This window comes from Undibacterium sp. CY21W (assembly GCF_014284265.1).
Lineage (GTDB): Bacteria > Pseudomonadota > Gammaproteobacteria > Burkholderiales > Burkholderiaceae_D > Undibacterium > Undibacterium aquatile.
This window is the reverse complement of sequence record NZ_JACOGE010000001.1, coordinates 1-57671: the sequence shown is the minus strand read 5'-3', so window position 1 is coordinate 57671 and position 57671 is coordinate 1. Positions and strand designations below refer to the sequence as shown.

Annotated in this window: 47 protein-coding genes (1 of these 47 running past the window's edge); 19 read left to right on the top strand and 28 right to left on the bottom strand. The window is 50.2% G+C overall.

Annotation, left to right across the window (positions count from 1 at the left end; genetic code table 11):
• Positions 1-1789 carry the 5' portion of an EAL domain-containing protein gene (locus tag H8K29_RS00235; RefSeq protein ID WP_186895926.1) on the bottom strand. It extends 1130 nt beyond the left edge of the window, so 1789 of the gene's 2919 nt are visible here — the first part of the coding sequence; the start codon lies at positions 1787-1789; its stop codon lies beyond the left edge, outside the window.
• A gap of 409 nt (positions 1790-2198) precedes the next feature.
• Here H8K29_RS00235 and H8K29_RS00230 point away from each other — a divergent pair, with 409 nt between their 5' ends.
• A complete protein-coding gene (locus tag H8K29_RS00230) occupies positions 2199-2513 on the top strand; it encodes a metal-sensitive transcriptional regulator (protein ID WP_186895925.1) in 315 nt (104 codons plus the stop codon).
• A 58-nt stretch (positions 2514-2571) separates the two neighbouring features.
• Here the strand turns inward: H8K29_RS00230 and H8K29_RS00225 are convergent, their stop codons facing one another.
• Complete coding sequence (locus H8K29_RS00225) at positions 2572-4092, bottom strand: B12-binding domain-containing radical SAM protein (RefSeq protein ID WP_186896556.1); 1521 nt, start codon at positions 4090-4092, stop codon at positions 2572-2574.
• Positions 4093-4321: 229 nt separating this feature from the next.
• Between H8K29_RS00225 and H8K29_RS00220 the strand changes: the two genes are divergently transcribed.
• Complete coding sequence (locus tag H8K29_RS00220; protein WP_186895924.1) at positions 4322-4645, top strand: hypothetical protein; 324 nt, start codon at positions 4322-4324, stop codon at positions 4643-4645.
• Positions 4646-4850: 205 nt separating this feature from the next.
• Positions 4851-5066 (top strand): SlyX family protein, encoded by a 216-nt coding sequence (locus H8K29_RS00215; RefSeq protein ID WP_317889223.1) that lies wholly within the window; start codon positions 4851-4853, stop codon positions 5064-5066.
• Between the two features lie 117 nt (positions 5067-5183).
• Here H8K29_RS00215 and H8K29_RS00210 read toward each other — a convergent pair whose 3' ends face one another.
• The 3 genes from H8K29_RS00210 to H8K29_RS00200 form a co-directional block, all read right to left on the bottom strand.
• Positions 5184-6149 carry an MBL fold metallo-hydrolase gene (locus H8K29_RS00210; RefSeq protein ID WP_186895923.1) on the bottom strand — a complete coding sequence of 322 codons (966 nt, stop codon included), beginning with the start codon at positions 6147-6149 and terminating at the stop codon, positions 5184-5186.
• A 131-nt stretch (positions 6150-6280) separates the two neighbouring features.
• Positions 6281-7144 carry an HDOD domain-containing protein gene (locus H8K29_RS00205; protein WP_186895922.1) on the bottom strand — a complete coding sequence of 288 codons (864 nt, stop codon included), beginning with the start codon at positions 7142-7144 and terminating at the stop codon, positions 6281-6283.
• 45 nt (positions 7145-7189) lie between these two features.
• Positions 7190-8857 carry a methyl-accepting chemotaxis protein gene (locus H8K29_RS00200; protein ID WP_186895921.1) on the bottom strand — a complete coding sequence of 556 codons (1668 nt, stop codon included), beginning with the start codon at positions 8855-8857 and terminating at the stop codon, positions 7190-7192.
• A 231-nt stretch (positions 8858-9088) separates the two neighbouring features.
• Here H8K29_RS00200 and H8K29_RS00195 point away from each other — a divergent pair, with 231 nt between their 5' ends.
• Both H8K29_RS00195 and H8K29_RS00190 read left to right on the top strand, forming a co-directional pair.
• On the top strand, positions 9089-9778 hold the full coding sequence (locus H8K29_RS00195; protein ID WP_186895920.1) for a hypothetical protein: 690 nt from the start codon (positions 9089-9091) through the stop codon (positions 9776-9778).
• A gap of 40 nt (positions 9779-9818) precedes the next feature.
• Complete coding sequence (locus tag H8K29_RS00190) at positions 9819-10247, top strand: PaaI family thioesterase (RefSeq protein ID WP_186884213.1); 429 nt, start codon at positions 9819-9821, stop codon at positions 10245-10247.
• Positions 10248-10308: 61 nt separating this feature from the next.
• Here H8K29_RS00190 and H8K29_RS00185 read toward each other — a convergent pair whose 3' ends face one another.
• Complete coding sequence (locus H8K29_RS00185) at positions 10309-11976, bottom strand: long-chain fatty acid--CoA ligase (RefSeq protein ID WP_186895919.1); 1668 nt, start codon at positions 11974-11976, stop codon at positions 10309-10311.
• A gap of 171 nt (positions 11977-12147) precedes the next feature.
• On the opposite strand from H8K29_RS00185, the gene H8K29_RS00180 reads away from it, so the two are divergent.
• The gene (locus tag H8K29_RS00180) at positions 12148-13530 is read left to right on the top strand and encodes a hypothetical protein (protein ID WP_186895918.1); all 1383 of its coding nucleotides are present in this window, start codon (positions 12148-12150) and stop codon (positions 13528-13530) included.
• A gap of 22 nt (positions 13531-13552) precedes the next feature.
• On the opposite strand, the gene H8K29_RS00175 is transcribed toward H8K29_RS00180, so the two are convergent.
• Positions 13553-14008, bottom strand: a complete 456-nt coding sequence (locus tag H8K29_RS00175) for a DUF2721 domain-containing protein (protein WP_222611381.1) — start codon at positions 14006-14008, stop codon at positions 13553-13555.
• Positions 14009-14228: 220 nt separating this feature from the next.
• On the opposite strand from H8K29_RS00175, the gene ygiD reads away from it, so the two are divergent.
• Positions 14229-15005, top strand: a complete 777-nt coding sequence (gene ygiD, locus H8K29_RS00170; protein ID WP_186895917.1) for a 4,5-DOPA dioxygenase extradiol — start codon at positions 14229-14231, stop codon at positions 15003-15005.
• A gap of 64 nt (positions 15006-15069) precedes the next feature.
• On the opposite strand, the gene H8K29_RS00165 is transcribed toward ygiD, so the two are convergent.
• Both H8K29_RS00165 and H8K29_RS00160 read right to left on the bottom strand, forming a co-directional pair.
• Positions 15070-16419 carry an ATP-binding protein gene (locus H8K29_RS00165; RefSeq protein WP_255423204.1) on the bottom strand — a complete coding sequence of 450 codons (1350 nt, stop codon included), beginning with the start codon at positions 16417-16419 and terminating at the stop codon, positions 15070-15072.
• The gene (locus tag H8K29_RS00160; RefSeq protein WP_186884150.1) at positions 16419-17144 is read right to left on the bottom strand and encodes a response regulator; all 726 of its coding nucleotides are present in this window, start codon (positions 17142-17144) and stop codon (positions 16419-16421) included. The genes H8K29_RS00165 and H8K29_RS00160 overlap by 1 nt, the downstream gene beginning before the upstream one ends.
• Positions 17145-17553: 409 nt before the next feature.
• On the opposite strand from H8K29_RS00160, the gene H8K29_RS00155 reads away from it, so the two are divergent.
• Entirely contained in the window at positions 17554-18075 is a 522-nt protein-coding gene (locus H8K29_RS00155) for a Spy/CpxP family protein refolding chaperone (RefSeq protein WP_186895916.1), read from the top strand.
• A 76-nt stretch (positions 18076-18151) separates the two neighbouring features.
• On the opposite strand, the gene H8K29_RS00150 is transcribed toward H8K29_RS00155, so the two are convergent.
• Together H8K29_RS00150 and H8K29_RS00145 are read right to left on the bottom strand one after the other, a co-directional pair.
• Positions 18152-19426 (bottom strand): Hsp70 family protein, encoded by a 1275-nt coding sequence (locus tag H8K29_RS00150; RefSeq protein ID WP_186895915.1) that lies wholly within the window; start codon positions 19424-19426, stop codon positions 18152-18154.
• A gap of 82 nt (positions 19427-19508) precedes the next feature.
• Positions 19509-20819, bottom strand: a complete 1311-nt coding sequence (locus H8K29_RS00145) for a hemolysin family protein (protein ID WP_186895914.1) — start codon at positions 20817-20819, stop codon at positions 19509-19511.
• A 128-nt stretch (positions 20820-20947) separates the two neighbouring features.
• On the opposite strand from H8K29_RS00145, the gene H8K29_RS00140 reads away from it, so the two are divergent.
• Positions 20948-22171 (top strand): TCR/Tet family MFS transporter, encoded by a 1224-nt coding sequence (locus H8K29_RS00140; RefSeq protein ID WP_186895913.1) that lies wholly within the window; start codon positions 20948-20950, stop codon positions 22169-22171.
• 80 nt (positions 22172-22251) lie between these two features.
• Here the strand turns inward: H8K29_RS00140 and H8K29_RS00135 are convergent, their stop codons facing one another.
• On the bottom strand, positions 22252-23562 hold the full coding sequence (locus tag H8K29_RS00135) for a dicarboxylate/amino acid:cation symporter (RefSeq protein WP_186884155.1): 1311 nt from the start codon (positions 23560-23562) through the stop codon (positions 22252-22254).
• A 205-nt stretch (positions 23563-23767) separates the two neighbouring features.
• Positions 23768-25285 (bottom strand): PLP-dependent aminotransferase family protein, encoded by a 1518-nt coding sequence (locus H8K29_RS00130; RefSeq protein WP_186895912.1) that lies wholly within the window; start codon positions 25283-25285, stop codon positions 23768-23770.
• A gap of 173 nt (positions 25286-25458) precedes the next feature.
• On the opposite strand from H8K29_RS00130, the gene H8K29_RS00125 reads away from it, so the two are divergent.
• Positions 25459-25785 (top strand): hypothetical protein, encoded by a 327-nt coding sequence (locus H8K29_RS00125; RefSeq protein WP_186895911.1) that lies wholly within the window; start codon positions 25459-25461, stop codon positions 25783-25785.
• A 23-nt stretch (positions 25786-25808) separates the two neighbouring features.
• Here the strand turns inward: H8K29_RS00125 and H8K29_RS17810 are convergent, their stop codons facing one another.
• Positions 25809-26669 carry a hypothetical protein gene (locus tag H8K29_RS17810; protein ID WP_186895910.1) on the bottom strand — a complete coding sequence of 287 codons (861 nt, stop codon included), beginning with the start codon at positions 26667-26669 and terminating at the stop codon, positions 25809-25811.
• A gap of 324 nt (positions 26670-26993) precedes the next feature.
• On the opposite strand from H8K29_RS17810, the gene H8K29_RS00115 reads away from it, so the two are divergent.
• Together H8K29_RS00115 and H8K29_RS00110 are read left to right on the top strand one after the other, a co-directional pair.
• Positions 26994-28703, top strand: coding sequence for a DUF1800 family protein (locus H8K29_RS00115; RefSeq protein WP_186895909.1), 1710 nt, complete (start codon positions 26994-26996; stop codon positions 28701-28703).
• A gap of 10 nt (positions 28704-28713) precedes the next feature.
• The gene (locus tag H8K29_RS00110) at positions 28714-30114 is read left to right on the top strand and encodes a DUF1501 domain-containing protein (protein ID WP_255423203.1); all 1401 of its coding nucleotides are present in this window, start codon (positions 28714-28716) and stop codon (positions 30112-30114) included.
• Here H8K29_RS00110 and H8K29_RS00105 read toward each other — a convergent pair.
• The 4 genes from H8K29_RS00105 to H8K29_RS00090 form a co-directional block, all read right to left on the bottom strand.
• The gene (locus H8K29_RS00105; protein WP_255423202.1) at positions 30111-30707 is read right to left on the bottom strand and encodes a chromate transporter; all 597 of its coding nucleotides are present in this window, start codon (positions 30705-30707) and stop codon (positions 30111-30113) included. The genes H8K29_RS00110 and H8K29_RS00105 overlap by 4 nt on opposite strands.
• A complete protein-coding gene (locus H8K29_RS00100) occupies positions 30707-31279 on the bottom strand; it encodes a chromate transporter (protein ID WP_186895908.1) in 573 nt (190 codons plus the stop codon). The genes H8K29_RS00105 and H8K29_RS00100 overlap by 1 nt, the downstream gene beginning before the upstream one ends.
• Before the next feature lie 60 nt (positions 31280-31339).
• Positions 31340-31828 (bottom strand): phage regulatory CII family protein, encoded by a 489-nt coding sequence (locus H8K29_RS00095; RefSeq protein ID WP_186895907.1) that lies wholly within the window; start codon positions 31826-31828, stop codon positions 31340-31342.
• Between the two features lie 155 nt (positions 31829-31983).
• Positions 31984-32877, bottom strand: a complete 894-nt coding sequence (locus tag H8K29_RS00090) for a methylglyoxal synthase (RefSeq protein WP_186895906.1) — start codon at positions 32875-32877, stop codon at positions 31984-31986.
• 161 nt (positions 32878-33038) lie between these two features.
• Here H8K29_RS00090 and H8K29_RS00085 point away from each other — a divergent pair, with 161 nt between their 5' ends.
• The gene (locus H8K29_RS00085; protein WP_186895905.1) at positions 33039-33803 is read left to right on the top strand and encodes a tetratricopeptide repeat protein; all 765 of its coding nucleotides are present in this window, start codon (positions 33039-33041) and stop codon (positions 33801-33803) included.
• Between the two features lie 20 nt (positions 33804-33823).
• On the opposite strand, the gene H8K29_RS00080 is transcribed toward H8K29_RS00085, so the two are convergent.
• The 6 genes from H8K29_RS00080 to H8K29_RS00055 all read right to left on the bottom strand — a co-directional run bounded on the left by H8K29_RS00080 (position 33824) and on the right by H8K29_RS00055 (position 44783).
• A complete protein-coding gene (locus tag H8K29_RS00080) occupies positions 33824-36217 on the bottom strand; it encodes an EAL domain-containing protein (RefSeq protein WP_186895904.1) in 2394 nt (797 codons plus the stop codon).
• Entirely contained in the window at positions 36214-37500 is a 1287-nt protein-coding gene (locus H8K29_RS00075; protein WP_186895903.1) for an HD-GYP domain-containing protein, read from the bottom strand. Before H8K29_RS00075 ends, H8K29_RS00080 begins: the two co-directional genes overlap by 4 nt.
• 251 nt (positions 37501-37751) lie before the next feature.
• The gene (locus tag H8K29_RS00070; protein ID WP_186895902.1) at positions 37752-38771 is read right to left on the bottom strand and encodes a transporter; all 1020 of its coding nucleotides are present in this window, start codon (positions 38769-38771) and stop codon (positions 37752-37754) included.
• A 286-nt stretch (positions 38772-39057) separates the two neighbouring features.
• The gene (gene metH, locus H8K29_RS00065; RefSeq protein WP_186895901.1) at positions 39058-42801 is read right to left on the bottom strand and encodes a methionine synthase; all 3744 of its coding nucleotides are present in this window, start codon (positions 42799-42801) and stop codon (positions 39058-39060) included.
• A 335-nt stretch (positions 42802-43136) separates the two neighbouring features.
• Positions 43137-44093 (bottom strand): TerC family protein, encoded by a 957-nt coding sequence (locus tag H8K29_RS00060; protein ID WP_186895900.1) that lies wholly within the window; start codon positions 44091-44093, stop codon positions 43137-43139.
• Positions 44094-44096: 3 nt separating this feature from the next.
• Positions 44097-44783 carry a Bax inhibitor-1/YccA family protein gene (locus tag H8K29_RS00055; protein ID WP_186895899.1) on the bottom strand — a complete coding sequence of 229 codons (687 nt, stop codon included), beginning with the start codon at positions 44781-44783 and terminating at the stop codon, positions 44097-44099.
• Positions 44784-44942: 159 nt separating this feature from the next.
• Here H8K29_RS00055 and nhaR point away from each other — a divergent pair, with 159 nt between their 5' ends.
• Positions 44943-45860, top strand: coding sequence for a transcriptional activator NhaR (gene nhaR, locus H8K29_RS00050; RefSeq protein ID WP_186895898.1), 918 nt, complete (start codon positions 44943-44945; stop codon positions 45858-45860).
• 135 nt (positions 45861-45995) lie between these two features.
• Here nhaR and H8K29_RS00045 read toward each other — a convergent pair whose 3' ends face one another.
• From H8K29_RS00045 to def, 4 genes are all read right to left on the bottom strand, one after another.
• Positions 45996-46505, bottom strand: a complete 510-nt coding sequence (locus H8K29_RS00045; RefSeq protein ID WP_212677222.1) for a FlgO family outer membrane protein — start codon at positions 46503-46505, stop codon at positions 45996-45998.
• Positions 46506-46567: 62 nt separating this feature from the next.
• A complete protein-coding gene (locus H8K29_RS00040) occupies positions 46568-47128 on the bottom strand; it encodes a hypothetical protein (RefSeq protein ID WP_186884172.1) in 561 nt (186 codons plus the stop codon).
• A 209-nt stretch (positions 47129-47337) separates the two neighbouring features.
• On the bottom strand, positions 47338-48303 hold the full coding sequence (gene fmt / locus H8K29_RS00035) for a methionyl-tRNA formyltransferase (RefSeq protein WP_186895897.1): 966 nt from the start codon (positions 48301-48303) through the stop codon (positions 47338-47340).
• Positions 48300-48827, bottom strand: coding sequence for a peptide deformylase (gene def / locus H8K29_RS00030; protein ID WP_186884174.1), 528 nt, complete (start codon positions 48825-48827; stop codon positions 48300-48302). Before def ends, fmt begins: the two co-directional genes overlap by 4 nt.
• A gap of 159 nt (positions 48828-48986) precedes the next feature.
• Between def and H8K29_RS00025 the strand changes: the two genes are divergently transcribed.
• From H8K29_RS00025 to H8K29_RS00005, 5 genes are all read left to right on the top strand, one after another.
• The gene (locus tag H8K29_RS00025) at positions 48987-50102 is read left to right on the top strand and encodes a LysM peptidoglycan-binding domain-containing protein (protein WP_186895896.1); all 1116 of its coding nucleotides are present in this window, start codon (positions 48987-48989) and stop codon (positions 50100-50102) included.
• Between the two features lie 12 nt (positions 50103-50114).
• Positions 50115-51218 (top strand): DNA-processing protein DprA, encoded by a 1104-nt coding sequence (gene dprA, locus H8K29_RS00020; RefSeq protein ID WP_186896551.1) that lies wholly within the window; start codon positions 50115-50117, stop codon positions 51216-51218.
• Between the two features lie 201 nt (positions 51219-51419).
• Positions 51420-51884: a DUF494 family protein gene (locus H8K29_RS00015; RefSeq protein ID WP_186884176.1), complete on the top strand. Its 465-nt coding sequence runs from the start codon at positions 51420-51422 to the stop codon at positions 51882-51884.
• 165 nt (positions 51885-52049) lie between these two features.
• Positions 52050-54626 carry a DNA topoisomerase III gene (locus tag H8K29_RS00010; protein ID WP_186895895.1) on the top strand — a complete coding sequence of 859 codons (2577 nt, stop codon included), beginning with the start codon at positions 52050-52052 and terminating at the stop codon, positions 54624-54626.
• 109 nt (positions 54627-54735) lie between these two features.
• Entirely contained in the window at positions 54736-57309 is a 2574-nt protein-coding gene (locus H8K29_RS00005; RefSeq protein WP_186895894.1) for a DUF1631 family protein, read from the top strand.
• The last annotated feature ends 362 nt before the right edge of the window (positions 57310-57671 follow it).

Genomic DNA, 57671 nt, shown 5'->3' with positions numbered 1-57671 from the left:
TGCAACTGCTTAAACGCTTTGCTGTTTCTATCAATAACAAATCGCCCGCATCGTGCCCACGGGTGTCGTTCAGATTTTTGAAGTTATCCAGATCGATGAAAAAGATGGCGCTGTGACTGCTGTTGCGCTGACGAACAGAAATCAGATGTTCCAGGCGATCCATCAGCAAGCGGCGATTCGGTAACTGCGTCAGTGAATCGTAAAATGCGAGTTTACGGATATCTGCTTCATAACTTTTGGAAAGACTGATGTCGGTGAATGAGGCAACATAGTTGCTGATTTCCTGGCCTTCCATGATGGCTGTCAGTGTCAGCATTTGCGGGAACGCTTCGCCATTGCGGCGGAGGCTCCACAATTCTCCGTTCCAGAAATGTTTCTCTTTCAATGAGTCAAAAATCCTCTGAAAAAAAGCGCTGTCCTGCTCATCGCTTCTGTAAACCGGGGGGCGTTTTCCCAGCATATCTTCTGCGGTGAATCCTGTGATCCGGGTGAATGCCTGATTAACTTTCAGAATTTTCCAATTAGCATCGGTGATGAAAATACCTTCTTGTGATTCGAAGGTGCAGGCAGCGATATGCAAATCTCTTTCTGCTTGTTTGCGGTCTGTAATATCGCTGAGAAAACAATGCCAGAGCATAGCGCCATCGGCTTCGCGCTCAGGCAGTCCATCGACAAACAACCAGCGTACACTGCCATCAAGGCGATAAAAGCGAAATTCCGTTTGCCATGGCGACAGTTCTCGGGTTGCCTGTGCGAGTTGTTGTCTGGCTGTCTCGACATCACGAGGATCGATTCTGTCTATGAGCTGTTGCGCGTTATCTTTGACGTCTTGATGACTGACTTCTAACATCTGCAAGATGCCGATACTGGCGTAAGGGATACTCGTGGTTTTGTCAGAACGTACCCGGTATTGTATTGCCAGGCCGGGCAGGCGGGACGTCACTTTATTGAGCCGCTGATAGGTTTCGTTTATTTTTTTACTGGCGATCGCGTTTTCTGATCGCATGGCGTTGATCATCAGAGCAATCAAGGCAATCGTGCTCACATACGCCCAGACCACAACCAGACCGGACGCCTCGAAACTGGAAAACCTGCCGAGATTATTCGATGCGGCCCAGGTCGAGAATATGGCCAAGGCCAGGCTGATGCTGCTGACCGTCAGCAGACTGAATCGCATCGCGGCCCAGATCATCATGGCGACAATCACGAAACTGAGACGCAGATAGTTATACGGCGACAAAAAAACGAACCAGTTCGCAGCTACGAGCAGAATCAGAAACATCAAAATTTCTTTTTTATGCTCAAGTGCACGTAAAGAGTGTCGCGATATTGCAAGTAACACCGGGCTGGCCAGTAAAGCACCCACGGTGTCACCGGCAACCCAGATGTACCAGGTGCTAACGGTGAAGGGTTTACCAGACAGAATGCTTAAAGCCAGTGTGCCAAATGTCGCAGAAATCATCGCGCCGGCCAGCGAAGACAGCGTAAACCACAGTACATCGCGGCGCGCCGCAAAGTGCAGGTCGAAATTTTTTTTATGAAGCATCCAGCAGGTCGCCGCAGGCCCTGTCGTGGAACCGATGGCAAGTAAGATTGCTTGATAAATGGATAATTTCCACCATAACTCCGTGAGCAGAATCGCGATGAAAATTGCTGGAATCATCACTTTTCCGTAGCGAAAAATAACGGCAATCGCGACACCTGCAGGCAACCAGAGCAGGCTGAGATTTGAATCGCGATAAGTAATGGAGATTGCCAGGCTGCAAGCGAGAAAATAGATCAGTATCACTGACAGTATCCGGGGAAGCGACTGCTTTGATCTGAAGCGGGCAAACAAGCTGGGGTTCTGCGTCTTTAACATGAAAATTGAATGATGACTAAGCCTGGCTATTATGCGTTATAACGGCAATGAATTGAGTTGGGACATTGCCGGAATTTTTTGTGCAGACATAAAGAACTGATGTCTCTCTTTTGATGTATCTCTTTCTTAGCGGAATGAATCATTCTAATAAAATGATGCTGCGGGTTCTGTCTGAGTCTGATCGGTTCTTTTGTGCAGAATGCTGTCCGGCATTTTTGCGTGTGTCGCATGAGGCGACACAGTTTCCTTGTCTGGCTTGAATGCTGTTAGCATACTCGGTAGAGTATAGGGGATCATGCCCGTATAACTCATATAAACACTACTCAGGAGAACGAAGATGGCAGATACTCCCCCATTAAAGATAGTTCCAGGGAATGCGTTAAGCGATGCACAGAAAAAAGATCTGATGCACAGACTGGCGCGTATCGAAGGTCAGTTGCGCGGTGTGCAGAAACTGATTGCCAAGGCGGATACGGCCGACGATTGTGAAGGTATCGCCCAACAGATGTCGGCGGCGCGCAAGGCGCTGGATCGTTCTTTCGTGACTTTGCTGACGGATTCTGTTGTTACTCAGGCTGAAAAAGCGAAGACGACGGCGGAAGCCATTGAGGGCAGCAAGCGCCTCGCAGCGCTGTTAGAAAAATTCGCCTGATGTTTGCCAATGCCACAGACGCTGCTTGCCTGAAGCATCAGCGTTTGTGAGCCTGTATTCAGGCAGCGATATGTCTGCTTTGGCGTTGCGGAGTGGCTTTTGCCGTCGTTTTTTCTGCTACGGGTTTACTGCTGCTTTGTTTGTGCTTGGCATCACCAGCATAATCGCTGGATACCAGCGCCAGCGCTGCTTCTCTTTCCATGCCACGTTCTTCCTGTAACCATTTGCTGACCAGGCCGGCCAGACGATCAAGGGCAATTCTGTGGGTGGCATCTGTACTCGTGTAAATCCAGTCAGAGAAAGCCAGGAAATTTTCAAATGGCGCTTCGGCCAGAATGACAGGGAGGGTGTTTGCAAAGCGTCCCGAGTTAGCCACCATGTCCCAGTAACGCGCAAAGCGCACCAGTTTTTGCATGTCGGCGAAGGGAACATCTTTATTCGCCAGTATCGTGTATGGTGGTTGCGGATCAAATACTAAGCCGAATGCTTCGGTATGGCGTATCACGGGTGTTCCGCGTAAGCGTTTCAAAATGCCGAATTGAATTTCATGCGGCCCGAGCGCAACCAGCTTGTTGAAACCCGCCGCAAAACTTTGCATCGTTTCTCCGGGCAGACCAGCAATCAGATCGACATGCAAATGAGCGTGCGAGTGTTCGCATAACCAGCGTATGTTCTCTGCCGCCTTGTCATTATTTTGCTTGCGACTGATCAGGCTTTGCACTTCAGGATTAAAACTCTGAATGCCGATTTCAAATTGCAGTGTGCCTTCGGGGAATTTTTGTATTCCTTCTTTCAGGGCGTCGGGCAAATGATCTGGAACCACTTCAAAATGCGCAAACACCGGGTCATCTGGTGCGGCTGCCAGCTTATCCAGAAAAAACTGCATGATTTTCAGGCTGGTTTTGATATTCAGATTAAATGTGCGGTCAACAAATTTGAATAAGCGCGCGCCACGTTGATACAGACTTTCCATCTCAGCCAAAAAAACATCGATATCAAACGGCCACGCGGTTTTATCGAGCGAGGATAAACAGAATTCGCATTTGAACGGGCAACCGCGTGAGGCCTCGACATACAAAGTGCGGTGGCGGATATCCTGATCGCTGTAGAGCTGATACGGCAGGCGGATATCATTCATCGGTGGCTGCAGCCCGGCATGAATTTTCATTAAAGGTTGCGGGCCGCGCAAAATTTGCTGACACAAATTGGCAAAGCTGATATCGCCCCAGCCGGTAATCACGTAATCAGCAAGACGGATAATTTCCTGATCGCCAGTTTCGTGCGACACCTCTGGTCCGCCAAGAATGACGATGACCTCAGGCGCCACCCGTTTCAGAATCGCAACGATCTGGGTAATCTCGACCACATTCCAGATATAGACGCCAAAACCGACGATGAATTTTTGTTCGGGTTGGCGATAGGCAAGAATTTTTTCCACCACGTCAGTGCTACGTGCACCGATGACGAATTCATGAATCTTTGTCTGTTCCTGTAACTCTCCCATATTTGCGAGCAGATAGCGTAGCCCCAGTGAAGCATGGGCATAGCGGGCATTAAGGGTCGTCAGCAGGATAGTCATGGAGCGGAAAGCGGGCGGAAAGCCGCTATTGTACGCTGGGAGCGGTTGATGCGGATTCATACCCGCAACCGCAGTGAAACGGAGGTGTTGGAAAGCATAGGATGCATTCTTTATTCCGGATATTTGTAATTTCAATCCTGCGTTTCTGCAGTTCGTCGCATACCGCTCGCTGCTGGACAAATGATCTTCTACAGTACACACATCAAACAACCACTGAAGGAGAAATAAAATGAAATCATCACTGAAAAACACCACAATTTTTGCAGTTGCTATGTGTGCTGCAGTCTTTATCAGCGGCAGCGCTTTCAACACTGTTAAGCATGGTACGCAGAATAAAATCCAGACCGTCACCATCACTGCGAAGGCAATGACGGAAGCACAAAAACTGGCTTACGACGCTGAACAAAATGGGATACAAACTGTCGTGATTTCTGCGAAACGTCTGACGACAGAGCAAAAAATCGCTATGGATCAGCAAGATCAGCAAGATCAGCAAAATCAATTCAAGCAACAATCTGTCGCAGAGAAAAACAACCGTCGCACTGCGATCTGAGGATGAACACAGATGATGTATGCATTCTTAAAAAATGGCGGGCAATCAGGGGTTGCGACTAACTAGCACGGGTGCGTTTTTAAAACAAAGTGATGCACCTGATTTTTGTAGTGGATTGCTTTGCTTTGAAAACATGCCGAAACGTGAATTTTTTGTCGCCCCCAGTATGTGGCATACTGTGACCCCTTTCCTATCAAGTGGTTGCATGATGAATACCGAAGAACGTCTGATTGATCTGGAAATCCGTTTGTCACGGCAGGATGATCTGGTGGATACCCTGAATACGCAGGTGTATCGCCAGCAGAAAAAAATTGATGAGCTGGAAGCTTTGTGTGCTGCGATGGCAGGCCGTATCCGTGAACTGGCTGTGATGGCGAGTCAGAAAAATACGGTACTCGATGAAAGACCGCCGCATTATTAAATTTCCACTCAGCATTGCCGGTTGCTGAAAATACGGCAGATAAAAAAAGGACGAAAGCCGCAAGGCGATTTGTCCTTTTTTGTTGTTGCCTGCGCTATGACGCAGGCACGAAGCTGATTATGGCTGTGGTGCGTAATTTAATGGTGCCCAGGCATAGCCTTTACCTTCTTTGCGCACATAGCCCAGACCCGGGAATGCCAGATGTGCCGCGCCTACCAGATAAGACTGTTGTGCCGCATCGGCATAGCTTTTCTTGCGTTCAACAGCCGCAGCTTTCGAGTCAGAATCAAATTGTATCGTGATAGATGGATTCTCAAACTGTACCGCTGCCACATGCATCAGATCCCCCCACAGTACCAGTGTCTGCCCTTTGCTTTCGATTTTATAAGTGCTGTGGCCTGCGGTATGACCGTGAGCTGGTATTGCCTTAATACCAGGAACCAGTTCTGTGGCGCTGTCGAAGGATTTGAATTGTCCTGCTTTGACATAAGGGTTCAGTGATGCCATTGCGCCTTGAAAGTAGCCTTTACTTTCTTGTGGCGCTTTGTCCAGATTGGCCTGACTCAACCAGAAGTCAACATCATGCTGATCAGCGCGTACCACTGCGTTCGGAAAGACCATTTTGTCGCCGTTCATCAGACCGCCGACATGGTCAGGATGCATGTGCGTGATGTAAATTTCATCGACTTGTTCTGGCTGATAACCCGCAGCTTTCAGGTTGGCCTGCATTTTTCCCAGAGTCGGACCAAATAATGCGCCAGCGCCGGTATCGATCAGTATCAATTTGCTGCCGGTGTTGATCAGATAAGTATTGACAGAGGTATCCAACGGGCTGTGCTGGTGCAATTTACCGAGTGCTTTATTGACTTTTGCCGGCGTGGTGTTTGTCAGCAACTTATCGACAGGAAGTTGTACCGTGCCGTCTGAAATTGCCGTGACTTCAAAGTCACCCAACATCGTTCTGTAATAACCCGGTGCAGCAGTTTTTACCATAGGTGCGGCTGCATAGGCCGTGCTGACGGAGAGTGTCAAGGCGCTGGCAGTAGCAAGGATTCCTGCAGATAACAGATGTGAAACTTTCATTTGTTCTTCCTTCAAAGTCATTGGTCGGGCAAACATGGGAAGCTGATTATGCCGAATAAATGCAAAGCCTGCAGACGACCAGTCTATTTTTAGTGGGCTGCTATGATTGACCGGGCTGGTTATGCAAAAAATCAGTGGATCAGCGCCTCGGTCAGGGAATCAAGGTCTTCTTTCGATTCATCCAGAATCTCTTGTAAAGATTTTTCTCCGACCATGAAGTCGATTTTACCGGTGTTCGCTGTCAACTTCGTCTGATGGCGTTGCTTCAGCGGAGAGACCGTATCGGTAAGGTGATTCGCCAGTAATAAGGTGTCACCCAGGCTGACTGGTGGAAATACAGGGGCTCCATGCCAGCAGCTTTCTATGCTGCTCATGACCCGCTTGGGAATCAGCAATTTTTGCAGCACTGCGCGGGCAATTTCCAGCTCGTGGGATTGGTCTGCCGACGGATAATCGATCTCTGTTCTGCTTTCTAATAATGCAGGAAATTCTTCTGCTCGCGACAGTAAATAGAAACCGCCAACTTCATGGACAACACCGGCAAACAGTGCAGTTTCAGGATCAATTTTACTGACTTTACGTGCTAACAGATGCGCCATTGCAGCGACGGTTGCGGAATGCACCCACAGATATTCCATCTTTTCCCGGATGGCATTATCGGAAATTGCCAGACATATCTGGCGCATGATCACGGCGGCGACAACGGAACGTAAGGTGCTGAATCCCAGAATGGAAATCGCCATGCGGACATTGGTAATGCCACCGCCAAAACGGCTGTAGGCGACGGAATTGGCGACGGCAATGACGCGGGCGGCGACCAACGGTTCCTGAATAATCAGTTTCGCGATCTCGTCTGTCCCGTATTTCGGTTCATCAAGCGCTTCCTGAATTTTTAAAGTAGCCCGGACGTTGGCGGGAAAAACCAGTTCGCCCGAGCTGATCTGTGCAACGATATTACGTAATGCTTCTGACTTTATAACTGCTGACTTCTTCATATCTGCTGACTATCGTCTGTTTTTCTAGACGTCTGATGGTGGGAGTCATGTTTTCATCCCTAGAGTTTTTACAATTGCTCCAGCCGTCGCAGAAAGCAGAGACATGGGTGTAGCCGTGTCGGTGATTTCTTTCTGCACCCGCTGTACGGGACGATGTTGACGTCCGTCTGTGTCGAGTTTAAATGCAGATACCGCACGTGCAAGATTGCCTGCCTGTTCTTCCATACTTTCTGCTGCTGCGGCGGCTTGTTCTACCAGCGCCGCATTTTGCTGAGTCATTTCGTCCATCTGTGTGATCGCACGATTGACTTCTTCAATACCGGAACTTTGTTCCTGACCTGCTGCGGTGATTTCAGCCATGATGTCCGCCACATGTTTAACGGAACGGACAATTTCATCCATGGTTTTGCCCGCTGCTTCGACTAACTTGTCGCCAGTTCCGACTTTTTCTACTGAATCACCGATCAGGGTTTTGATTTCTTTGGCGGCGTTGGCACTGCGTTGTGCCAGATTCCGGACTTCGCTTGCCACCACGGCAAACCCGCGCCCTTGTTCTCCGGCACGAGCAGCTTCTACTGCGGCATTGAGCGCCAGAATATTGGTTTGAAATGCAATTCCATCAATCACACTGATGATGTCGACTATTTTACGCGAACTTTCTTTAATCGAATTCATGGTGTGAACAACTTTGCCGACCTCTTCGCCGCCTTTGACCGCAAAATTAGATGCCGAAGTCACCAGCGCGTTTGCCTGACGAGCATTGTCTGCATTCTGGCGCACGGTTGCGGTGATTTCTTCCATGGAGCTGGCCGTTTCTTCCAACGCGCCTGCCTGTGTTTCTGTGCGTGATGAAAGATCAGCATTGCCGGTTGAAATTTCGACCGACGCAATGGCGATGGCATCCGTGCCTTGTCTGACTTCGCTGACAATGTGATAAAGATTGTCGTTCATTTCTTTCAGCGCCAGCAGCAGTTCGCTGATTTCATCATTGCCTTCAGGTTCTGTATGAAAAGATAACTCACCGGCGGCGACCTGCTTCGCAATTGCCACTGCTTCGCGTAATGGTGCAGTGATACTGCGTGTGAGTAACACAGAAAAAGCGATGCCTGCGCATAAAACCAGCAACGCCATGAGCACCAGTGTTCCTATGGTTTTGTTTGCAGAACTTTCCGATTGCGCCGCCAGTTCAGCCGAGGCGGCATCTTGCAATGCAACCAGCTTGTTAATTTCCTGCAGTGCTTTTTGTTGCAAAGGATCGATCTGCGTGGAGATAACTTTGACCGCTTCTTCACCATTAAACGACAGCAGCATTTTGAATGCTTCCTTGGTCGGGCCATCGACTTGTTGATCTAAGCTGAGCACGCTATCGAGAATTTTTTTCTCTGCATCGTTGAGCCCCAACGCTGTTAATTTCTGACGCGCCTCGTTAAATGCATTCTGCTGATTTTTGACGATCAGTTTTTGTTTGTCGATTTCAGCCAGATCTGTCTGCAATCCTATATTCCGGATTGCCATACCACCTTCCAGCATGCTGCTTCTCATTTTTGCTGCCAGTGCTGTTTTGCTATGAGACAGTTCTATGCCTGTCAGCATCTGTTGTCGGTTGCGAGCACTGAGCGCGCTGCCGATAACGAGCATCGCAATCAAAGAAACCAGGATAACGCCGAAACCAGTTGCGAGACGTGTTCCGATATGAAGTTGGCGGAGATTCATTTTGGCGTCCTTTGAGTAATTTTAATCAAATGATTGCATCTAAAATAACGTCCGTGAAATAATCGATCCGGTTCAGGTATCGCCTGTGACCGGACTTTATCGTTCACTCAATGCTGTTCAATCTTTTAAGCAAATGCAATGCCAGAAGCATCGTGTTGTTATACCGGCCTGTCAGCTTCTGAGTCCGCGATTCACTTTGTTGCATATCCTCTAAGATAGGAATTTGTCAGAATGATCCTGGTTGTTACTTTCGTATTGATATCTGCTCTTGCTGCGGCATTGCTCTTTGTCTGGTTGCGTACACGACGGGTCATGCGAGCCGACTATATCCGTAGTTATATGTTCCCGCCTGGCCTGTTGGAACGCTTGCATCAACGTCGTCCAGAATTATCATTAAAGGATAGACAACTGGTGGCCAGAGCACTGCGACAATTCTTTTTGGTGTATCTAACGTCTGGATACAAGCATATCTCTATGCCGTCACAAGTGGTGGATGATTTGTGGCACGAATTTATTTTGTACACAAAAAACTACGATGCTTTTTGTCAAAAAGCTTTTGGCCGTTACATGCACCACACACCGGCGGCTGTGTTAGGTGAGAGCCAGCGTAGTAATATCGGTTTGCGTCGCACCTGGTGGTTCGCCTGTCTCGAAGAAAATATTAATCCACGCAGCGCTACACGCTTACCTTTGCTGTTTGCGCTGGATGCAAAGTGGAATATTGCAGATGGATTCCGTTATGAACCAGACTGCAGTGCCTTACGCAAAAATGGCGATGGCACGGTGTACTGCGGCGGCGATTTTTATACCGGGGGCAGTACAGGAGACAGCATTGACTTTGGCGATTCCACTTCTTTTGGCGATGTTGCTGATAGTGGTGGTGACAGCTCATCATGCAGCGGTGGATGCGGCGGCGATTAACGATCGTTTGCCGGTGAATGAAAAAAACAGAAAGATGAAGATGGAACAAGTGTTATCAAATCAGGCAGAACATGCCGAAAAACTGAATCAGCTAGGCAGCAGTTTTTTACCTGGCCATCTTGGTGTACGGATGTTGTCGGTAGAAAAAGGTCGCTCGCATGGTGAGCTGGAAGTACTTCCTCATTTGCTGGCACCGAATGGTTTTTTACATGCCGGTAGCGTGATCACGCTGGCCGATACTGCTTGCGGCTATGCTTGCATGGCAAGTTTGCCAGAAGGCGCGCACAGCTTTACAACCATAGAATTAAAATCGAATCATCTGGGAACTGCCCGTAGCGGCAAAATCGAAGTAGTGGCGAGTGCATCTCACCTCGGGCGTACGACCCAGTTATGGGATGCCGAAGTGACATACGAGGGAAAGACGATAGCCTTATTCCGATGCACGCAAATGATACTTTATCCAAAATGAGGCTGGCTTGCAGATGGTGCATACAGCCTGTGCACCATCTCAGCGGATGTTTCTCAGTCTGTTAAGCCGCGTTATTTGCGGCTTCTTTTTCTTGCAGCAGGCGCCACATGATTTTGCCCGAACCAGATTTGGGTAGCGTCTCGACAAACTCAATCAGACGCGGCACTTTATAAGCCGCCATTTTCTCGTGCGCCCAGGTGATGATTTCTTCCGGGTGAATCACTGCACCAGGTTTTCTGACTATCAGCGCCTTCACGGTTTCACCGCGATACGTATCCCGTGCTGCGATGATGCAGCATTCCTGTATAGCCGGATGCTGATACATCATGGATTCGACTTCGGCTGGCCAGACTTTAAATCCGCTGGCATTGATCATGCGTTTCAGCCTGTCCGTAAAAAAGAAAAAACCTTCCTCATCGATATAGCCGAGATCACCGGAACGGAAAAATTTTTTACCGTCGAGTTCAGCGAACGCATCGGCGGTTTTTTCCGGATCATTCCAATAGCCTTGAAATAATTGCGGGCCGTGTATCCAGATCTCGCCGGTCTCACCTTGTCTGACTTCCTGCATCGTAATGGGGTCAACAACGCGGGAATCGACATTGAAAAAGGGTATGCCCAGACATTGCTGTTTCATTCTTTGTGGCGGATTCAGATGTGATGGCGCCATCGTTTCAGACAAACCGTAACCTTCCATATATACCTGACCTGACAGATCCAGCAATTTTTGTGCGATTGCCGCCGGCATCGCAGCACCGCCACCGGATACGCGCGTCAGTTTGGAAATATCATATTCCGGCAGACGTGGATTCGATAAAAAATCTATCATCATCGATGGCACCAGTGTCCAGTTGGTGACGTGGTAACGAGTAATCAGTTGCCCCGCAACGTCTCTGTCCCAGCGTGGCAAAATCACCAGCGTGCCGCCACAGTAAAGTGAAGCATTCATGACGGATTGCATGCCGGTGACATGAAAGAAAGGCAGCACCGCAAGCGCGACGTTATTCGGCACGATAGGGCCGGACCAGGTCGGGCTGGCGACAATATTGAACATGACCGAGCGATGGGTATGAATGCAGCCTTTCGGATGCCCTGTTGTGCCAGAGGTATAAGGCATGCAGGCCAGATCATCCGGTGTCGCCTGATGTGCGGCGGGAGACAGAGCTGCTGCAATCGCCGTTTTCCACGGCGTGATCTGAGGCGATGCTGGTACTTCGGCTGCGGCTTTAACGAACTCAGGAACGGTCAGTGTGGTGTCGCAAGTCAGATGATCTGAGTATGTCGCCACTACTGCATGCCGGAGTGCCGTGCTGCCGACGAGTGGTGCTAATCGTGGAAAGACATCCTGCGACACCAGTGCGGCTTTGGCGCCACTGTCTTTAATGTAGTAATCAAGTTCGTCCGTCATCAGCATCGGGTTGACTGGCACGACCATCGCGTCTGCCCGCAGAATCGCATAGAAACCGATGACGAACTGCGGGCTGTTCTGCATATCCAGCAGCACCCGGTCGCCACGCTGGATACCGCAAACCTGTTGCAGATATCCGGCTAAAGCGAGCACTTCCTGATGTAGCTGACGATAAGTCAGCACGGAGTCGTAAAATATGATCGCTGCTTTATCCGGGTAACGTTGTGCGGAAATCTGCAGATTTTCATACACACTGACGGAGGGGACGATCAAATGGTGCGGCAGCCCTTTTGGCCAATGGACGTAGTGAGCGGTATTCATTCAGAGTCTCCTTGGAATAGTGTTTTATTTAGAGTGCCATATTTCGGCTGGAATTGCATGATCGTCCGTAAAATTGGAACTAATTTCTGAGTTTTGTAATTTTGAACATATTCTGTTTTACTGCTGACGTTACAATGTGCTGTCAGTCTCAATTTTCATATCGGAGTTACCGTGGTTTTCAGCAGATTCATTACTTTTAGTGCCATCAGCATTCTGTTGTCCGCTTGTGGTGGAGGCGGTACGAGCAGCAGTAGCGCTGGCAGCACCCCGGTTGCTGTCAGCGTGCCCTCTGCATCCACGGTGTCAGTTGGCGATGCACTCAGCTTTGTCGGGCAGGCCAGCAGCTCTGCGGGACAGATAACGCAAATGTCCTGGCAGACCGAGGCTCTGACGCTGGGTGCCAATCCGCTGACAGCGATCACGAATGCCGACTGTAAAACGATGCAGACCTCGGGCAATTCGGCGAGTTGCACCTTACAACTGACGCCTCCCGCAAAACTGACTGCCGACTACACTTATAAGCTGACCTTGCTGGCAACTGATGCAAAGGGAAACACCTCCAGCTCTTCGACGACATTAAAGGTACTGCAATCCGCTTCGGTGACCAATAATCCTGTGGCGCAGACCGGTGCTGACGCGAGCGTGACTTCCGGTGATAAGGTGAGCCTGAGTTGCGCTGGTAGTGGCGGAACGCCTGCCACCAGTGGCGCCGCTTATGCCTATCAATGGGTGGTCGAAGATGCAGCCGGTCTGACGATTTCTCTGGCCAGTACGACTGGTGCCAGCAGCAGTTTTGTCGCACCCGTAGTGAAAGATGCCACGACCGTCAAGTTGCAATGCCGTGTCACTGACGATAAACAAAAGACAGGTACCGCGACACAGAAAATCACGATCACGCCTGTTCTCAAGCCAACGATCGTCCCGATTTCTTACAGTGGCGGCACCGTGCAACCCGGCGCTGCGGTGGCGCTGGATGGCAGCAAAACTACGATGTATGACGTTAATGGCAAAGAAGTCAGCGGTACGATTTATTATCTGTGGAAATTCAAATCTGGTCCGGCGGGCGCTACCCCGCTGACGGTCTACAACCCGACCAGTAGCGTTGCCAGCGTTGTCTTTCCCAGCGTCGTCACGACCACGTCAACTTATGTATTTACCTTGAACGCCTCTACTGCACCGATTGCCGCGGATGGTACTTCGGCAGATACCGTTAAACAAAAAGATGTGGTGTTCTTTGTCAGCGCCCTGCCGCCGATTACATTAACTTCATACAATCTGGTGCAGGTAGTACAGAGCGGAGCCAGCGTACAGTTGAAAGCAGAAACACCGAATTACACCGGATCATCGCCGCTGTATTTCAGCTGGACACAGACAAATACGCCGCTGGTGACACTGGTCGGTACGAATTCCCAGATTGCTGGTTTTATCGCGCCGACCGTATCTGTCGCGACAACGCTGAGCTTCCGGGTGTCGGCAGACTATTTTCCGATTACCGTGGCCAACCCCGGAAGTGCCAGTGTCGATTTGCTGGTGCAGGTACAGCCCAAGAACTGAAAGCGATATGCCGACGACAGAATCAGCGTTGCAAATGTCTGATTCTGTCGCGTTGATGTTGGCGATCCAGCGTTCTTGTTGCAACGATAATTTCACTCATAAAATAAACAAAGCTGCCGATCAGCGACAAAATACCGCCAACAAACAGACCCGCAATCAGTTTATCAAGGTTTAAACCAATCGCATCCCCGACGAACAACGCCGCAATCACCAGGCAGATCAATAAGCCGCAGGTTGTGCTCAGCGTAATCGCACGATTAATCAGATGTGAGCGTTGAAATAATTCAACCAGTTCCTCTTCGAGACCCACCGTTGCGTTTGTCTGCAGTAAATTTTCCACCACCCTCGCTCTGTCGATAATTCTTGCCAGACGGCTGGTCAGTACGGCGAGTTTCGTGCCAACACCGGTCAGCAGAAAAACGGGGGCAATCGCGAGTTGAATGATATGGCTGACGTCGCCAAGCTGAAGACTGATCATGGAATTCCTTTCTAATTTTTGCGTGATTCTACCTTGTGGTTGAATTGCATTGATGTTCTTGCCTACCTGCTTTTCAAAAATATTCTATCCTAGAGCCCGTTACTGTTAACTATCTGTAGCTTGTGTGCTTGCCTGATACCGGTTTGTGCTTGCAATAATTGACCTCAGGTTACATAGATTGTTGATAGATTCAAAACCAGATCACTGTCAGGACTTATTTATGACTCAGTCACAGCGCATGCCAGCCATTTTCGTCGGACATGGCAGCCCCATGAACGCAATCGAAAATAATATTTATACCCAGGCTTGGGAGGCGTTGGGGCAACGTTTTCCTGCGCCAAAAGCGATATTGATGATATCGGCACACTGGATGACGCGTGGTGTGGCGGTAACGGCAATGAAGCAGCCGCAGACGATTCATGATTTCGGTGGTTTTCCGCAAGCCTTGTTTGACATTCAATATCCGGCTCCCGGCGATCCGGCGCTGGCACAGCACATTGCACAACATCTTGCACCGTTACCGGTGGTACTCGATCAGCAATGGGGGCTGGATCACGGTACCTGGTCGGTACTGGTGAAAATGTATCCACAGGCGCAAATTCCAGTGATACAACTGAGTCTGGATCTGACCCAGCCGGCCAGCTGGCATTTCGAATTGGGACAGAGACTGGCGGCCTTGCGGGACGAGGGCGTCATGCTGATGGCGAGCGGCAATGTGGTGCACAATTTACGCCGTATGGCTTTTCAGTCGCCCGGTTTTGACTGGGCGCACCGCTTCAATAATGTTATGCGCAAGGCCATTCTTGAAGATGACACTGAAAAGCTGGTGAATTACCAGCAATTCGGTCAGGATGCGGCACTCTCCGTACCGACCTCTGAACATTTTCTGCCGTTGCTGTATGTGATGGGAAGTAAAAATGGTCATGACAAGACCGAGATCGTAGTGGATGGTATGGATCTCGGTGCCATTAGTATGATGACTGTCCTCATATCATGAGGCGAGTGCCGGAAAGCCCGCGACTATGTGACTATGGGTGACTGTAGGGCTTTCTGGCAGACAGTTATTGCGGATTCTGAATGGGCAGGGTCAGGCGTACTTCCAGACCGCCCTCGGGCAGATTGCGTAGCTGCAGTTGTCCGTCATGTTGTTGTGCGATATTTTGTGCGATGGTCAGCCCGAGGCCAGAACCGCCGGATTCGCGCGAGCGTGATGTTTCCACGCGATAAAACGGCTCGAATACTTTTTCTTGCAGTTCCGTTGGAATGCCTGCACCGCCGTCTCGTATAAAAATCTGTAAAACGTCTTTGCCGCCTTCTTTTTCTTTTGACATACTGACTTTTGCGTAATGTCCGTATTTGACAGCATTATCAATCAGATTCGTCAGGCAGCGCCGCAGCGCCTGAGGTTTGGCCAGGACGGTTATTCCTGGCAATCCTGAAAAACTGACGTCTTGCCCTGCCTCGCTGGCGTCACTGCAAACACTGTCAAGCAGTGAATCAATATCCAGCGGTCGGCGCGCTTCACTGCTTTCTATACTGCGCGCCAGATCCAACCCTTCCCTGATCATCATCTGCATGGCGGATAAATCACCGATCAATTTTTCGCGTAATTCAACATCACTGACTTTTTCGAGGCGCAGACGCAAACGGGTTAAGGGCGTTTGTAAATCGTGAGTAATCGCCGCCAGCATATGTGTGCGCTGTGAAATATGGTGGCGTATCCGGGCCTGCATCGCATTGAATGCCCGAGTTGCGGTGACGATTTCGCTGGCACCTTTTTCAGGTAAGGGCGGACGATTAATGTCTTGCCCCAGTGCCGTGGCCGCTTCTGCCATATGGCGCAGGGGACGCATCGTCATTCGGGCGATAATCAAGGCTAATACTGCAATGAAGGTCAGAAATAAAAAGAAATATTGTATGAAATCATCACGCAGCGGTGGCGCTGGTGTTTTTGGTGGCATCACCGTCAGACGTAACACGGTGCCATCGTGCAAGGTAATACTGAGCGCCTCACATGGCACCCGCATCAGCACAGCATTTTTGGGTGGACGCGGGCAGGTTGACGGATCCGTTGGCAGAGACAGTACGCGGAAATTCCGACCCAGCCGTTCGCTGACAGCTCTGGCGTAATCCGAGCGCGGGCCGGTATCGCTGATATTTTCGGGTAAGGTGGTGACCTCTAACCCCAACCTCGGAGCCGTCGCCAGAAAACTCTCGCGGTTTGCTGTGGGCAAGGTATCGAGCGCACTGATCAACTGTTCTATCCTATCGATAGAATGTGATTCACGGTATTGCATCAGCGTTTTTTCGCGCTCACCAAAGGCCAGCCATACTGTCAGTGTGGCGGATAATAAAACACCGATCAGAAGCGCGCCAAAGACCCGCCCCCACATTGACGACAACATCGCCATCAGTGCTTCTCTGCCGTTACAGTCACCGCCAGCACATAGCCGCCGTTACGAACTGTTTTAATGATTTGCGGAGAGCGCGCATCTTCCCGGAGTTTCTGGCGCAGACGGCTGATCTGGATATCGATAGAACGATCAAAAGGATCAGCATCGCGGCCGTGCGTCATATTCAATAACTGATCCCGATTCAGAACGCGATTCGGGTGTTCGAGAAAAATATTCAACATCCTGTATTCGGCACCGGACAAGGAAACGATCATATCGTCCGGGGCGATCAGATGGCGAGCTGTCATATCCAGCACCCAGCCGGCAAACTTCAGTTTTTGCAAACCGTCGTTATTCGAGCCCAGTTGATTATTTTGTGTCCGCCTTAACACACTGCGTATGCGGGCCAGCAATTCGCGTGGTTCGAATGGTTTCGGCAGATAGTCGTCGGCACCCATTTCCAGCCCGAGTATCCGGTCTAAGGGTTCACCGCGCGCGGTCAGCATAATGACGGGAATCGTCGATTTGCTGCGAAGATTCCGGCATAAAGTCAGACCGTCGTCTCCGGGTAAATTCAGGTCGAGGACGATCAGTTCAAATTGATGTTCCTGTAATGCCGCCCACATCGCGGTGCCATCCGCCGCCATGACGGCGGAATAGCCGTTTTGATCCAGATATTCAGCCAGTAAACTGCGGATATCGCGGTCATCGTCAACAATGAGTATTTTATTTGAGGTATCCATGGTCTTCATTATGAACCGGGTCTCCGTGAAAGGCATTGTGGGTTTGTATCGTCTTGTTATGATAACGCTTTGCCGACATAGTACGAAACATCGGACGGACACGCGTTCCGGCGTTGTTACACAGAGATACAAACCTGAACGTAATTGATATTTACCGGTTACAAGACGCAAGCACAATGAGGCCGTTGACTGTTACCCCGGCAAGATGTGTAACGGTTAATGTTGCTCAACTGCAGTTGTTTTATTTTATAGGACTGACGCAAAACCGCCCCAGCGGCGTCATGGCTCCTGGCCGTACGATTCGTACTGTCTGCGTTGCCATGCCTTGCCGGAGCAATTTTGCGTCAGTCCTGTTTAAAAAATAAGTATCTGCAAAGTCTGAGCTTTTTCCGTGCATTCAGAAAGATAAATGATGAAAAATTTCAAACAAACTTTGCTGGCAGTTGTTCTTACTTCCTGTTGTGGCGTCAGTGCGATAGCGTTGGCACAAACCGCACCGGACGTTCCTCCGCGTCCGCAACATCCTATGGGCGAGCCTGGTAAAAATCCAGAGCAGATGAAAGAACGTTTTGCCAAGCATCAGGCAGAGCTGCACGATACCTTAAAGATTACGGCAGCACAGGAGCCCGCGTGGAAAACATTCATACAATCGGTCACGCCTAAAGCCATGCCGCAGCGCGAAGATTTTAAAGAGCTGGATAAGCTGACCACGCCGCAGCGCATGGAAAAAATGCTGGAAAAAATGAAAGAGCATCAAGCGGCATTGCAGGATCGTTTGGCTGCTACCAAGACTTTCTATGCAACATTGACGCCTGAACAGCAAAAGATTTTTGATGAAAGCCATCGTCGCCTGCAGCACAAAATGCAGAGCCACATGGCGCGGCAAATGCATAAACGCGGTGATGCTCCCGGCATGATGGACAAGCCATAAAACATTCAGAAGCAAAATAAAACGGGCACCTTCATCGGGTGCCCATTTTCTTTTTTAATCGGTATCTTTGATATCGTCAGGCGAATCGTCGTGCCGCATCTAATCCCAAGCCTGCACCGATACTGCCGAATAAATCACCTTCCACCTTACGTGCGTTCGGAACAATCGCCGCAATTTGCTGACGCAAACCGCGCACGCCACTTGACCCACCCGTAAAGAAGACTGTGTCCACCTGATCTGGGCGAATACCCGCCTGCTGCAATACTTTGGCGACAGCCTGTGCAATATCGCGGCTCAGATGGCCGATGGCTGATTGTAAACCTTCTTGTTCCAGTATCAGTGAACAGGGCACAGATACCGGTTTGCTGCGCAGGCGTTCGAGTGGCAGATTGATTGCATCCTGATCCGACAATAAAATTTTTGCTTCTTCCGATTTGATCGCCAGCCAGTGTCCATCCCGGTCTTCGACCAGATTCAATAAGCGTTCAAAGCGCTGCCGCACATCGCTGCTTTGTATATCGCGATATACATCCTGTAATTCCCGCCAGACTTTTTGCGTGTAGGCCAGATTAATTGTGTGCCACGTCGCCAGATTAAAATAATAACTCGATGGCACATCGGTCTGATTCGCCAGTCTGCCACCTAAACCCAGCAAGGGCATGATGTGCGTCAGACTCAGATATTTATCGAAATCCGTACCGCCGATATGGATACCGCCATTACCCAGAATATCGTCATGCCTATCCAGTAAATGAGCGCGTTCCGGCGCCAGACGCACCAGCGAAAAATCGGAAGTACCACCACCGATATCGGCGATCAGAACCAACTCTTCTTTTTCTATGCGTGACTCATAATCGAAGGCGGCCGCGATAGGTTCAAACTGAAAATGTACTTCTTTGAAACCAACTGCGTGGGCAATATCTTCCAGGGTGTTCTGGGCGATCTGATCCGCCTGACGGTTATCGTCGATGAAATGGACGGGGCGACCGAATACCGCATGTTCAAACGCTTGTCCGGCGGATTGTTCGGCACGTTTTTTCAGTTCACCGATAAATTGCGATAACAAATCGCGAAATGCCAGTGGCTTGCCCATGACTTCCGTTTGACCGTCGATCAGACTGGTGCCCAGCAAGCTTTTCATCGAGCGCATCAGGCGCCCTTCATACCCAGCCAGATAGTTCGTCAACGCGGCACGTCCGTAGCTGACTTCATGTTCTTCGGCATTGAAGAAAATGACCGATGGTAAAGTCAGCTTATCTTGTTCCAGCGCCAGCAAAACGGATTGCGCGCCACGATGCCAACCCACGGTTGAGTTTGAGGTACCAAAATCTACTCCACAAGCTTGCGACATGAAACTTCCTGATAAAAAAACGAAAACGCCGTCAACCTGATGCTGGCGGCGCTGAAAATGAGTGACCTCTATACAGAAGCCTTTATTCCGGTGTTGCTGACGGTTCTTGCTGAAGAACGACCAGCAACTGATCTATACGGTAATGGTCGATATCGACAACTTCAAACTTATACCGGTCTACCATCACGAAATCGGTACGCTTCGGGATCTTTTTGAGCATCGTCATCATGAAGCCCGCAATAGTCTCATAGCTGCCCTGTCCGGGCAAGGAATCTATGTTCAGGGCACGACAAACGTCTTCTATCGTTGTCGCACCGTCAATCAGCCACGAGTTCGTGTCGCGCTGGACGATCTGGTCTTCCAGAAACGGATGCACCAGATTTCCCATCAGCGTACTCAGGACATCGTTGAGTGTGATAACACCGACAACCAGCGCGTATTCATTGAGGATCACGGCGAAATCCTCGCGCGTCCCTTTAAATTGCTCAAGCATCTCCGATAAAGTCAGTGAATCCGGTACGGCCAGCGCGGTTCTGATCGACAGTTCTTGCACTTTGGAAAAAGCCTGATTGGTCAGGACGCGCTTCAGAATATCTTTGGATTCGACGTAACCAACCACGTTATCGATGTGGCCGTCACAGACCAGAAACTTGCTGTGCGGATTATCCGCAATTTTCTGGCGTATCACGGCATCGGTGTCTTGCAAGGTAAAAAATACGATGCTGTCGCGCTGTGACATCGCGCTCGGGACGGTGCGGCTTTCCAGTTCAAACACATTGCCTATCATGTGGTGTTCACGTGCCTGCAGCACACCAGCCTCAGCACCGGCATCCACCATCGCATAAATTTCATCTGAGGTAATCTGTTCATCTCTTACGGTTGGTAAATTCAGCACTTTGAAAATCAGATTGGATAAGCCATTGAATATCCAGACCAGCGGCTTAAACAGGCGGGCGCACAAACGCATCGGGGTAATGACCACCATTGCTACTGATTCCGGCGCGATCATTGCCAGTTTTTTCGGAATCAGATCCGCAAACAGAATGAAAATGGAAGTAACAAAGACAAACGATGTCAGAAAACTTGCAGTATCGACCCAACTGTTATTTCCAAACATCGCGTGGAATACGGTCGAGAAATACGGCGTCAGCGCTTGTTCACCCAGAATACCGCCAAGTATCGCGACCGCGTTCAGGCCTATCTGTACAACAGTAAAAAAATGACCGGGCGCCTGTTGCAGCTCCAGTACTTTCGTTGCGCGTAACTCCCCTTCTGATTCCAGTACCTGTAATTTCATTTTTCTCGCTGCGGCAAGAGAAATCTCTGCCATCGAGAAAAATGCACTGATCGCAACCAGTAAAGCAATCACCAGAAAGTGATCAAATAAGGCCATGTTAACTCCCATGAAGCATGTTGTCAGGGTTAATCATATACTATGCAAACCTCCGCCTGAGAATGCGTGTAAGACGGCGACACCGCAAATTGATCCCTGAATTTTTATTGTATCGAAAGAGAGTGCAGATGCCTCCACCGGATTCTTCTGAGCAAACGTCTTTGTCGACGAATGTGCGTTTTGTGCTGATTACTGTCTTTCTGGATATTCTCGGCATCGGCCTGATTATTCCTGTTCTGCCCCGGTTGGTGGCGTCGTTTACTCTGCAGAGCGATATGCAGGCATATTGGTATGGCGCGATTGTCGCCATCTACGGTGTGATGCAGTTTTTCTTTGCACCAGTGATCGGCGCACTGAGTGACCGCTTTGGTCGCCGTCCGGTGTTGCTGACCTGTGTATTTGGGCTGGGGCTGAATTTTGTTTTACTGACTCAGGCAACATCCATTTACTGGCTGCTGTTTATCCGGGCTTTAGGCGGTGTGACTGCGGGTAATCTGTCTGTCGCAACGGCCTATATTGCGGATGTCAGCGCACCGGAAAATCGTAGCAAGGCGCTGGGAAAAATTGGTGCGATGTTTGGTCTTGGCTTTATCTGCGGACCTGTGATCGGCGGGTTGCTCGGTGAAGTCCACATTCATTATCCGTTTTATCTGGCTGCCCTTGTGTCGCTGGCAAACGTGGTCTACGGCTATTTTTCTTTGCCTGAATCCTTATCGCCGGAACACCGTAAAGCCTTTTCACTGTTATCGGCCAACCCATTTGCAGGACTGAACGGGCTTGCGCATTTACAGAGCGTCGGGCCGCTGGTATGGGTGTATGCATTGTCGATGTTTGCCCAGTTTATTTTGCAAACGACCTGGGTTTTATCGACAGAATTACGTTTCGGCTGGACGCCGATGCAAAATGGTTTTTCCCTGTTTATTGTCGGTATTTCCAGTGTACTGATGCAAGGTGTTTTTCTGACGCGTTATATTCAGCGTGTCGGTGATGCGAATGCTGTTTTGTTTGGCCTCACGTCTTCGTGTATTGCGCTGAGTCTGTACGGCGTGGCCACGCAGGGCTGGATGATGTATGTCCTGATCCTGTGCAATATGCTGGCATTTGCTTCCGGGCCAGCTTTACAGGCCTTTTTCTCCCGTGCTGTGAATGCGCGTTCGCAAGGTTTAGCCATGGGTTCACTAAGTGCTCTGGCGAGTATTATGAGCGTTGCGGCGACACTCACTGGCACTGCTTTGCTGGCACAGGTGAGTCATTTTCCGCGCGGTAGTTGGATGCTTGGCGCGCCTTTTTTTATGGCGGCAACAGTACAATTATTTGCGCTCTTGCTGGCGATGCGTCACCTGAAAAAATAGCGCATTATCATTTGCGTACGATAATTTGCGCTCATAAAAAAAGCGGACTAATGTCCGCTTTTTTTTTGGTCATCAACCGATCAGCGATGCCGTGGTACATCCATCATCGCTTCGTAATCATCACTGTCCACTGGATTGACTGAATTCAGGCCGTTTTCCAGTTGCTGCATGTTGACGTCATTTCCCCACTTTGCCACGACGATAGTTGCAACGCCATTCCCGATCAGATTTGTCAAAGCGCGGGCTTCTGACATGAAGCGGTCAATACCGAGTATCAGAGCGAGACCTGCAACCGGCACGTGGCCTACCGCAGATAAGGTGGCGGCCAGCACGATAAAGCCGCTGCCGGTGATACCCGCCGCGCCTTTGGATGTCAGTAACAGTACGGCCAGCAAAGTGATTTGCTGCATCAGGCTCATTGGTGTATCTGTGGCCTGCGCGATGAACACAGCTGCCATCGTCAGATAAATTGAGGTGCCATCGAGGTTAAATGAATAGCCAGTCGGAACAACCAGACCAACGACAGATTTTTTCACGCCCAGTTTTTCCAGCTTCGCAATAATCCCCGGCAATGCGGATTCAGAAGAAGAGGTGCCGAGCACGATCAGCAATTCTTCTTTGATGTATTTGACGAATTTCCAGATGCTGAAACCGTGGAACTTAGCAATAGTGCCGAGGACAACGAAAATGAAAATCAGGCAGGTGCCATAAAAAGTCGCCATCAGATAACCGAGTGACAGCAGTGAGGAAACACCGAATTTACCGATGGTAAATGCCATCGCGCCGAACGCACCAATTGGTGCCGCTTTCATGATGTAGCCAACGATGACGAATAAGACGTGCGAAAATTTTTCGATAAAGTCAAAAACCAGCGTGCCGCGACCACCGAAACGATGCAATGCAAAACCAAAAAATACCGAGATCAGCAAGACTTGCAGAATTTCACCTTTGGCAAATGCATCGACGATGGTTGTCGGAATAATGGCCATCAGAAACTCGGTCGTTGTCTGCATTTTTCCCGGAGCAGTGTAGGCGGCGATTCCTTTGGTATCGAGCGCATTCACGTCGATATGCATGCCGGCACCGGGTTGTACAAGATTGATCATGACCAGCCCGACAATCAGCGCCAGCGTACTGACAACTTCAAAGTACAGCAGCGCCATACCGCCGGTTTTACCGACTTTTTTCATATCTTCCATACCGGCGATACCGATCACTACGGTACAGAAAATAATCGGTGCAATCATCATCTTGATCAGCTTGATGAAGCCGTCGCCCAGCGGTTTCATTGCCGCGCCGGAATCAGGGTAATAGTGACCTAATAAAACGCCGATGATAATGGCGCTGATCACCTGAAAATACAGGGATTTGTAGATTGGTGGCTTATTCATTTGCCGTCTCCGTTAATTTTGTGGAATTTGATGGCGGGAATGAATGCGCCATATCAATCACGATGATTTCTAACCGAGAGCATTATCAAAAAATAGGCAAATCCGGGCAATTGTGGGTTTCCACACGATTGCCAATCTGCCAAGCGGGGAGCTGAGTGCGGAAAACCGGGCTTGAATATGTGTTTATTTTCAGGCCGGATCAGTTTTAAGCCGCGATGTGCCGTTCCTGATGTTGACGTTGTCGCGCCATGGCCGTGATGATGTGTCCCAACTGACGCAGGGCATTATCTAATTCCGGCGTGAAATGCTTGCCACAATTTAAACGCAGGAAATGATCGAACCGGTTTGAGTTTGAATACAGCAAACCTGGCGACACTAATATCCCCTGTTCTAACGCGGCCTCAAATACAGCTTGCGACGAAAGCTGATGTGGCATTTCTATCCAGAGTGAAACGCCACCATCTGGTATCGTCAGGCGCGTACCCTCAGGAAAATAGGCGGCAATTGCTTCGGCCGTGCGCTCGCGTTGCTGAGTCAGAACATGGCGCAGCCGTCGCAGGTGGCGGTCGTAGGCGCTGGAGTTAATAAATTCGGCCAGCACGATTTGCGACCATTCTTCGTTGTACCGGGTCTGGGCATATTTCAGCATGCTGATTCTGGCGTGCCAGCGTCCGGCGACCATCCAGCCGACGCGCAAGCCCGGTGCCAGAATTTTATGTAGGGACGCACAATAAATCACATTGCCGGTTTTATCCCAGTGTTTGGCGCTGACCGGTGTCGCGTCGGCATTCACTAAGGCGCTGTACGAATCATCTTCAATCAAGGGAATTTGCTGCGTTTCACACAGGGCAACCAGTCTTTGTTTATGGCTATCCGGCATGATGCTGCCCAAAGGATTTTGCAAATGCGGCACGACAACGACGGCTTTGATATTGTCATAGGTGCGCATTGCCAACTCCAGCGCCTCTATCGAGATGCCGGTTTGCGGGCTGGTCGGAATTTCCAGCGCCTTCATACCCAGACTCTCGAGCACTTGCAGCAGACCATAAAACGTCGGCGACTCTACCGCGATGACGTCACCGGCTTGCGCCACTGCACGTAAAGCCAGATTCAAGGCTTCGATACAACCCATAGTAACAACGACGTCGTCGGGCTTGATGCTCATACCTATGCCCAGCGCACGCTTTGCCAATGCTGCTTTCAGTTCTTTATTGCCGCCCGGCGAGATCGCCTTGGTCAGCAATTGCGGCCGCTGTCGCAGCAAGCGTATGGCCAGATTTTTTAACTCTTCCTGTGGATACATATCCGGCTCACCGTTGGCTCTGGCGAAATTGATATTCACCGGACGCTGCCCCTGCGCGATGATGGCCGACACTCGCTCGTGAATACCGACGAACTGCGCCGGGTCAATCGGTGCATTGATGGGCGGCTCTGTTGCCGGCACCAGATTAATGCGTCTTGGCAGACGCACAAAATAACCCGAGCGCGGGCGCGCTTCCAGCCATCCCTCAGTTTCCAGCTGGCGGCACATTTGCAAAGCGGTTGATAAGCTCACGGTATGCAATTGCATCAGCTTGCGCACAGACGGCATACGATCACCGACCACCAGCGTACCCGCCTTCATCGCCGATAAATAATGATTGGCCAGCCGTCGGTATAAAGGCAGAGGCAAATCATTCTCGTGATTCGGGTTGTACAGTTGAAATGTGCTGTGTTTGGGCATGCGACGATGATCCTCTCCGCCATACAGGATGAACAGATACAGTTAGCGTGAATAGACACAATAACAGATGCCGGAATTCTGGTTTGCACCGATGCAGTCTGTGCGTTTTTGTGTCTGTTATGGCTGTTTGCCCTGACCTATTCTGTGTGCATATCTTCAGATGAGAGCTCAGCATGCATATCACTACTTTGCAATCCACACAGTCGCTTCAGGTGTATGTTACCGCCGGGACTTTATTACATTTAAGTGTCGGCCAGGTCGTTATTCAGATTCCCTCGTTGGAGGTTGACGCTTACGCTTACACAACGCAAATTTACATGCCGGAAGGTGCTGTCTATGCTGTTGAGCACAGCGGTTGGATACAGATATCGGCCCGGCGTCGTAGCGAGATTTTGACGCAACTGCCAGAACCCACTATGGCTGTCCGATTCTGGTGTGCCTTAAAAAATCTCACTCTTCGCTGGTGGCGTCGCAGTTGGCGCAGGCGTGTACCAGGTTGATCGCGCAACTGTGTCTGAAGGGCTTAACGGCCGCTGCCAAAAAACTCTTTCATCATGAAATTTTCCAGCTCTGCGGTGTCTTGCGGTCTGGCTGATAAGGTAACTACCCGGCCAAGGCGATGTGACTCCCAACTGAAGTCGCCCTGATATTCCTCACGGATTAACATGATCATGCGCCGGATGATGGCGATCTCAATGTCACCACCCAGACCGGCATCCACTTCGATAGTTTTTTTGAAGCTGTTTTGCCGATCAGGTTTCCAACCGCGGAAGGTAAAGGTTGCTACGCGTAAGCTTTTGCTTGTGATCTGGAATACCCCGCCCGTACCTTCGCGGCCATTCGCTTGCTGCATACTGCGACGCACATTGGCTTCTGCGACTTCTTGCGGACTCATGCCGCGTCCAGACTGATTTGCCGCATTTTCCTGATTCGACGGATCCTGCGCACGGCGTCGTTCACGTGCAGCATTCAACATGCTCATCATATCTTGCTCAGGTGGTGCCTGAACGATGGGCGTGGGCGGTGTGACGGTTGTTTGCGCCATCTGAACCGGTGCTACCGGCGGCGTTACCGGTGAGACGATGGATTTTTTCGGACGTGGAATGACTACGGGCTTGGAAACCGGCTTTTTGGGTTCAGGTGCTGCCATTTTTGCGACGGTTGCCTTATCCAGCATCAGAACGATGGCATTTTGTGAGGCGGCGTCATCGCCCTGCTTTTTTTTCTTGACCGGATGCATATTCAGTAAGAAGTACAGCAGCAAGGCATGAATGATCAAAACAATCACGATACCTACGAAATTGGCGGGTCGAAACCGGATATGCAGATGAATTTCGCCAGACTTGGCAAGATCATTTTCTGGTGCTTCGATACTCAACTTCATGGATGGCGGTCAAGAATTTCTGGATGGCAGGTTGGCAAGGATACCTTAATCTGTGGCACGGACTGTAACAAAGATTGATGATTTAGTAGCAGGCATCCTCTACATGAAGTTGTTTTCGGAAACGAATATGTAACAAGAATTAATATCGTGGTTTTCAGCGACTGCGCTATTCTCCTATGAAATCGCTTGTTTTGTAGCGGCTTTATGCGTTCATTTTGTGAAGAGCGCATACAAATTCAGTGTGCGAATCCAGCGGCTGTCTTCTATGCTATTCCGGATTCGCCAACGGTGTCTGGCATTGCATGCATACAGAAGGAGAAATACATGCTGGTTCAAACTGAAGATGAGAACGTTCTCGGGGGTGATCCGCCCCGCCTGCATGAAAATTCCGGCGTGGGCTTACCGGCTGCGGCGCTCGTATCGGCCACCCTGTTGAGTGCTTGTGGCGGTGGTGGCGGAAGTACCGGTGGCAGCGGCAGCACCGCTCCCGTTATCAATGCCCCGCCGGTCACCGAAATTCAGGCATCGCGGTTTCTGGCGCAGGCGTCGACCGGTGCGACCCGCGAACAGATTGCCCGCGTCGGCGCGATTGGCTATGCGGCATGGATCGATGAGCAGATGGCGATGTCGCCTTCCCAGACCCGTTGGGACTGGCTGGTAGCCAAAGGCTTTAACGCTGCGGCGAATATTTTTACCCAGAATGGTTTTGATTCTGTGGTCTGGTACAAGCTGATTAACGCACCAGATACTTTACGTCAGCGCGTCACGTTTGCCTTGTCAGAAATTATCGTGGTCGGGATTGATGGCCTGGTGGGCGCTGGCTGGCAGGCATTTTCTGCGGCTCAGTTTCTGGATTTGCTGGAAGCGCAATGTTTTGGCAATTTCCGCACTTTGCTGGAAAACGTGTCCACCAGCGCGGCGATGGGACAATACCTGACTTATCGCGGCAACACCAAATACAATGCCAAAACCGGTGCGCTGCCTGACGAGAATTACGCTCGCGAACTGATGCAATTGTTTTCTATCGGACTGCTCAAGCTCAATCCCGACGGCACACCACTGACCGTGAACGGGGTGCAGCAGGAAACCTATACCCTTGACGACATCACCGGTCTGGCCAGAGTTTTTACCGGCTGGGATTTCGATTTATCGACCAGCAAAACTGATACGCCGGATTTTTTAAGGCGTCCGATGACGCAGGTCGATAGTCGCCATGAAACAGGCGCATCGACATTTCTTGGTGCGACGGTGCCTGCCGGCTTAAACGGGGTGCAAAGTTTAAAAGCGGCTTTGGATATTATTTTTGCGCATCCGAATGTTGCCCCATTTATCTGCCGTCAGCTGATACAGCGACTGGTGACCAGCAACCCGACGCCAGCCTATGTGCAGCGTGTTGCGAGTGTATTCCTGAACGATGGAAAAGGAGTGAAAGGCAATCTGGGCGCGGTGGTCAAAGCGCTGCTGCTGGATGATGAGGCGCGCAACGCAGCCAATCTCAGTAATCCGCAATCCGGTAAATTGCGCGAACCGGTGTTGCGTTTGCTGGCATGGGCGCGTGCGTATAAGTTATCGTCCGTCAGTGGTAACTGGAATATCGGTAATACCAGCGATCCGGCGACCCGCCTCGGGCAAAGTCCTTCGCGCTCTTCATCCGTCTTTAATTTTTTCCGTCCCGGTTATTTGCCGCCGAATAGCGCGATCGGTGCCGCATCTCTGGTCGCACCGGAATTTCAGATCACCAATGAATCAACCGTGGTCGGCTATGTGAACTTTATGCAGCGCTTGGTCAGTCTTGGTAATACCGATTTAATCCCCGATTACAGCAGTTTGCTGCCCTTAGCTGAAAATGCACCGGCGCTGCTGAAAGAAATCAATCTCGTGCTGGCAGCGGGGCAAATCAGCGATGAAACGCTGAACAATATTGCCACGGCGGTCAACACCATGCCAACCGGTACGGATGCGCGCAAGAATAATCGCATTTATGCCGCACTGACCCTGGTTCTGGCTGCGCCAGAATTTCTCGTCATCAAATAAGGAATTCATCATGACCGATCAAACCATGATGAATGCATCCCGCCGTGCTTTTTTGCAGCGCGCTTCAGCTTTATCAGTGGCCGGTATTGCGACGCCATGGGCCTTAAATCTGGCGGCGATGTCCGAGGCTGCAGCGGCCACCGCGACGGATTACAAAGCTATCGTCTGCGTATTTTTATACGGTGGTAACGATTATGGTAATACCCTGGTGCCTTACGATACCAGCTCCTACAATGCGTATTCAGCATTGCGCCCGACTCTGGCGTATGCGCGGGATACGCTGACGGCGACGGTACTGAGCTCGCTCAACGATCCGAAAGACAGCGCTGGTGTCAGCCACCAATATGCGCTGGCACCGAATCTTGCGCCGCTGATGCCGATCTTCAATGCCGGTAAATTGGGCGTGATCCTGAATACGGGCACGCTGGTACAACCGACCACTAAATTACAGTACACAAACAAGAGCGCGCCTTTGCCGCCGAAACTGTTTTCGCATAACGATCAGCAATCGGTATGGCAGTCGAGCTCTGCCGAAGGTGCGCGTACTGGCTGGGGCGGCCGCATGGGTGATCTGTTCCAGGCAGCTAATACTAACTCCACGTTTACCTGTATCAACGTCTCCGGAAACGCGGTGTATTTATCGGGAAATACAGCGGTGCAGTATCAGGTATCGACCAGCGGATCAGTGCCGTTATCGGCCTTGCAGACTTCGATGTTTGGCTCGAAAGAATGCTCTGCTGCCTTACAAAATTTAATCACCCAAAGCCGCACGCATTTATTTGAAAATGAATATAACCGCGTGACGAAACGGGCAATTGATGCGAATGTCATTTTGTCTTCGGCGTTGGCCAGCGCACCTGTACTGAACACGCCATTCCCGACGAAAAACAGTCTGGGTGATCAACTGAAACTAGTTGCCCGTATGATTTCCAGCGCGACGACACTAGGTGCAAAGCGTCAGGTGTTTTTTGTTTCTATGGGTGGTTTTGATACGCATGATGGTCTGGTTGCGAATCATCCCGGTCTGATGAAAACGCTGGCAGATGGCATGGCGGCGTTTTATAACGCAACAGTAGAGTTAGGTGTCGCGGACAGGGTGACCACGTTTACCGCGTCTGATTTTGGCCGTACGTTGAGTGGCAACAATGACGGTTCAGATCATGGCTGGGGCAGTATGCATTTTGTGATGGGGGGCGCGGTGAATGGTCAGCGCTATTTCGGCACACCGCCTGTCGTTGCGTCGAATGGGCCGGATGATGTTGGTCAGGGACGTTTGCTGCCGACGACTTCAGTTGATCAGTACGCCGCAACATTGGGTAAATGGCTGGGTGTATCCGACAGTAATTTACTGATGTTGTTGCCCAACCTGGTGAATTACAACGCCAGCAACCGTACTCTGGGTTTTGTTTAAACCAGCCCGAACCAACCCAAAAGCGCACCCGCCGCCAGCAGCCACAACAAATGCAGGTTGGTGCGCCAGACCACCAAGGCACATGCTGCCGAGAGCAGCCACAGTGGCCAGTCGCGCACCACAACATTGTGTGAACTCGCCATGATCCAGCCTGTTGCAAGCAGCAGACCGATGACGATAGGCGTCATTGCGAGTTTAAAACTGCGCACACCGAGCAGATCGCGGTTTTCATGACCCCAGCGGGCAGCCATGTAAGTGAGCGTGGTACTTGGCAGCAGAATGCCTGACATCGTGATCAGCACACCGAGTAAGCCCGCCCACATGCTGCCGCTGTTGAGACCGACATTCCAACCCATCAGGGCGATAAACAAGACATTCGGCCCTGGTGCGGCTTGTGCGATCGCGATCGAGGCATTGAATTGCGCGTCCGTCAGCCAGTGTTGCTGATCGACCAGATAACGGTGCATGTCCGGGAGTGTTGATACCGCGCCGCCGATCGACAACAAGGACAGCATCAGATAATGCAGCCACAGATGAAACCAGTCGCCCCAATTCATGCTGATGTGTAAAACCGGGTGGATTGCTTCGCTCATTATTTCAGCTTCCTGAACACCAGCGCCCAACTGATCGCACCCAGTCCCAGTAATACATAGACCAATGGCAGTTTGAAAATTGCGACGCAGACAAAACAGACGGCGCTGAATAACAGTGCCAGACGTTTGCCTAATGGATGATGATTGAGTGCAGGAATCAGCTTCAGACCGGTGGCAGCAATTAGCCCGGACGTCACGGCGCTCATGCCGCGCAAAGCTCCGGCAACGCCGGGATGTTGCGCAAACTGAACGTATACCGCTGCCATCAGCAACACGATGATCAAGGGAATCATCAATAAGCCAGCCAGCGCCATCAATGCACCCGGCAGACCAAAGTAGCGATTACCTATCATCAGACAAAGATTGATGACGTTCGGGCCGGGCATGATTTGCGCAACCGCCCAATCCTCCACAAATTCTTCGTTGGTCAGCCAGCGTTTGCGTTCCACCATTTCTCTTTGCACGATCGCGACGACGCCGCCAAATCCCTGCAATGCCAGCACGGTGAATGAAAAGAAAATGTCTGCTAAAGATGTTGGACGTGCGCGTGCAGGTTGAGGCTCGGTAGACATGGTATTGGAAATGTCAGCAGGAGCACTATTGTAAAACAGAGCTGCGGGTAGCGCAGAGACTCACTCCTGAGACTTGCGATGGGCGCGGATACGAGCGCGCCATTCGCCGAGCGCGGTTAAGGCACCCTGAAATTCACGCTCAATCAGATCAGCTTCGGCATCGGTGATGACGCCATCAAGCAGCGCTGTGGAAACGGCTTCCGCCACATCGCCAACCTGACTCATGACGCGGCAGACTGTTTGTGACAGATCATCTTTCAATACTTCGTCCGGTTCCGGTACGACAAATGCTGCCATGCCGTGGCGTCCGAGCAAGGCGTGCAATGGCAGATGCGCTTCTTTTACCCCGGCGTTATGGCAGTGTTCAACAATGACGGACAGCTCTTCAAACGAAGGATAGTGCGAGTCAATTCCGGGGGCTAGTTTGTTTCTGAGGACGTTGACGGAAATATCCATGCGCAGCGCCAGCGCTTCCAGCCCACCCGGATATGCACGTGCGACTTTGTACAGCGCATCGTGCTGGTTCATATCTGAATATTTACGTGTCATCGTGCGTCCTTGATTGCCGGGAGATTGATCATGACCAGGCCGCATGGTGCAGCATAGTGGTACGCGATTGTACTGATTCAATATCTGCTTATCAATCAGTTGTAATCAAGGCACTGCCCACCGCAGAAAATATCAGTAGCGGCTTCTTTCTTTCCTCACGCGGCGGATCGCTCACTGAGGAAGGTCAGCCAGCGATCTGCACCTTCCACTTCGCTGAAGACCTGCGCGAAATCGGTCACAGTGCGGGCGGCACGTTCGAGTAACTGGATATCTGCTTCATGCTGACGAGCGACATGCGGGTCTTCCAGAAACAGGATGCGCCGTATTTTTCTGTCGAGTACCAGTTCCGCTAACTGGGCATCGCCGCCGAGCGGGCCGGAAAGAAAGGGCTGAACCCAGTCACGTCCTGCTTCGCCTTTGATTTTTTTTGCTAACTGATTCAGCAGACCGCCGGTGGTGCCGGTCGCATACCGATACGCAAACTTATCCAGCACACTGAAATGCTTTTCTGCCAGCGCCAGCATTTTTTCTTTCATGGCATCGTGTGCAATCAGCGCAATACCTTCATTGTTCAACGCGAAGCTGGCGTTGAGTGCGGGATCGGTGGGAGCGCCATTGACGGTCGCTTCCAGTTCCAGCCATTCGCGGGCGCCGGCCAGCGTGGCCAGAAATGGCTTCCTGTGAATCACGCATTGCCGTTTTAATGCGACTGCCTCTGGAAAAACAGACGATGGATCGACCGGATCAATCAGATAAATCACCGCATCCACCGCTTTGGCCGGATCACTGTCAACAACGCGTGAGACCAGCTTCATCAGGCCGCCGTCACGACCATAAGGAAAACGTTCAACATGCTGGCAAATATCCAGCAGACCATGCATAACCATCGCATCCAGCGTTCTGCCGACGACGACAAACTCCGGTTGCAGGAATGTGATAGCCTGACGTGAACCGCGCAGTAGTTGAACTAAGGCGGAATCCTGTGCATCCTGATGAGAGCGGTTTGCAATCAGGCCAATACGCAATTTTTTAGCGACGGTAAAGCTCACGGTTCATCCTTTTCTTAAGGGCAGACCGTCAGTGTAACCCCGGCACAGGAACACGTCATCAAGGATGACTACATTTTGTTACCTTAATCGACAGAAGCGAAATATGTTTCCGTCAGGTCAAGACGTAACATCACGACTACCGACAATAGTGGAAGAAAATCATGAAAAAGTGGCGACATTTGTTTTGCGCGCTAGCGATCATGTCTTCGTGTGCGACGGCATCAGGCGATGATGATTTTGACGACGATGAACTGCAGGTTCAGCGTTGGGCTGTACTCGGCGATATGCAGGCACAAAATACTCTGGCGTTGTCGTATCTGAATGGCGACTTTGGCTATCAGAATGTGGACGAGGCCCGCTTCTGGCTGAAGCGCGCAGCCGAACAGGGGCATCCTGGTGCGCAGACCAATCTCGGCCTGCTGTACTTATCCAGTCATACTAATGCAGAAGAAATGCAGCAGGCGGTGGATCTTTTGTATCAGGCCGCCGAGCAGGATTTCGCTGCAGCTCAGTTAGTATTAGGCTCATTACATGAATCAGGAACGCTGCTACCGCATAGTTACATTGAAGCTGCTGCCTGGTATCAGGATGCGGCCGAGCAGGGCAATGCGAGCGCACAGTATCATCTGGCGATGTTGTATCTCAATGGATCAGGTGTACCGAAAGACGAAAAGCAGGCCGTGTACTGGCTCAATCTTGCTGCTGTTCAGGAACTATCGTCTGCTGAATTTGAGCTTGGTCGTCAATATTTGTATGGTGCTGGTGTGCCCAAAGATATCTTGCTGGCATATCAGTATTTACTCAAGGCCAGCATCAATGTCGGTAGTAAAGCGATCGATAGCCGGGATCTGGTCAATACCGGGCTGACAGCCGAACAACTTGCCGCCATTCAGGAAGATAGCCGTCACTGGCAATTCAAATCCTGAATGACTCAATTCAGTCTTACTTACAGAAATTTTTCTTCAAATTCGCTGGCAGATATGGCTGGTGAAAACAGATAACCCTGAAATTCATCGCAGTGCAGATCGAGCAGGAAATTTTTCTGTTCCTCAGTTTCTACGCCTTCGGCAATGACTTGCAGCTTCATCGCATGCGCCAGATGAATGATCGCCGTCACAATCGCGACATCACTTTCGTCCGTTGGTAATTCATCGATGAAAGAACGGTCAATTTTCAACTTATGAATCGGAAAACGCTTCAGATAACTAAGGCTGGAGTAGCCGGTTCCGAAATCATCGATCGATAATTTCACGCCTAGTTTTGCCAGCGATTCCAGTTTCTTTAAATTCTCTTCGACGTCGCGGATCAGCACCGATTCCGTCAGTTCTAATTCAATTTTATCCGGACTGAGCTGATGTTCTTCCAGCGTCGCTGCTATCGATTCAACAAAATTCGCTTGTTGGAATTGCAGCGCGGAGACATTGAAACCCATCCGCAGCGAATAGCCAGCGCGATTCCATTGCGCGGCCTGACTGATCGCCGTTTGCATGACCCAGTTACCGATAGGAACAATGACGCCGGTTTCTTCGGCAATCGGAATAAACTGCGCCGGGCCGATTTCGCCGAGATCTTTGTCATTCCAGCGCAATAAGGCTTCAACACCGAAAATCTCACCGGTACTCAGATTGATCTGAGGCTGGTAATGCAAACGGAAGCGATGATGTTCCAGTGCCTGACGCATGGCGTGATCGAGCTTCATCCGCGACAACAAACCGATGTTCATCTGGCGCTGATAGAAGCGGAAATCCGAGCGCCCGCGTTCCTTGACGTGATACATCGCGCTGTCGGCGTTTTTGATCAGGTCATCCATGTTTGTGCCGTCATCAGGGAACAGCGCAATACCGATACTGGAGGTCACGGTAAAGCTCATTCCCTCCAGATTGATTGGCACGGATAATTCTTCCAGCACGCGCTGCGCACAGACTTCAGCGCCGGCAGCATCGGCTTCATGAAGCAGCAAGACAAATTCATCACCACCCAGACGTGCTGCGGTATCGACCTGGCGGATACATTTTTTAAGGCGTTCAGTCACTTCCAGCAGCACCCGGTCACCGAATTGATGTCCAAGTGAGTCATTGATTTGTTTGAAGTGATCCAGATCCAGAAACAGCACGGCAAAACTGCTGTTGTCCCGCCCTGAAATCATAATCGATTGTTTAATCCGTTCTGATAACAGCAGACGATTCGGCAAGCCTGTCAGCGCATCGGAAAAAGCGAGTTCCTCGATTTTTTGTTTGGCGACGTGCGTTTCGGTTCTGTCTTTAAAAAAGCCGATGTAGTGCAAAGTTTTATTGTGATCGTCCTGCACTTTGACCAGCGTGATCATGCACAGATAGGCATGGCCGTTTTTGCGGCGATTCCAGAGTTCGCCTTCCCAGCAGCCGTCTTTTTCCAGCTTTGCCAGCAATTGATCAATCAGATCAACGTTACTTTCAGCGGCAAAAAAATCGCGCGGCGTCTTCCTCTGCATTTCGCTTTCGGTGTAGCCACTCAGACGTTCAAAACTGGGGTTGGTGGTGATGATGCGTTGATCTCTGTCGGTGATGAAAATCGCGTCGGTGCTGGATTCAAACACTTTTGCTGCCAGTTGCAAGCGCGCTTCATCGGCGAGTTTTTGCGTAATATCCCGATACGAATATACCCTGCCGATAGGACGTCCGCGCGCATATTGCGGTAAGGTCACGCGCTCCAGAATTTTCCCGGAGCGCAGTACCAGCACGTCACTGGCTTCCATCAACGGTGAACGGCTGATCGTGCCGAGGCGCTCGGTATAACGATCCGCGTCTATCATGCATTTATCCATCCATGCATAGATGGCCGCATCGTCTCTCTGCGTCATCAGTTCATCAGGCAAGCCCCAGAGATCGGCGAACAAATGGTTATAACTGCGGATAGCCCCGTCGAGATCAGTAACAAGGATACCGTCGGCAGTTGACTCCAGCGTCGCACGCAATTCTGCGATCAGTTTTTCCAGTTCATTTTCGGTTTGTTTCTGACTGGTACGGTCACGTACTGCAACCACAAAAATCGAGTTGTCCATACCAACTCTGACTAGACTGACCCGGCGCTCGACCTGCACCACCGTTTTATCGGAGCATTCGAGCAGGGTTTCAGAGTAAATATTTTCTGACAAACCCGCCGCAACATCTTCCCAGAAAAATACATCTTCAGGCGCTGCAGCCAATTCCACAATACCTTTGCCACGCAGACTTTCTTCCGGCACTTTTAACAAGCCATGTACGGCGCGATTGGCTGCCAGTATGCGTAAGGTAATCGGATCGACCAGAATGACGGCTTCCAGCATGCCCTCAATCAGCGCCTGTAGCTGGTGCGCTTTCATACCAGACCTTCGTTTGACTTGCCTGTCCGGGCTTCCATTCCGCGTTCGAAGAAATAACATAAACGCTTGCGTGGCGACAGGTAGTCGTATGCGGCCTTAGGCAATTGCAATGGCTTCAGGCTGCGGTGTATGCAAAGTTGCTGTTCGTGTTCGAGATTGATCACCAGCGCTTCATCGCGGTCTATCGTGGGATCATGAATAATGACTTTTGGTTTGATCGGCCGGGTAGAATTCACCGATACCACCAGCGCATATCGGTCATCGCTCAACTGCACCACTGAGCCTGGCGGATATATTCCCATCATGCGGATGAAAGTCGTCAGCGTCAGTTCGTGGAAGCGGGTTTTGTACTTGGTAAATATCTGCGACAAGGCTTCATGTGGCGTCAATGCCAGCGCCGGATTCGCCGGATTGCACAGATTGTCGTACTGATTCACCAGCGCTACGATGCGGCTCAACGGCGACATTTTTTCACCCGGAATACGACTCGGGTAGCCGCTGCTGTCGTGGTGTTCGTGATGCTGTGCCATCAACAGCATGGCGTTGGGTGCCAGATCCATTTTGCGTGCCAGATTCACACTGTGCATCACATGTTCCTGATAGGCCAGTTTCTCGGACGCACTGAAATGCTCATCGATCCAGCGCACCCGATCCGGCAATTCGATTTTACCGATGTCGTGCATAAGTGCGCCGACACCCAGATTGAGCATCTCGGTCTTATTCAGATCCAGAGCTTTACCCAGCAACAGCGAAATGACGGTCACATTAATCGAATGTAGCGAAGTCTTTTCCCCTGCTTTTTCTGACAACAGGCGGATGGCAGCCTCATCTTCGCTGAGTATCTGCCCGAGGAAGCCCTGAATCAGTTGTTCGACCAGTTGTTTTGCCAGCCCTGGTTGCGCATGAACATGCTCGGAAACTTGTTTAAAAGTTTGTGCGGCGTGATTGAATTGCCGCTCACAGACCTGCAGACTGGCAGCCTGACTGGCAAGCAAGGCCCGGCGTCGCCGTAAAGCGTGTTCGGTCGGCGTTTCTGTCACGGCGGAGACGATGGCATCAGCAGGCAGTGCGTTATCAGCGGTCGCATCGGCGGCAGAGCTTTTATCAGGGGCATAACGGATGCGCTCTATTCCCAGCGAGCGTATGGTGTCGATCTGTTCTTGCGTACTGATTTTGAAGTTACTGATCGGAAACGGATGATCCATCCAGCCTACGTCCAGATAGACGTACATTCCTATCCGCAGTTCGGATAGTTCGATAAATTGGGTATGAATGTCAGTCATCGCGTTTGCTGACAAAAGACCGGCAAGATGGAAGGGGATAGCCCCGTGGTATTTTCAATTTTAATCATTTAAAAAGCGAAATTTTTAACGGAAAACAGCTTTTTGTAAAAAATACCACGTTATTTTTTTCCAATACTAACTGAAATCTTCCCGAAAAATGACATGTGCGGGTTTAATTCTTTGTCGATGTTGTTATCGAATACACGACTCAACTGTTGCGTGTTCTATGGTAGCAGAAGAGCGTTGTTTTTTTAATCGCCGTCCCGTTTTCGGAACGCCAGCCAGCCGGCAATGACCGTAAATGTCAGCACGATCGCCACCACGATCCAGAAGCCGTATTCGTGTTGTGCGAGTGGAATGCCGCCGACATTCATGCCCAGCAAACCGGCGATCATATTGATAGGCAAGGCCAGCACCGTGACGACAGTCAGCACAAACAGCGAGCGGTTGTTTTGTTCATTTTCGCTGGCGGCGATTTCTTCCTGCAATAACTTGATGCGTTCCTGCAACGACGCCATGTCGCTCAGCACCACCGCGAATTCTTCAGTGGATTGGCGTAATTCCTGCACATCACTTTCTGCCAGCCATACCGGCGGCTTTTGCAGCAAGCGGAACAAGGCCGCAGGCTCCGGTGCCAGCAAGCGTTGCAGGCGCACCAGCACACGCCGGATTTCGCCCAGATTGGCGCGTTTTTTGTTGAGGCGATCTGCCAGCAAATGATCTTCGATGTCGTCAATTTTTTTGATCACATTGCGCACGATGCCGATCAGCACGTCGGCCTGATCGCGTAACAGGTGCGTCAGCAATTCGCTGGGAGAATGGAAAATTTCACCGTGATTGACGGCATTGCGTAAGCGATCAACCGATTGCAAAGGCTTGCGGCGCGCGCTGATCATGATGTTATTGGTCACACTCAGCCACAAGGTTGCAATATCGGACGCTTCAAATGCAAAGTCATGCAGCACATCGTTAATCACCGCAATCAGATTATGATCCGCATGTTCAATCCGGGTTGAACGCGAACCTTCGTGCAGGGTTTCGTAGAATTCTTCCGGCAGCGAAACATGTTCATGCAGCCATTTTTCAGCCGCCACATTGGTCAGATTGAAATGCAGCCAGATAAAGCTGTTGTCATTCGCGGCGCGGTTCGTTTGCAGCCACGCCAGTGCTTCGTTAGTGTGCAGCGCTTTTCCTGCCTGACCATGGGCAAACAGGTAGCCGCAGATTAAACCAGACTGATCTGAGCCATACGATAAGTTATCCAGCACCATCTGATTTCCTGCACAACGATAGAGCCGCTATTGTAAGACAGCGCCTGTACCGATACCGACATTTTTACTTCGCAGCCGATCAGATTTCATGTAGGTGTCACAATCCTCAACGCCTCGCACTTATGTCGGTGAAACTGGAACAAGGCGCATGCAAAGGCCTCAGAGCGCTTCCCAGCGGCTAAATATACTGGGGGGGAGTATGTTTACAAGGCCAGCAAATACGCTGAGAATTGATGCAAAACGCCATATACTCCCCATTTACTCCACATTTTCTGCTGGTAAAGGATTACAGATTCGGTGCCAGCCAGCGTTCGACTTCTTCTTTTGCCACGCCACGTCGTGCCGCCATATCCGTGACCTGATCGTCGCCGATTTTACCGACGCTGAAGTATTTGGATTCTGGATGCGCAAAGTAAAAACCAGAGACCGCGGCACCCGGAATCATCGCCCATGATTCGGTGATGTGCATGTCGATTTCTTCGCATTGCATCTGCTTGAACATCACGGTTTTGACCGTGTGTTCCGGACAGGCCGGGTAGCCGGGCGCTGGGCGTATGCCTTGATAGGATTCTTTGATTAACTCTTGATTACTGAGTTTTTCATCGGCGGCATACCCCCACAGATCTGTGCGTATGCGTTCATGCAGATATTCGGCAAAGGCTTCGGCCAGACGATCTGCCAGCGATTTCAGCATGATGCTGCTGTAATCGTCATGCGCGTCTTCAAACCGTTTTTCGTATTTTTCGATTCCCAGACCCGCAGTGACAGCGAACATGCCGATGTAGTCAGCGACGCCGCTGTCTTTCGGCGCGATGAAATCGGCGAGGCATTGATTCGGACGCTGTATGCCATCAACCAGCGGTTTCTCGGTTTGCTGGCGCGTGCCGTAATAAGTGAACGCGACCTGGCTGCGGCTGTCATCAGTGTAAATTTCGATGTCGTCGTCATGCACGCTATTCGCAGGCAGCAAAGAGACGACGCCGTTCGCTGTCAGCCAGCGGCCATCGATGATTTTTTTCAGCATCGCCTGACCTTCGGCAAAGACTTTGCTCGCCGCTTCACCGACCACGCTATCCGTCAGAATCGCAGGATAAGGGCCCGCCAGATCCCAGGTCTGAAAGAACGGACCCCAGTCGATGTACTGCGCAATCGTTGCCAGATCGACGTTTTTAAACACGCGGCGACCGATGAATTTTGGTTTCACAGGCGCGTTCGCACCGTCAAAGCTGAGCTTCATTTTATTCGCACGCGCCTGCGCCAGCGTCAGCAATGGTGTGGTTTTTTTATTCGCATGTTGCACGCGGATACGTTCGTAATCCGTCGCCAGCTCACCAATGTACTGATCGCGACTTTCCGGCGTCAGCAGCGATTGCGCAACCGATACTGAGCGCGATGCATCCGGCACATACACGACCGGGCCCTCGTAATTCGGCGCGATTTTGACGGCGGTATGGGCGCGGCTGGTGGTGGCACCGCCGATCAGCAGCGGGATCTTCATCATGCGGAAATGCGGATCGCGCTGCATCTCTTTGGCGACATACGCCATTTCTTCGAGTGACGGCGTGATCAGACCGGAGAGGCCGATGATGTCGGCGTTTTCGGCTTTGGCTTTGGCCAGAATTTCCGAGCACGGCACCATCACACCCATGTTGACGACTTCAAAGTTATTACATTGCAACACGACGGTGACGATGTTTTTACCGATGTCATGCACGTCGCCTTTGACGGTGGCAATGACGATTTTGCCTTTCGGCTTATTGTCGCCGCTGCGTTTTTTTTCTTCTTCGATGAACGGCACCAGATGGGCGACAGCCTGCTTCATCACACGTGCGGATTTCACCACCTGCGGCAGGAACATTTTGCCCTGACCGAATAAATCACCGACGATATTCATGCCGTCCATCAGCGGGCCTTCGATCACCTGTATCGGGCGGCCGCCGTTGTCCATAATGGCGGCGCGCGCTTCTTCGGTATCTTCGACAATCCATTGTGTGATGCCATGCACCATCGCATGTGCGAGTCGCTTGGCGACCGGCTCGCTGCGCCATTCCAGCGTGGCTTCTTCTTTCTTGCCGCCTGCTTTCAATGTCGCCGCAAATTCGATCATGCGTTCAGTCGCATCTTCTCTGCGGTTCAGCACCACGTCTTCCACGCGTTCACGTAATTCGGGATCGAGCTCGCTATACACGCCGACCATACCGGCATTCACGATGCCCATCGTCATACCGGCCTGAATCGCGTGATACAGGAAGACGGTGTGGATAGCTTCACGTGCCGGGTCATTGCCACGGAAAGAGAAACTCACATTCGAGACGCCGCCGCTGATTTTTGCACCGGGTAAGTTTTGATGTATCCAGCGCGTGGCTTCGATGAAGTCCACTGCGTAGTTGTTGTGTTCTTCGATACCGGTAGCGACCGCGAAAATATTCGGATCGAAAATAATGTCTTGCGGATCAAAATCGAGTTGATCGACCAGCAGGCGATAAGCGCGTTCGCAGATTTCTATCTTGCGTTGATACGTGTCCGCCTGACCTTTTTCATCAAATGCCATCACGATCACCGCAGCGCCGTAACGCTTGCACAAGTTGGCCTGGCGCAGAAATTCTGCCTCGCCTTCTTTCATCGAAATCGAATTGACAATCGCTTTGCCTTGCACGCATTTCAGGCCGGCTTCGATCACACTCCATTTGGAAGAATCGATCATCAGCGGCACGCGGGCGATATCTGGTTCCGATGCGATCAGATTCAGGAAGCGCGTCATGGCTGCCTGAGAATCCAGCATCGCTTCATCCATATTGATGTCGATGACTTGCGCGCCGTTTTCCACTTGCTGGCGGGCGACTGCTAAAGCGTCGTCGTATTGCTCATTCAGAATCAGACGCGCAAAGGCTTTGGAGCCCGTAACGTTGGTGCGTTCACCGACATTCACAAACAGAGATTGTTCATCGATGGTGAAAGGCTCTAAGCCCGACAAACGACAGGCCGGCGCAATGCTGGGAACCGCGCGCGGTGCCTGGGTTTGCAGGATATCGGCAATCGCCTTGATGTGCGGCGGCGTAGTGCCGCAGCAGCCACCGGCGATATTGATAAATCCGGCTTCGGCAAATTCTTTCAGCAAGGCTGAGGTGTCCGCAGGCAGCTCATCAAAACCGGTATCGCTCATAGGATTTGGCAAACCGGCGTTTGGATAAATACAAACAAAAGTATCGGCGATTTTAGACAGTTCTTCTGCATACGGCCGCATCAGCGCTGCACCGAGCGCGCAGTTCAGGCCGATGGTCAGCGGTTTGGCGTGGCGCACGGAGTTCCAGAATGCTGGCACGGTCTGACCAGACAGAATGCGGCCAGAGGCATCGGTGACGGTGCCGGAAATCATGATCGGTAAGGTCTGGCCGGTTTCTTCAAAATACTGATCAATCGCGAACAGGGCTGCTTTACAGTTCAGCGTATCGAAAATGGTTTCGACCAGCAGCACATCGGCGCCGCCTTCGACCAGACCACGGGTTTGCTCATGGTAGGCAGCAACCAGCTGATCGAACGTGACATTGCGCGCTGCCGGGTCATTCACATCCGGTGAAATCGAGGCGGTTTTTGGTGTTGGCCCTAAAGCGCCAGCGACGAAGCGTGGTTTGTCTGCGCTGCTGTATTTATCACAGGCCGCGCGGGCGATTTTTGCCGCCTGCACGTTCATCTCATAGGCCAGATGCGCCATGTGGTAATCGTCTTGCGCGACGGTCGTCGCACCGAAGGTATTGGTTTCGATCAGATCGGCACCGGCGGCCAGATATTGCTCGTGAATTTCCTGAATGATGTGAGGCTGCGTCAGCGTCAGTAATTCATTATTGCCTTTGACGAATAATTCTTTGCCGGGCACTGCAAAATCTTTGAAACGTTCGCCGCGATAATCTTCTTCCGTCAGCTTGTAACGCTGGATCATGGTGCCCATCGCGCCATCCAGGATCAGGATGCGTTGTTGCAGTAATTCGCGCAAACGGGTTTCGGTGGCGGAGACAGGCAGGGTTCTGGTCATGATCTTTACTCGCAAAAAACAAAACCCGATCGGCTCATGCATGCAGGCGGATCGGGCGACGTCCTTTTAGCAGCACTTATTACGCGCCCGCAATCTGAATCTCAAATCGGCGCTGGGAAGCGTAAATTATACGTCAAATCAAGGACTTGACGCCGAAGTTGCGGGAGTTTGCCGGTTTTTGCTTATACATTGTGGTTAGATCGATATATGTTGATCGCATCAATGGTGCACTTTTTTGCGTAAGTGTTAACAAAAAAGGGCATATCCTCAAACGAGAGATATGCCCAAAGGGAATACTTATTACGATTAAATCTGCCGCGTCGGAAAGCGTGTGATTAATGCTTTTTATGTCGAGTGGCGATCAGGCTGGCAATAATAGAACCGCCAAGAATCAGGCCAATCACCATCAGCGAAACATCGGTCGGCACATGCATCCATTTCACAATCAGCATCTTGATACCGACAAACATCAGCACAAACGCAAGACCGAATTTCAGTAAATGGAAACGGTCAGCCATATCGGCCAGCAGGAAATACAATGCCCGCAAACCCATAATCGCGAAAATGTTTGAGGTAAATACGATGAACGGATCAGTCGTCACGGCAAAAATCGCTGGAATCGAATCGACTGCAAAGATGACATCGGATACTTCAATCAGGATCAAGACCAGCAGCAACGGCGTGAAGACGCGCTTACCATCAACTTTGATACTGAATTTTTCTTTGTGAAACTCTTTGGTAAATGGCAGTAATTTTTTTGCCAGTTTCAATACCGGATTGGCGTCGAGATCAGGCTCTTCTTCCGTCGATACCAGCATACGGAAACCGGTGATCAGCAGGAACACACCAAACAGATACAACACCCATGCAAACTGGGTGACAACCCAGCTACCGGCGAGAATCATGATGATGCGCATGACGATCGCACCCAGTACGCCGTACAGCAGCACTTTGCGCTGATATTGCGGCGGCACCGCGAAATGGCCGAAAATCAGTAAGAAGATAAAGATGTTATCGACCGACAGTGATTTCTCGATGACATATCCGGTCAGAAATTCCATGGCTTTGGCGGTGGCGATCTCGCGCCCGACGGTTTCTGTCAGGTATATCCACAGACCAAAATCAAATGCCAAAGCCAGGCTGACCCAGACAATCGACCAGGCCGCCGCTTCCCTGACGCTGACTTTGTGGGCACGTGAACCTCCAAGCGCCACAACGTCTATGGCTAACATCGCTAAGACAAATGCGATAAATGCGACCCACATCCAGGGTTGAGCGACGGTATGCAACATGATTTACTCTTTTTCGATAAAGCCCAGCAATTGCAGCAGGCTGGTGAACAGATTGAAGATTGTGACGTACAGGTTGACTGTCGCCATGATGTAATTGGTTTCGCCACCGTGGATGATATTGCTGGTTTCAAACAAGATCATGCCGGACATCAGCAATACCATGACCGCAGAAATCGTCAGCGACAAGGCTGGAATCTGGAAGAAAATCGCGCCCAGACTCGCTACCAGTGCGACGATCATACCGACCATCAGGAAGCCACTCATGAAGCTGAAATCACGTTTGCTGATCAGTACGTAGGCAGACAAACCCATGAAAATCAGACCGGACATACCCATTGCTGTCATCACAATGGAAGTGCCGCCTGGCATTTTCAGATAATGAGAGAGGATAGGGCCGAGGGTGTAGCCCATGAAACCGGTCAAGGCAAACACACTGGCAATACCCCATGCGCTGTTACGCAGTTTGTTGGTGGCAAACAGCAGGCCAAAATAGCCGATCAGTGTCAGAAAGATGCCGGGACCTGGAATCGCGAAAGCGATAGTCGCACCTGCGGTCAATGCAGAAAACAATAAAGTCATCGACAACAACATATACGTGTTGCGTAAGACTTTCTGACTGTCACTGGCTGTGGTGTCGATATAGTCAACGGTTTGCACATCATGTGCAGTAGAGCGACTCAAGATTTTCATGCTTTTCTCCTGAAATGTTGAAGTCTGACGAAAAGACACAGGACTTCCCCTTCTCAACAGAAGGTGGAAACAGTCTAGTTGCAAGAAAATTGAAAGAAAAGTCGAATATAATTGATAAATACTTCGTAAAAATCGATGATTTGTCGATGATCTCTCTTTATGCCAGCACTGAACTACAAACACCTGCACTATTTCTGGATGGTTGCCAAGTCAGGCAGCATTGCGCGTGCCAGTGAACAATTGCATCTGACGCCGCAAACCATCAGCGGACAACTCACTTTGTTTGAAGAAATGCAGGGCGAGACTTTGTTCCGTAAGCAGGGGCGTAATCTGGAACTGACTGAGGCGGGTCGTTTGGTGCTGAGTTATGCAGAAGATATTTTTGCGCTCGGGCGTGAGTTGGAAGAAGTGCTGCATCACCGGCCGACCGCGCGCACTGTGCAGCTACGTGTCGGGGTGTCGGATGCGGTGCCGAAAACGGTGGCGTATCAATTGCTGGAGCCTGCGATGACTCTGCCGCAGACCTTACGGATTAATTGCCGCGAAGGCAAACTCGAATTACTGTTAGCAGAGCTGGCGATGCATAAGTTAGATGTTGTGTTATCCGACAGCCCTATGCCGGTGACAGCGAATGTTCGTGGGTATAGTCATTTGCTGGCCGAATCCGGCATCAGTTTTTTTGCCACCCATGATTTGCGTGCCAGCTTGTCCAGTACTTTCCCCGCACTGCTGGATGGCGCACCATTCTTATTACCTGGTGAAGACGCTGCGCTGCGCGGACGTTTGTTGCAATGGCTGGATCAGCAACAATTGCATCCAAAGATTACCGGTGAGTTTGACGACAGTGCGCTGATGAGTGCATTCGGTCAGGCTGGTGCTGGCGTGTTTGCTGCGCCGACCGTCATCGTTGATCGTGTGATACGCCAGTATGATGTTGAGCTGATTGGTCAGACACAGGCGATTCAGGAACAGTTTTACGCCATATCGGTTCAGCGAAAATTGACTCATCCCGCGGTGTTAGCCATCAGTCAGGCTGCACAGCAGAACTGGGTACAACATTTCTCAGCAGAAAAATAATCCGGAAGCGAACCGTGTGTTGAACGCATATGGAGTTCGCTGCCGCAAAGAGGCTAAAAAAAAGCACCTGAAAAATCAGGTGCTTTTATCCAGTGCTTTTTTAAGGCTGTGTTGCCAATACTTTATATTGATGGATCAGCGACGACCCAGCAGAGATTTGACAGTACGATCCATAGGGACAGCGTAGTCATATGTACTGAGGACGATATTGTCGACCGGGCGTATCAGTTTCAGGTTAACGAAAACCAGCTTTTCACTTTCCGCATACGTACCAACGATGACGGCCTGTGCCTGATGATTTTGTGCAACTTCCTTAATTTCGCGCGTCAGCAGCAGTTCACCGACATTTTGCTTGATCAGTACTTTGTCGCGGAATTTCATTTCCAGCATTTGATATCCAGCGCGGGAAAACTGACCGGAAACTTGTTCAGCGACAATACGTCCGAATGGAGAGGACTCTTCCAGCACATTGATATTCGCCAGCGTAGCAACGATCAGTGGGCGCGATTTATCCAGAGAATTACCGGCAGCAGCGATCAGGGCTGTTGCTGCTTTCTGATTGGTTGGGATAAATTCGTTCGTTTCAGCTTCTTTCCAGGACAAGGCGGCTGTCGATGTCGATGTGCTGGCCCCGGTGAGGTTCATATTTGAGCAAGCGCTGAGCAACAGACCACAACTTACTGCAAGTGCAATTTTCTTTACCATGATTAGCCCCCGATCACTTTAAAATTAAATTCAGTTTCTTTATTGTATAAAGACGCGTCATATTCATTGACGGGATACGCATCAGTCCTGCGTGCTACGTATTGTGCGTTTTTTATCAGTGACGTCGTCACAATTACTTCATAGACGGATGTCGTGCTAGTCGTTGACGGGCCACCGAAAACAAAACGGCGGTTGACTTGCCGATCAGTGGAGAAGCGCACTAATTGAGTATCGATATCTACGATTTGCGCTGTACCATCATTGACTTTTCTGACGGTCACACCTTGATTGACCAGGGACGTTACTACCTGAGTGTAAAACGCCTGACTGAATTTACTCGGGTTTTGCGGCGGAGTGACAAATACTGGAGCACCAATTTTGTCGGTGCCTGATTTGATCTGGTCAGCAACGTCCTTCGCGATCAATAACCAATTTGAGACGACTTGAAGTTCAGGAGCAGCAGTCTTAGTGTTGTTATTATAAGACGCGTTAGTGTTATTCAATGGAGTTGAGCAACCGGCCATCAGCATGACGGTAACAACAACGGGAACGATTTGTTTCATGCACTTCCTTTTCTAGCGTTCGGGTCAGGGATTTGGGCGGCAAAATCCAGCGCACACCATTAGTTAGCGTAAGAGAATACAACAAGTCTCGCAGAGCAACAAAGAATTTACTTGTAACCAACAGTGAATCGGCCTAATTCCTGCTTAATGTGGGAATTGTGTATAAAAGTGTCCCGATTTGTCGTTTTTTTGCTTCACACTCAGCCGGTTCAGGTTCGATTGAATTGCATATCAGGAATCATGGGAAAGCCTTGCAGGAACTCTGCAGCAGGTAAACGTTTTCCTCCTGGTTTTTGTAGTTCGGTCAGTTTCAGTACCCCTTCCCCGCAGGCAACCAGAATGCCTTCTTGTGCGGATGCCGTCAGAATTTGCCCCGGAGTTGCGCCAGTTTTATTCGCAGTGACCATTTGCGCAGCCCAGATTTTGATCGTGCTGGTGCCGTACTGAGCATGTGTGCCGGGAAACGGATTGAAGGCGCGGATTTTTCTTGCCAGTACATCTGCAGGCAGGTGAAAGTCGAGCGCAGCTTCTTCTTTACTGATTTTGGCGGCGTAAGTCACACCCTGCTCAGGCTGCACTGTCGCAGCCAGGGTGCCTTGTTCCAACTGGTGTAAAGCTTGCACTATCATTTCGCCGCCCATCGCTGCCAATTTGTCGTGAAGGCTGCCTGTGGTCTCAGAGTTGTTAATGCTGATGCTCTGTTTTAACAGCATGGGGCCGGTATCCAGACCTTCCTCCATTTGCATGATCGTGATACCTGTTTCGGCGTCGCCAGCCTCAATCGCTCTGTGGATAGGCGCCGCACCGCGCCATCGTGGCAAGAGCGAGCCGTGAATATTCAGGCAGCCTAAACGGGGGATTGTCAGTACAGAGAGAGGCAATATCAAGCCGTAAGCCGCCACCACCATGACATCATGTTCTGTGTTGCGCAGTATGTCGTGCGCCTCTGTCGCAACATCAGGATATTTGCCGTTCAATTTCAACGAGATAGGTTGTGCAACGGGAATGTTGTGTTCCATTGCGTATTGCTTCACAGCCGATGCGTGCAAATGCATGCCTCTGCCAGCCGGCCGGTCTGGTTGCGTGAGCACCAGAGGAATGTCAAAGCCCGCCTCATGTATGGCTGCTAAGGCGGTGGCGGCGAATTCTGGCGTCCCGGCAAAAATGACTTTCATTTGCGATTCCCGGAATGGCGTTGCATTTCACGTTCTTCCTTGACCAGTTTCGTTTTGATGCGGTTTCGCTTCAGCGGCGACAGATATTCAACGAAGACTTTACCCTTCAAATGATCAAGCTCGTGTTGTATGCAAACAGCGAGTAAATCTTTGGCATGAATTTCGAATTCTTTTCCATCGGCATCCAGTGCTTTGACTTTGACTTCGGCAGGTCGTTCAACACCGTCATAAATACCCGGTACAGACAGGCAACCTTCGTCGTAGACTTTTTTTTCTTCACTGGCCCAGATAATTTCGGGATTAATGAATACTTGTAACTGATCGTTGGCTTCAGAGATATCGATGACAACCAGTTGCTCATGCACATCAACCTGTGATGCCGCCAGACCGACGCCGGGCGCGTCGTACATTGTTTCAGCCATGTCCGCAATCAGTTGCTTGAGGCGTGCATCAAAGGAAGTTACCGGTTTTGCCACTTTGTGGAGGCGCGGATCGGGATACCGCAGTATATTTAGTATGGGCATATTACATTTCGCAACAAGCTGGTTTAGCTTTTGCGCTGTTTTTCTTGCTAGTTCAAGGATTTATGGGCAGAATTTGATCCAATTTGGCAATTATTATAAGCAGATTGCATGCTTGTTTGCCTGTTTGCTGTATGACAGCATCTCGTATCGGATATGTTTATGAAAAAGTTTAGCACAATCGCTGCCATCCTCGTTGGCAGTCTGCCATTCGCTTCCAGCTCCGCGTTTGCGGTATCGGGAGAAGCGACGATTGCGCAAGCTCAGGTTGTGGCTCGCAGCAGCAAATGTGCTTTCCTGCCGGATGCTCCGGATAAACATGTCGTTGTCAGTGGCGATACTTTGTGGGGAATTTCTTCTAAGTTTTTGCAAAACCCCTGGTGCTGGCCACAAGTGTGGGGCATGAACAAAGAAGAAATTCGTAATCCGCACTGGATTTATCCAGGGCAGATTGTTTATTTTGACCGTGCGAATCAGCGCCTGCGTCTGGGGAATGTTTCAGGTAATGGCGTTGTCGGTGGTGTTCCTACTGTCAAATTGTCACCCAGATCCCGTGTTGAAGGATTGGGGGCGAATGCAATTCCGGCTATTCCTGCATCAGCGATTGAGCCGTTTCTGGTACATCCGATGATCGTCGAGGTCAATACACTGGAACGTACACCGCGCATCGTCGCGGCACCGGAAAGTAAAGTGAATATGGGACAGGGCGAAAAAACCTATGTTCGCGGTGATCTTGATGGCGGCACCTCATTTCAGGTATTCCGTCCTGGCGTACCATTGAAAGACCCTGATAATGGGAACATCATTGGCTACGAGGCTGCTTTTGTTGGCACGGTAAAGCTGGCGCGCGAGCCAGATGATGATAACGACGTCTATACTTTCAACGTCGTTAATTCAAAACTAGAAATGTCTGTCGGTGACAGGTTGTTACCTGTAACACCGACTCCGATTCTCAGCTACGTACCTCATCCGCCGGAAGATGAGATCCGTGCGCGTGTCGTCAGTGTTTATGGTGGTGTGTCGGTTGCCGGACAAAATCAGATTATTACGATTAATCGCGGCAAAGAGCACGGCCTCGATCTTGGTACTGTGTTGTCCCTGCAGCGCTACGGTGAAGTAATCACGGATCGCACTGATGGTAACCGCAAGGTAAAATTACCGGATGAGCAATATGGTCATGTGTTTATTTTCCGCTTGTTTGACAATATCTCTTACGGCTTGGTGATGCAGGTCACTGATTTTGTCAAAGTTGGCGACGTCGCCAGATCGCCTCAATAATCAAATGGAGGTCTGGAATTGTTGCCGGACTTCTTTTCCTGGTTAAGGCTGGAACAAACGCCGGGCGTTGGCCCTGGCACTGCCTGTAAGTTGCTTGCTGGCTTTGGCTTGCCAGAGCATATCTTTACAGCAAGCTACGAGGCCTTGTGTTCTGTCGTCACGCCAAAAATCGCCCGCGCCTTATTACTCCCGCCGCAAGAAGATTTTCTCAGGTTATCTGAGATTACTCAGTCCTGGGCTATGCAGCCGGGCAACTATGTTGTCACGCTTGCTGATACGCTGTATCCACCGGCATTGCTGGAAATTCCCGACCCGCCGCTGATGTTGTATGTGAAAGGAAGGCCGGAAATACTGCGACAGTCGGGGATAGGTGTGGTGGGCAGCCGGAATGCGACTGCGCAGGGAATACGGAATGCGGAACAATTTTCTGAAGTTTTAAGTCATGCCGGATTGACGATCAGCTCCGGTCTGGCCGCAGGTATTGATGCTGCAGCACATCAAGGAGCGCTTCGCGGTATCGGTTCGACAATCGCTGTGATCGGCACAGGGGCGGATATTGTTTATCCCGCCAGAAATCGGCTGCTGGCACATCAGATAGCAGCAGAGGGCTGCATCGTCAGTGAATACTCACTTGGCACGCCCGCGATTGCCTCTAACTTCCCTCGCCGTAATCGGATTATTTCTGGGTTGACGAAAGGAGTGTTGGTGGTGGAAGCTGCTGCGCAGTCGGGTTCTTTAATTACGGCAAGGATTGCGGCGGATCAGGGGCGGGAAGTGTTTGCGATTCCCGGTTCCATCCATTCGCCGTTAGCAAAAGGCTGCCATCAATTGATCAGGCAAGGTGCGAAACTGGTGGAGTCTGCGCAGGATATATTAGAAGAGTTGCAACTCAGCCTACCACAAGCAACCGTTGTAGCGGGTTCGCTTCCAATAGCTGGGACGGCTGACGCGTCAGCCGGCTTGCTGACGCTGATGGGCTATGATCCGGTTCCGCTAGATGTGCTGGCATTACGTGCTGATCTGGATGTTGCAAGTTTAACAGGGCAATTACTGGAACTTGAGTTGTGCGGGCAGATTGAGTCATTACCGGGTGGAATGTTTCGCCGTCTTCATTAGGTTATGTACAAATCATGCGCTAAACCCGGTGTTGGCCTTTAAATATACTCCGGGGGAGTATATTTAAAGGCCCAGTATTGACAGAGACTTTCTGGCAAAAAATGCAGATACTGCCCCGAAATAGTTAAAAATCTCAAAAAACCGAGGGGATATCTCAGGACGGGACTTGTTTGAAACTGTTTCAGCAGATAGAGTACCGACATGTTTGATATTCTTGTTTACCTCTACGAAACTTATTATCGTCCTGACGCCTGTCCGGATACCGCCGCTCTGGTCAAAAAACTTTCCGCTGTTGGTTTCCCTGAAGATGAAATTTCTGAGGCACTGGATTGGCTGACTGGTCTGGCAAATACAACGGATCAGTCGTTGCCATCACCATTAAGTTCAAACGGTTTCCGGGTCTATGCTGGAGTTGAGCTTGCTGCTCTCGGTACGGAAGCGATTGGTTTTATTCAGTTTCTTGAATCGGCAGGATTGTTATCCTCCTTGCAACGTGAAATCGTTGTCGAGCGTGCGCTGGCTGTGAACGAGTCACCGCTGCCGCTCAATAAACTGCGCATCATTGTCCTGATGATGTTGTGGAGCCAGGGCGCCGAACCAGATATGTTGATGTTTGACGAACTGTTGTTGTCAGATGACGACAATACGCCTCGTCTTTTGCATTAATCGTTTCATAAACAGAAGATTTCTGGCAAAAATCGCAGCTTGGTTGCGGGTTTTGCGTTTGCACGTTTATCATTCCGCACTAACTTAGGTTAGTCTTACGCTTATTTAGCAAAAAATGTTGTTTGTTAATCATTTTTTGTGCAAAAAACATTCGAGAATTCCGAAATGACAAAAACGCTCATCATTGCCGAAAAACCTTCTGTCGCCGCTGACATTGCGAAAGCACTTGGAGGTTTCACTAAGCATGATGACTATTTCGAATCGGATGAGTATGTATTATCTTCCGCAGTAGGTCATTTGCTGGAAATTACCGTTCCTGAGGAATATGACGTCAAACGCGGCAAATGGAGTTTTGCGCATTTGCCGATGATCCCGCCGCATTTTGCACTGAATCCTATCGCCAAAACCGAAACGCGCCTGAAGGTGCTGAACAAACTGATCAAGCGTAAAGATGTTTCGGCACTGATTAACGCATGCGACGCGGGTCGTGAAGGTGAGCTGATTTTCCGTCTGATTGCGCAAAATGCCAAAGCCAAGCAACCGGTACAACGCTTGTGGTTGCAATCGATGACGCCGGCAGCGATCCGGGACGGCTTCAAAAAACTGCGTAGTGATGCAGAAATGATGCCTTTGGCCGACGCTGCACGTTGCCGCTCGGAATCAGATTGGCTGATCGGTATCAACGGTACCCGCGCCATGACTGCATTCAATTCCAAAGAAGGCGGATTTTATCTGACGACAGTCGGACGGGTGCAGACGCCAACCTTATCGATCGTGGTTGAGCGTGAAGAAAAAATAAAGAAATTCGTTTCCCGTGACTTTTGGGAAGTTCGCGCCGAATTCGTTTGTGCCGCAGGCATTTACGAAGGACGCTGGATGGATCAGCAGTTCAAAAAAGATGAACATGATCCTGAGAAGAAAGCGGAACGACTGTGGAGTAAGCTTGCCGCCGAGTCCATCGTCGCGGCATGCCGTGGACGTCAGGGCAATGTTACAGAAGAGTCTAAGCCTGCGACGCAGATGGCGCCGGCACTATTTGATCTGACCAGCCTGCAGCGTGAGGCGAATGCCAAATTCGGCTTCTCTGCAAAAAATACCTTAGGTCTTGCTCAGGCTTTGTACGAAAAACACAAAGTGCTGACTTATCCGCGTACGGATTCCCGCCATTTGCCGGAAGATTATCTGGATACAGTCAAACAGACGCTGGAAACGGTTTCTGAAAGTAATAATTATCATCAGTTTGCAAGCCAGATTCTGAAAAATAACTGGGTCAAGCCGAACAAACGCATTTTTGATAACACGAAAATCAGTGATCACTTTGCGATCATTCCTACTGGTCAGGCACCAAAAAATTTGTCTGAACCCGAGCAAAAACTCTACGACCTGGTGACGCGTCGCTTTATGGCCGTGTTTTTCCCGGCGGCAGAATTTCAGGTCACAACGCGCATCACGGAAGTGACCGGGCACCACTTCAAAACCGAAGGTAAAGTCATGACCAACGCAGGTTGGCTGGCGATTTACGGTAAAGAAGCACTGGAAGAAAAAGATACGGAAGGCAAAGGCACGCTGGTTCCGGTTGCCAAAGGTGAAAAAGTTCTTGCCGATAAAATTGAAGCGCATGGCTTGGTGACAAAACCACCGGCTCGCTACAGCGAGGCGACCTTATTGTCGGCAATGGAAGGTGCCGGCAAACTGGTAGATGACGGAGAATTGCGCGAAGCCATGGCGGGCAAGGGGCTTGGCACTCCGGCAACAAGGGCGGCGATTATTGAGGGCTTACTGACCGAGAAATACTTGCTGCGCGAAGGTCGGGAGCTGATGCCGACGGCCAAAGCATTCCAATTGATGACCTTGTTGCGTGGTTTAGGTGTGGATGAACTGACTTCGCCGGAGTTGACCGGTGAATGGGAATACAAGTTATCGCAAATGGAGAAGGGCAAAATCAGCCGTGAAGAATTCATGCGCGAAATTGCCCAGATGACACAAATCATCGTAAAACGCGCTAAAGAGTATGACAACGACACGATTCCTGGCGATTATGCGACGCTACACACACCTTGTCCGCATTGCGGCGGTGTAGTCAAAGAAAACTACCGTCGTTTTGCCTGCACTAAGTGTGAATTCTCTATGAGCAAAACGCCCGGTAGCCGTCAATTTGAGGTAGCCGAAGTCGAAGAATTATTAAGTAAGCGCGAAATTGGCCCTCTGCAAGGTTTCCGCTCGAAAATGGGTAGACCATTCGCAGCTATTTTGAAGATTGTTCCGGATACAGAACACAATAATTTAAAGCTTGAATTTGATTTTGGCCAGAATCAGGATGACGGCGAGGACGGCGAGGGCGTTGATTTCACTGGTCAGACTGCATTAGGCCCTTGCCCGAAATGTGGCAGCGGCGTTTTTGAAATGGGCCTCGCTTATGTCTGTGAAAAGACCGTTGCCAAGCCTAAAGCATGTGATTTCCGTAGCGGCCGCATCATCTTGCAGCAAGAGATTTTGCCCGAGCAGATGACTAAACTATTGGTTGACGGCAAAACTGATTTATTGCCAGGCTTTATTTCTCAGCGTACACGTCGCCCGTTTAAAGCATTCCTGGTCAAGGCGAAAGACGGCAAAGTGAGTTTCGAATTTGAGGAACGCAAAGCCAAGGCACCTGCCGCTGGCAAAGCAAAAGCGGCGGCACCTGCTGATGAGGCTGCAAAACCCGTCAAAAAAGCAGCGGTCAGAAAGAAAAAAAACGCTTGATATTGCGTGAAGTCAGCGTTGACTGTGCTTATCCGCTCCGCTTTAAGTTGCAGCAGATGCCATTCCTTCGGTATATTGTATGAAATGATTTTCTTGCAATAAGGTATATATGGCATTGGTTGAAATACTGTCGAGCGCACGCAGAGAATTTTTTAATGCCTTTCAAAATGCCGCTGCAACTCTGGTTCCACGTACAGTGGAGACTTTGTTTTCTAAGGTAAATTCAGAAAATAGCCCGATAGAACAGGCTGACATCGTCCGTGCTCAACTTTTGTTGCAGGAGCATCGCCACGAAATTGAGCTGCAACTGACGAAAAATATGCAACAGTTGCTTGATAGGAGCATGGAAACGACCTATCAGAACTTTCGCCCCAATTTATCCGCCCTTTCTATCTCTGCCGATAATCTGAGTCTGCTTGATTCATCGGCATTTGAGAGTTCGCTGCGCTTTAATGAAGTCACACAGCTGTTCCGGAATGTCGCAGAGCAAGAATTGATTGATCTGAATATCCGTATCGCTGTTTTGTTCGGTCAGGACGATATACGCGAGCGGGAAAATCCTTTCCGGCCTTATCTGATAACCCGTTGTATTTTTCTCGCAGTAGAAAGTTTGCGCCTCACTCAGGAAATGTTTTCGATACTGGCGATGCAGCTGGGTGAAACCCTGACGGTGGATATTCCGGGTATTTATCAGCAAACCAACGCCGAATTAGAAAAACACGGTGTGCACGCACACCTTTCCTTAAAAATAAATAAATCAGCAGAGACGTTGCATCTCAGAGGCAGCAGCAGCGTTGGGACGCAGCAGAATGTTATTGGTAGTCAACAGATCAATAACGCTTTTCCGGCATTTAATCAGTTGGATTTTCCCGCAGTGGAAGATGTCAGATCGGCGCCGTTGTCTCCGTCCAGTAATCCGTCAATTAACATAGACCAGCTGTTTCAGGTTTTGCGCGGTAGAGAAAAAACGGCATTTTCAGCATATAGCCCAACGGTTGCTGCACAAGATAATTCTTCGTCACCTGCATGGCTTGCCAATACATCCGATTTGCCTGAGCTTTTGCGAAAAACCTTTGGACAATCACGTCCTTTCCAACGCGGAAGGGATTTTGATCTTGCAAGCCAGCAAGCGCAACAGGAGACTCCTTTACTAAGCGCAGAGATGGCGCAATCTGTGATTCGCGGTTTAGTCGAGCGCTTTAGTCATTTACCTGGTCCCGAAAAAATTAACGCTGCGCCTCCAGAATTAGAGAAGTTGTTGATTGAAAAGGATTTGATTCATACGCTCGGTTATTTGCACCTGTCAATGAAGCCGGATCTGAGTATTCTGAATGAACGCGGCGACGTCCGTAATCTGATTCGTGAACAACGCGAGGCATTTTCAGCATTAGCTCGCTCGACCGAGGAGCTCATGATCATTGATGTGCTGGCGATGTTGTTTGAGTCGATATTATTCGATGATTTGCTTTCGAAAGAATTACGAGAGCAGTTGGGACGCCTTCAGTTTCTATTGTTGCAGTTGGCTTTGAGTGACCGTACGTTTTTGAGTAACCAACATCAAGCTGCCCGGTTGCTGCTGAACCGGATCGCATCCGTATTGCTTGGAACGCAGCATTTACCTGTGACTCAGCGCAAAATTGAAGAAGAAATTTCCAGGGTATTTAAAACCTTATCCCGGCATGATTGTCGTGTACCAGAACTGTTTGAGCGAATATATAACCGATTCGATACGTTTATTTCTACTGAATTAAGAACTCAGGATAAGTTCATCAGGCGCACGGTGAAGTCGATAGAAGAAGCTCAAATCCGTTATCTGCGCTCGGAACAAACTTCCTCGCTGCTGATGGACGGCTTGGCGAAGCTGGATGTTCCCCAGCATTTCGCTAATTTTTTAGCGACGGAATGGGTGCGGGCAATTAATATCGCCGAGCGAACCGACGCGTCACTGGCCTCCCATTTGCGAGCATTGGTGCCGGATCTGATATGGAGCATCCAGCCTAAAAATTCTCAGGAAGAACAAAGTCAGCTTTCCGCGCTGCTGCCTGGAATGTTGACTGATCTCAGGCGCGGTATTGCAATGTTGGATTGGACTCAGTTTAAACAGAATGCCTTATTGAACTGGCTGCATGAAAGGCATCGTGGGGTATTGCTTCCCACGCAGGAATTTTCAACATCTAAGACTTTAGTGCAGGCTCGGGAGATATTTTTAAATTTTTTGGAGCAGCCAGCAGTAGTTTTATCTGATTCCATCGAAAAAAATAAGTATCACGAAGTTGAAAAGTATCTGCATGAGGTACTCGCGGAATTGCAGTTGAACGTTGTTTTCATCGAGGCCAGCAACACACAAGTTCCCCTGAAAAATGAAGATGTTTTATCCGTAGTAACGACGCAGGGCGAAAGTAAATCTTCGGAAATCCAGCAGCGCTTATATAGTGGAGCACCGATAGAACTTGCAATTGATAATCTCATTAAGCGAGGCTGTATTGCCTGGGTTAACCCTAATATGAGCAACCTCCTATTGAGTCTGAATCAACAAGCTGAACCCGTCATTATCAGCTACGAAAGTTTCTCCCATTATTCTGGCAATGGAGCACTGACATTTGTTGAAAGCGCTCCTCTGATAGACAGAGCTGTTCAGGCCGTACTTAAATCTGCAGAGATAATCGAGAAGCAAGCTAGCTGACTGACTTCTGACGTAGGCGCAGGAAGTACTAACTTAATATTAATCAAAATAATTTACCTGTTAGATTGCGAATTGAGGAAGGTTTTGCTATAGTTCGGCTCCCGCTGAAAGGCGGGGGAAGAAAGTGAAGTGAAGCAAGAATTCACTGACAGTCAACAAGCCAAGGCCAAGTGATCCGATTGGTGCCCGCACAACAAAATGCGGACGCTGAGAAGAAAAAGCGAAGCGAAAGGGTGAAGGGAGTTGACAGTGAGTGAGAAGTACTTCATAATCTCGTTTCTCTGCTGCTGACGCACACAACGATGCGAAGCAAAACTCGGAAGAGTGAAGCGGAAAAGAATTTCAGGATTCGCGGTTCTTTA

Coding starts and splice junctions, on each gene's coding strand:
- H8K29_RS00230 (WP_186895925.1), top strand. CDS start 2,199: ATGGCAGATACTCCCCCATTAAAGATAGTTCCAGGGAATGCGTTAAGC.
- H8K29_RS00225 (WP_186896556.1), bottom strand. CDS start 4,092: ATGACTATCCTGCTGACGACCCTTAATGCCCGCTATGCCCATGCTTCA.
- H8K29_RS00220 (WP_186895924.1), top strand. CDS start 4,322: ATGAAATCATCACTGAAAAACACCACAATTTTTGCAGTTGCTATGTGT.
- H8K29_RS00215 (WP_317889223.1), top strand. CDS start 4,851: ATGATGAATACCGAAGAACGTCTGATTGATCTGGAAATCCGTTTGTCA.
- H8K29_RS00210 (WP_186895923.1), bottom strand. CDS start 6,149: ATGAAAGTTTCACATCTGTTATCTGCAGGAATCCTTGCTACTGCCAGC.
- H8K29_RS00205 (WP_186895922.1), bottom strand. CDS start 7,144: ATGAAGAAGTCAGCAGTTATAAAGTCAGAAGCATTACGTAATATCGTT.
- H8K29_RS00200 (WP_186895921.1), bottom strand. CDS start 8,857: ATGAATCTCCGCCAACTTCATATCGGAACACGTCTCGCAACTGGTTTC.
- H8K29_RS00195 (WP_186895920.1), top strand. CDS start 9,089: ATGATCCTGGTTGTTACTTTCGTATTGATATCTGCTCTTGCTGCGGCA.
- H8K29_RS00190 (WP_186884213.1), top strand. CDS start 9,819: ATGGAACAAGTGTTATCAAATCAGGCAGAACATGCCGAAAAACTGAAT.
- H8K29_RS00185 (WP_186895919.1), bottom strand. CDS start 11,976: ATGAATACCGCTCACTACGTCCATTGGCCAAAAGGGCTGCCGCACCAT.
- H8K29_RS00175 (WP_222611381.1), bottom strand. CDS start 14,008: ATGATCAGTCTTCAGCTTGGCGACGTCAGCCATATCATTCAACTCGCG.
- ygiD (WP_186895917.1), top strand. CDS start 14,229: ATGACTCAGTCACAGCGCATGCCAGCCATTTTCGTCGGACATGGCAGC.
- H8K29_RS00165 (WP_255423204.1), bottom strand. CDS start 16,419: ATGGCGATGTTGTCGTCAATGTGGGGGCGGGTCTTTGGCGCGCTTCTG.
- H8K29_RS00160 (WP_186884150.1), bottom strand. CDS start 17,144: ATGGATACCTCAAATAAAATACTCATTGTTGACGATGACCGCGATATC.
- H8K29_RS00155 (WP_186895916.1), top strand. CDS start 17,554: ATGATGAAAAATTTCAAACAAACTTTGCTGGCAGTTGTTCTTACTTCC.
- H8K29_RS00150 (WP_186895915.1), bottom strand. CDS start 19,426: ATGTCGCAAGCTTGTGGAGTAGATTTTGGTACCTCAAACTCAACCGTG.
- H8K29_RS00145 (WP_186895914.1), bottom strand. CDS start 20,819: ATGGCCTTATTTGATCACTTTCTGGTGATTGCTTTACTGGTTGCGATC.
- H8K29_RS00140 (WP_186895913.1), top strand. CDS start 20,948: ATGCCTCCACCGGATTCTTCTGAGCAAACGTCTTTGTCGACGAATGTG.
- H8K29_RS00135 (WP_186884155.1), bottom strand. CDS start 23,562: ATGAATAAGCCACCAATCTACAAATCCCTGTATTTTCAGGTGATCAGC.
- H8K29_RS00130 (WP_186895912.1), bottom strand. CDS start 25,285: ATGCCCAAACACAGCACATTTCAACTGTACAACCCGAATCACGAGAAT.
- H8K29_RS00125 (WP_186895911.1), top strand. CDS start 25,459: ATGCATATCACTACTTTGCAATCCACACAGTCGCTTCAGGTGTATGTT.
- H8K29_RS17810 (WP_186895910.1), bottom strand. CDS start 26,669: ATGAAGTTGAGTATCGAAGCACCAGAAAATGATCTTGCCAAGTCTGGC.
- H8K29_RS00115 (WP_186895909.1), top strand. CDS start 26,994: ATGCTGGTTCAAACTGAAGATGAGAACGTTCTCGGGGGTGATCCGCCC.
- H8K29_RS00110 (WP_255423203.1), top strand. CDS start 28,714: ATGACCGATCAAACCATGATGAATGCATCCCGCCGTGCTTTTTTGCAG.
- H8K29_RS00105 (WP_255423202.1), bottom strand. CDS start 30,707: ATGAGCGAAGCAATCCACCCGGTTTTACACATCAGCATGAATTGGGGC.
- H8K29_RS00100 (WP_186895908.1), bottom strand. CDS start 31,279: ATGTCTACCGAGCCTCAACCTGCACGCGCACGTCCAACATCTTTAGCA.
- H8K29_RS00095 (WP_186895907.1), bottom strand. CDS start 31,828: ATGACACGTAAATATTCAGATATGAACCAGCACGATGCGCTGTACAAA.
- H8K29_RS00085 (WP_186895905.1), top strand. CDS start 33,039: ATGAAAAAGTGGCGACATTTGTTTTGCGCGCTAGCGATCATGTCTTCG.
- H8K29_RS00080 (WP_186895904.1), bottom strand. CDS start 36,217: ATGAAAGCGCACCAGCTACAGGCGCTGATTGAGGGCATGCTGGAAGCC.
- H8K29_RS00075 (WP_186895903.1), bottom strand. CDS start 37,500: ATGACTGACATTCATACCCAATTTATCGAACTATCCGAACTGCGGATA.
- H8K29_RS00070 (WP_186895902.1), bottom strand. CDS start 38,771: ATGGTGCTGGATAACTTATCGTATGGCTCAGATCAGTCTGGTTTAATC.
- metH (WP_186895901.1), bottom strand. CDS start 42,801: ATGACCAGAACCCTGCCTGTCTCCGCCACCGAAACCCGTTTGCGCGAA.
- H8K29_RS00060 (WP_186895900.1), bottom strand. CDS start 44,093: ATGTTGCATACCGTCGCTCAACCCTGGATGTGGGTCGCATTTATCGCA.
- H8K29_RS00055 (WP_186895899.1), bottom strand. CDS start 44,783: ATGAAAATCTTGAGTCGCTCTACTGCACATGATGTGCAAACCGTTGAC.
- nhaR (WP_186895898.1), top strand. CDS start 44,943: ATGCCAGCACTGAACTACAAACACCTGCACTATTTCTGGATGGTTGCC.
- H8K29_RS00045 (WP_212677222.1), bottom strand. CDS start 46,505: ATGAACCTCACCGGGGCCAGCACATCGACATCGACAGCCGCCTTGTCC.
- H8K29_RS00040 (WP_186884172.1), bottom strand. CDS start 47,128: ATGAAACAAATCGTTCCCGTTGTTGTTACCGTCATGCTGATGGCCGGT.
- fmt (WP_186895897.1), bottom strand. CDS start 48,303: ATGAAAGTCATTTTTGCCGGGACGCCAGAATTCGCCGCCACCGCCTTA.
- def (WP_186884174.1), bottom strand. CDS start 48,827: ATGCCCATACTAAATATACTGCGGTATCCCGATCCGCGCCTCCACAAA.
- H8K29_RS00025 (WP_186895896.1), top strand. CDS start 48,987: ATGAAAAAGTTTAGCACAATCGCTGCCATCCTCGTTGGCAGTCTGCCA.
- H8K29_RS00015 (WP_186884176.1), top strand. CDS start 51,420: ATGTTTGATATTCTTGTTTACCTCTACGAAACTTATTATCGTCCTGAC.
- H8K29_RS00010 (WP_186895895.1), top strand. CDS start 52,050: ATGACAAAAACGCTCATCATTGCCGAAAAACCTTCTGTCGCCGCTGAC.
- H8K29_RS00005 (WP_186895894.1), top strand. CDS start 54,736: ATGGCATTGGTTGAAATACTGTCGAGCGCACGCAGAGAATTTTTTAAT.